Origin of the sequence: Pilimelia anulata, assembly GCF_014647895.1 — a bacterium.
GTDB classification, from domain to species: Bacteria; Actinomycetota; Actinomycetes; order Mycobacteriales; family Micromonosporaceae; genus Pilimelia; species Pilimelia anulata.
The window spans coordinates 1-56,133 of the sequence record NZ_BMQB01000008.1 but is presented as its reverse complement, the minus strand read 5'-3'; the positions used below and the strand labels follow the sequence as shown (position 1 = coordinate 56,133).

Annotated in this window: 55 protein-coding genes and 1 pseudogene (1 of these 56 only partly in view); 38 read left to right on the top strand and 18 right to left on the bottom strand. The window is 74.6% G+C overall.

All coding sequences use genetic code 11. The features are described from left to right. Together IEY94_RS17445 and IEY94_RS17440 are read right to left on the bottom strand one after the other, a co-directional pair. A protein-coding gene (locus IEY94_RS17445; protein ID WP_229784207.1) for a S1 family peptidase crosses the window boundary here: on the bottom strand, nt 1-501 show its start. It extends 978 nt beyond the left edge of the window; the window shows 501 of its 1,479 coding nt (coding positions 1-501); the start codon lies at nt 499-501; the stop codon falls past the left edge of the window. A 136-nt stretch (nt 502-637) separates the two neighbouring features. Next, nucleotides 638-1,609 carry a LysR family transcriptional regulator gene (locus tag IEY94_RS17440; protein WP_189171277.1) on the bottom strand — a complete coding sequence of 324 codons (972 nt, stop codon included), beginning with the start codon at nt 1,607-1,609 and terminating at the stop codon, nt 638-640. A gap of 236 nt (nt 1,610-1,845) precedes the next feature. Between IEY94_RS17440 and IEY94_RS17435 the strand changes: the two genes are divergently transcribed. Both IEY94_RS17435 and IEY94_RS17430 read left to right on the top strand, forming a co-directional pair. Further along, nucleotides 1,846-2,121, top strand: a complete 276-nt coding sequence (locus IEY94_RS17435) for a DUF1876 domain-containing protein (protein WP_189171276.1) — start codon at nt 1,846-1,848, stop codon at nt 2,119-2,121. A gap of 39 nt (nt 2,122-2,160) precedes the next feature. Next, nucleotides 2,161-3,504 carry a M20/M25/M40 family metallo-hydrolase gene (locus IEY94_RS17430; protein WP_189171275.1) on the top strand — a complete coding sequence of 448 codons (1,344 nt, stop codon included), beginning with the start codon at nt 2,161-2,163 and terminating at the stop codon, nt 3,502-3,504. On the opposite strand, the gene IEY94_RS17425 is transcribed toward IEY94_RS17430, so the two are convergent. Together IEY94_RS17425 and IEY94_RS17420 are read right to left on the bottom strand one after the other, a co-directional pair. Further along, a complete protein-coding gene (locus tag IEY94_RS17425; protein ID WP_189171446.1) occupies nt 3,457-3,675 on the bottom strand; it encodes a DUF5703 family protein in 219 nt (72 codons plus the stop codon). The two genes, IEY94_RS17430 and IEY94_RS17425, sit on opposite strands and share 48 nt — an antisense overlap. Nucleotides 3,676-3,728: 53 nt before the next feature. After that, the gene (locus IEY94_RS17420; protein ID WP_189171274.1) at nt 3,729-4,703 is read right to left on the bottom strand and encodes an aldo/keto reductase; all 975 of its coding nucleotides are present in this window, start codon (nt 4,701-4,703) and stop codon (nt 3,729-3,731) included. Nucleotides 4,704-4,845: 142 nt separating this feature from the next. On the opposite strand from IEY94_RS17420, the gene IEY94_RS17415 reads away from it, so the two are divergent. The 7 genes from IEY94_RS17415 to IEY94_RS17385 all read left to right on the top strand — a co-directional run bounded on the left by IEY94_RS17415 (nt 4,846) and on the right by IEY94_RS17385 (nt 10,517). Next, nucleotides 4,846-5,943, top strand: a complete 1,098-nt coding sequence (locus IEY94_RS17415; protein WP_189171273.1) for an LLM class F420-dependent oxidoreductase — start codon at nt 4,846-4,848, stop codon at nt 5,941-5,943. Nucleotides 5,944-5,951: 8 nt separating this feature from the next. After that, complete coding sequence (locus IEY94_RS17410; protein ID WP_189171424.1) at nt 5,952-6,785, top strand: undecaprenyl-diphosphate phosphatase; 834 nt, start codon at nt 5,952-5,954, stop codon at nt 6,783-6,785. 53 nt (nt 6,786-6,838) lie between these two features. Further along, a complete protein-coding gene (locus IEY94_RS17405; RefSeq protein WP_189171272.1) occupies nt 6,839-7,534 on the top strand; it encodes an MSMEG_4193 family putative phosphomutase in 696 nt (231 codons plus the stop codon). A gap of 35 nt (nt 7,535-7,569) precedes the next feature. Then, nucleotides 7,570-8,148, top strand: coding sequence for a DUF3090 domain-containing protein (locus IEY94_RS17400; protein ID WP_189171271.1), 579 nt, complete (start codon nt 7,570-7,572; stop codon nt 8,146-8,148). Then, on the top strand, nt 8,145-8,924 hold the full coding sequence (locus IEY94_RS17395) for an SCO1664 family protein (RefSeq protein ID WP_229784206.1): 780 nt from the start codon (nt 8,145-8,147) through the stop codon (nt 8,922-8,924). The genes IEY94_RS17400 and IEY94_RS17395 overlap by 4 nt, the downstream gene beginning before the upstream one ends. Nucleotides 8,925-8,992: 68 nt before the next feature. Further along, nucleotides 8,993-10,243 (top strand): cysteine--1-D-myo-inosityl 2-amino-2-deoxy-alpha-D-glucopyranoside ligase, encoded by a 1,251-nt coding sequence (gene mshC, locus IEY94_RS17390; protein ID WP_189171269.1) that lies wholly within the window; start codon nt 8,993-8,995, stop codon nt 10,241-10,243. After that, a complete protein-coding gene (locus IEY94_RS17385) occupies nt 10,236-10,517 on the top strand; it encodes a hypothetical protein (protein ID WP_189171268.1) in 282 nt (93 codons plus the stop codon). Before mshC ends, IEY94_RS17385 begins: the two co-directional genes overlap by 8 nt. A 27-nt stretch (nt 10,518-10,544) precedes the next feature. Here the strand turns inward: IEY94_RS17385 and IEY94_RS17380 are convergent, their stop codons facing one another. Then, entirely contained in the window at nt 10,545-11,015 is a 471-nt protein-coding gene (locus IEY94_RS17380; protein ID WP_189171267.1) for a MarR family winged helix-turn-helix transcriptional regulator, read from the bottom strand. Nucleotides 11,016-11,205: 190 nt separating this feature from the next. On the opposite strand from IEY94_RS17380, the gene IEY94_RS17375 reads away from it, so the two are divergent. Continuing rightward, nucleotides 11,206-12,747: a methyl-accepting chemotaxis protein gene (locus IEY94_RS17375; protein ID WP_189171266.1), complete on the top strand. Its 1,542-nt coding sequence runs from the start codon at nt 11,206-11,208 to the stop codon at nt 12,745-12,747. 21 nt (nt 12,748-12,768) lie between these two features. On the opposite strand, the gene IEY94_RS17370 is transcribed toward IEY94_RS17375, so the two are convergent. Beyond that, the gene (locus tag IEY94_RS17370; RefSeq protein ID WP_189171265.1) at nt 12,769-13,581 is read right to left on the bottom strand and encodes a GntR family transcriptional regulator; all 813 of its coding nucleotides are present in this window, start codon (nt 13,579-13,581) and stop codon (nt 12,769-12,771) included. A 218-nt stretch (nt 13,582-13,799) separates the two neighbouring features. Between IEY94_RS17370 and IEY94_RS17365 the strand changes: the two genes are divergently transcribed. Continuing rightward, nucleotides 13,800-14,444 (top strand): mycothiol-dependent nitroreductase Rv2466c family protein, encoded by a 645-nt coding sequence (locus IEY94_RS17365; protein WP_189171264.1) that lies wholly within the window; start codon nt 13,800-13,802, stop codon nt 14,442-14,444. A 55-nt stretch (nt 14,445-14,499) separates the two neighbouring features. Here IEY94_RS17365 and IEY94_RS17360 read toward each other — a convergent pair whose 3' ends face one another. Next, on the bottom strand, nt 14,500-15,366 hold the full coding sequence (locus tag IEY94_RS17360; RefSeq protein WP_189171263.1) for a PAC2 family protein: 867 nt from the start codon (nt 15,364-15,366) through the stop codon (nt 14,500-14,502). A gap of 286 nt (nt 15,367-15,652) precedes the next feature. Between IEY94_RS17360 and metH the strand changes: the two genes are divergently transcribed. The 4 genes from metH to IEY94_RS17345 all read left to right on the top strand — a co-directional run bounded on the left by metH (nt 15,653) and on the right by IEY94_RS17345 (nt 21,516). Continuing rightward, nucleotides 15,653-19,156: a methionine synthase gene (gene metH / locus IEY94_RS17355; protein ID WP_189171423.1), complete on the top strand. Its 3,504-nt coding sequence runs from the start codon at nt 15,653-15,655 to the stop codon at nt 19,154-19,156. A gap of 113 nt (nt 19,157-19,269) precedes the next feature. Beyond that, nucleotides 19,270-20,010: a hypothetical protein gene (locus IEY94_RS17350; RefSeq protein WP_189171262.1), complete on the top strand. Its 741-nt coding sequence runs from the start codon at nt 19,270-19,272 to the stop codon at nt 20,008-20,010. Continuing rightward, the gene (locus IEY94_RS23670) at nt 20,007-20,450 is read left to right on the top strand and encodes a hypothetical protein (RefSeq protein ID WP_229784204.1); all 444 of its coding nucleotides are present in this window, start codon (nt 20,007-20,009) and stop codon (nt 20,448-20,450) included. Before IEY94_RS17350 ends, IEY94_RS23670 begins: the two co-directional genes overlap by 4 nt. A 268-nt stretch (nt 20,451-20,718) precedes the next feature. Beyond that, nucleotides 20,719-21,516 (top strand): neutral zinc metallopeptidase, encoded by a 798-nt coding sequence (locus IEY94_RS17345; protein ID WP_229784201.1) that lies wholly within the window; start codon nt 20,719-20,721, stop codon nt 21,514-21,516. 67 nt (nt 21,517-21,583) lie between these two features. On the opposite strand, the gene IEY94_RS17340 is transcribed toward IEY94_RS17345, so the two are convergent. From IEY94_RS17340 to IEY94_RS17330, 3 genes are all read right to left on the bottom strand, one after another. Further along, on the bottom strand, nt 21,584-24,163 hold the full coding sequence (locus IEY94_RS17340; RefSeq protein ID WP_189171260.1) for an ABC transporter permease: 2,580 nt from the start codon (nt 24,161-24,163) through the stop codon (nt 21,584-21,586). Next, nucleotides 24,163-24,912 (bottom strand): ABC transporter ATP-binding protein, encoded by a 750-nt coding sequence (locus tag IEY94_RS17335; protein ID WP_373291314.1) that lies wholly within the window; start codon nt 24,910-24,912, stop codon nt 24,163-24,165. Before IEY94_RS17335 ends, IEY94_RS17340 begins: the two co-directional genes overlap by 1 nt. A gap of 112 nt (nt 24,913-25,024) precedes the next feature. Continuing rightward, nucleotides 25,025-25,927, bottom strand: a complete 903-nt coding sequence (locus tag IEY94_RS17330; RefSeq protein WP_189171258.1) for a RecB family exonuclease — start codon at nt 25,925-25,927, stop codon at nt 25,025-25,027. An 83-nt stretch (nt 25,928-26,010) separates the two neighbouring features. Between IEY94_RS17330 and IEY94_RS17325 the strand changes: the two genes are divergently transcribed. The 3 genes from IEY94_RS17325 to IEY94_RS17315 are packed head-to-tail and all read left to right on the top strand — an operon-like array spanning nt 26,011 to nt 28,691. Continuing rightward, entirely contained in the window at nt 26,011-27,162 is a 1,152-nt protein-coding gene (locus IEY94_RS17325) for a site-2 protease family protein (RefSeq protein WP_189171257.1), read from the top strand. 3 nt (nt 27,163-27,165) lie between these two features. Further along, nucleotides 27,166-28,119, top strand: a complete 954-nt coding sequence (locus IEY94_RS17320; RefSeq protein ID WP_189171256.1) for a tRNA (adenine-N1)-methyltransferase — start codon at nt 27,166-27,168, stop codon at nt 28,117-28,119. Further along, on the top strand, nt 28,116-28,691 hold the full coding sequence (locus IEY94_RS17315; RefSeq protein WP_189171255.1) for a hypothetical protein: 576 nt from the start codon (nt 28,116-28,118) through the stop codon (nt 28,689-28,691). The genes IEY94_RS17320 and IEY94_RS17315 overlap by 4 nt, the downstream gene beginning before the upstream one ends. 116 nt (nt 28,692-28,807) lie before the next feature. On the opposite strand, the gene IEY94_RS17310 is transcribed toward IEY94_RS17315, so the two are convergent. Then, on the bottom strand, nt 28,808-29,110 hold the full coding sequence (locus IEY94_RS17310) for a ferredoxin (RefSeq protein WP_189171254.1): 303 nt from the start codon (nt 29,108-29,110) through the stop codon (nt 28,808-28,810). Between the two features lie 403 nt (nt 29,111-29,513). On the opposite strand from IEY94_RS17310, the pseudogene arc reads away from it, so the two are divergent. The 7 genes and pseudogenes from arc to pafA form a co-directional block, all read left to right on the top strand. Then, nucleotides 29,514-31,259, top strand: a pseudogene (gene arc / locus IEY94_RS17305) (proteasome ATPase); the annotation flags it as partial. 212 nt (nt 31,260-31,471) lie between these two features. Next, nucleotides 31,472-32,989: a depupylase/deamidase Dop gene (gene dop / locus IEY94_RS17300; protein WP_373291313.1), complete on the top strand. Its 1,518-nt coding sequence runs from the start codon at nt 31,472-31,474 to the stop codon at nt 32,987-32,989. Nucleotides 32,990-33,116: 127 nt separating this feature from the next. Further along, nucleotides 33,117-33,332 (top strand): ubiquitin-like protein Pup, encoded by a 216-nt coding sequence (locus IEY94_RS17295; protein WP_189171252.1) that lies wholly within the window; start codon nt 33,117-33,119, stop codon nt 33,330-33,332. A gap of 168 nt (nt 33,333-33,500) precedes the next feature. Then, complete coding sequence (gene prcB, locus IEY94_RS17290; protein ID WP_189171251.1) at nt 33,501-34,340, top strand: proteasome subunit beta; 840 nt, start codon at nt 33,501-33,503, stop codon at nt 34,338-34,340. Nucleotides 34,341-34,409: 69 nt separating this feature from the next. Then, nucleotides 34,410-35,135 carry a proteasome subunit alpha gene (gene prcA, locus IEY94_RS17285; RefSeq protein ID WP_189171250.1) on the top strand — a complete coding sequence of 242 codons (726 nt, stop codon included), beginning with the start codon at nt 34,410-34,412 and terminating at the stop codon, nt 35,133-35,135. Nucleotides 35,136-35,143: 8 nt separating this feature from the next. Then, complete coding sequence (locus tag IEY94_RS17280; RefSeq protein WP_189171249.1) at nt 35,144-35,761, top strand: GNAT family N-acetyltransferase; 618 nt, start codon at nt 35,144-35,146, stop codon at nt 35,759-35,761. A gap of 76 nt (nt 35,762-35,837) precedes the next feature. Next, nucleotides 35,838-37,193 (top strand): Pup--protein ligase, encoded by a 1,356-nt coding sequence (gene pafA / locus IEY94_RS17275; protein ID WP_189171248.1) that lies wholly within the window; start codon nt 35,838-35,840, stop codon nt 37,191-37,193. 243 nt (nt 37,194-37,436) lie between these two features. Here the strand turns inward: pafA and IEY94_RS17270 are convergent, their stop codons facing one another. Then, a complete protein-coding gene (locus IEY94_RS17270) occupies nt 37,437-38,525 on the bottom strand; it encodes a DUF3866 family protein (RefSeq protein ID WP_189171247.1) in 1,089 nt (362 codons plus the stop codon). Between the two features lie 101 nt (nt 38,526-38,626). Between IEY94_RS17270 and IEY94_RS17265 the strand changes: the two genes are divergently transcribed. From IEY94_RS17265 to tatC, 5 genes are all read left to right on the top strand, one after another. Beyond that, nucleotides 38,627-39,598 carry a helix-turn-helix transcriptional regulator gene (locus IEY94_RS17265; protein WP_189171246.1) on the top strand — a complete coding sequence of 324 codons (972 nt, stop codon included), beginning with the start codon at nt 38,627-38,629 and terminating at the stop codon, nt 39,596-39,598. Beyond that, a complete protein-coding gene (locus IEY94_RS17260; RefSeq protein ID WP_189171245.1) occupies nt 39,595-40,554 on the top strand; it encodes a helix-turn-helix transcriptional regulator in 960 nt (319 codons plus the stop codon). The genes IEY94_RS17265 and IEY94_RS17260 overlap by 4 nt, the downstream gene beginning before the upstream one ends. A 22-nt stretch (nt 40,555-40,576) precedes the next feature. Continuing rightward, nucleotides 40,577-40,825 (top strand): hypothetical protein, encoded by a 249-nt coding sequence (locus tag IEY94_RS17255; RefSeq protein ID WP_189171244.1) that lies wholly within the window; start codon nt 40,577-40,579, stop codon nt 40,823-40,825. A gap of 129 nt (nt 40,826-40,954) precedes the next feature. Further along, nucleotides 40,955-41,245: a Sec-independent protein translocase subunit TatA gene (tatA, locus tag IEY94_RS17250; RefSeq protein ID WP_189171243.1), complete on the top strand. Its 291-nt coding sequence runs from the start codon at nt 40,955-40,957 to the stop codon at nt 41,243-41,245. Nucleotides 41,246-41,260: 15 nt separating this feature from the next. Beyond that, a complete protein-coding gene (gene tatC, locus IEY94_RS17245; RefSeq protein WP_189171242.1) occupies nt 41,261-42,229 on the top strand; it encodes a twin-arginine translocase subunit TatC in 969 nt (322 codons plus the stop codon). Nucleotides 42,230-42,289: 60 nt separating this feature from the next. On the opposite strand, the gene IEY94_RS17240 is transcribed toward tatC, so the two are convergent. Further along, the gene (locus IEY94_RS17240) at nt 42,290-43,024 is read right to left on the bottom strand and encodes an HAD family hydrolase (protein ID WP_189171241.1); all 735 of its coding nucleotides are present in this window, start codon (nt 43,022-43,024) and stop codon (nt 42,290-42,292) included. Between the two features lie 113 nt (nt 43,025-43,137). Here IEY94_RS17240 and IEY94_RS17235 point away from each other — a divergent pair, with 113 nt between their 5' ends. Then, the gene (locus tag IEY94_RS17235; protein ID WP_189171240.1) at nt 43,138-45,879 is read left to right on the top strand and encodes a DEAD/DEAH box helicase; all 2,742 of its coding nucleotides are present in this window, start codon (nt 43,138-43,140) and stop codon (nt 45,877-45,879) included. A gap of 120 nt (nt 45,880-45,999) precedes the next feature. After that, nucleotides 46,000-46,419, top strand: a complete 420-nt coding sequence (locus IEY94_RS17230; RefSeq protein ID WP_189171239.1) for a DUF1761 domain-containing protein — start codon at nt 46,000-46,002, stop codon at nt 46,417-46,419. A gap of 40 nt (nt 46,420-46,459) precedes the next feature. Here IEY94_RS17230 and IEY94_RS17225 read toward each other — a convergent pair whose 3' ends face one another. Continuing rightward, a complete protein-coding gene (locus IEY94_RS17225; protein WP_189171238.1) occupies nt 46,460-47,374 on the bottom strand; it encodes a 5'-3' exonuclease in 915 nt (304 codons plus the stop codon). Nucleotides 47,375-47,458: 84 nt separating this feature from the next. Here IEY94_RS17225 and IEY94_RS17220 point away from each other — a divergent pair, with 84 nt between their 5' ends. Then, nucleotides 47,459-48,376, top strand: coding sequence for a GNAT family N-acetyltransferase (locus tag IEY94_RS17220; protein ID WP_189171237.1), 918 nt, complete (start codon nt 47,459-47,461; stop codon nt 48,374-48,376). A gap of 10 nt (nt 48,377-48,386) precedes the next feature. On the opposite strand, the gene IEY94_RS17215 is transcribed toward IEY94_RS17220, so the two are convergent. Next, on the bottom strand, nt 48,387-49,163 hold the full coding sequence (locus IEY94_RS17215) for an enoyl-CoA hydratase/isomerase family protein (RefSeq protein WP_189171236.1): 777 nt from the start codon (nt 49,161-49,163) through the stop codon (nt 48,387-48,389). Next, the gene (locus IEY94_RS17210; protein ID WP_229784197.1) at nt 49,160-49,846 is read right to left on the bottom strand and encodes a DUF2238 domain-containing protein; all 687 of its coding nucleotides are present in this window, start codon (nt 49,844-49,846) and stop codon (nt 49,160-49,162) included. Before IEY94_RS17210 ends, IEY94_RS17215 begins: the two co-directional genes overlap by 4 nt. A gap of 121 nt (nt 49,847-49,967) precedes the next feature. Between IEY94_RS17210 and IEY94_RS17205 the strand changes: the two genes are divergently transcribed. The 3 genes from IEY94_RS17205 to IEY94_RS17195 are packed head-to-tail and all read left to right on the top strand — an operon-like array spanning nt 49,968 to nt 53,211. Further along, nucleotides 49,968-51,311 (top strand): sulfatase-like hydrolase/transferase, encoded by a 1,344-nt coding sequence (locus tag IEY94_RS17205; RefSeq protein ID WP_189171234.1) that lies wholly within the window; start codon nt 49,968-49,970, stop codon nt 51,309-51,311. 51 nt (nt 51,312-51,362) lie between these two features. Next, nucleotides 51,363-52,499, top strand: coding sequence for an acyl-CoA dehydrogenase family protein (locus IEY94_RS17200; protein ID WP_189171421.1), 1,137 nt, complete (start codon nt 51,363-51,365; stop codon nt 52,497-52,499). A gap of 52 nt (nt 52,500-52,551) precedes the next feature. Then, a complete protein-coding gene (locus tag IEY94_RS17195) occupies nt 52,552-53,211 on the top strand; it encodes a VOC family protein (protein ID WP_189171233.1) in 660 nt (219 codons plus the stop codon). 74 nt (nt 53,212-53,285) lie between these two features. Here the strand turns inward: IEY94_RS17195 and IEY94_RS17190 are convergent, their stop codons facing one another. Beyond that, entirely contained in the window at nt 53,286-54,263 is a 978-nt protein-coding gene (locus tag IEY94_RS17190) for an anti-sigma factor RsbA family regulatory protein (protein ID WP_229784195.1), read from the bottom strand. Between the two features lie 179 nt (nt 54,264-54,442). On the opposite strand from IEY94_RS17190, the gene IEY94_RS17185 reads away from it, so the two are divergent. Further along, nucleotides 54,443-54,883 (top strand): Lrp/AsnC family transcriptional regulator, encoded by a 441-nt coding sequence (locus IEY94_RS17185; protein WP_189171231.1) that lies wholly within the window; start codon nt 54,443-54,445, stop codon nt 54,881-54,883. Nucleotides 54,884-54,890: 7 nt separating this feature from the next. On the opposite strand, the gene IEY94_RS17180 is transcribed toward IEY94_RS17185, so the two are convergent. Then, nucleotides 54,891-55,499, bottom strand: a complete 609-nt coding sequence (locus tag IEY94_RS17180) for an NAD(P)H-dependent oxidoreductase (protein WP_189171230.1) — start codon at nt 55,497-55,499, stop codon at nt 54,891-54,893. A gap of 304 nt (nt 55,500-55,803) precedes the next feature. Between IEY94_RS17180 and IEY94_RS17175 the strand changes: the two genes are divergently transcribed. Beyond that, nucleotides 55,804-55,989, top strand: a complete 186-nt coding sequence (locus IEY94_RS17175) for a CsbD family protein (protein WP_189171229.1) — start codon at nt 55,804-55,806, stop codon at nt 55,987-55,989. Nucleotides 55,990-56,133 lie beyond the last annotated feature (144 nt).

The window sequence follows — 56,133 nt, the reverse complement described above, 5'->3', positions numbered from 1 at the left end:
GGTGCCGTCGCCGTCGGCGAGGACGACGACGGTGTTCTCGGCCACGTCGACGTACCAGCCGGCGACCGGCGCCGACCGGGCCCGGCGCTCCAACCGGGCCTGCACGGCGGCCAGCGCGGCCTCGCTGTGCCGGACCAGCCGCGGCGTGGCCCCGGCGGCCCGGACGGCCGCCGCCCGGTCGGGGTCGGTGACGGCGACGGTGAGCCGGTCGGTGTCGCGGGCCAGCCAGGCGCCGCCGAACCGGCCGCCGAGGCGGCCGCGCAGCGCGGTCTCGGTCGCGTACGCCCGCCGCTCGGCGGCGAGCCGGCTGCGCGCCCGGTCGGGGTTCAGCGCGAGGTCGCGGGACAGCGCGCGCAGCAGCGGCGCGTCCGGGTCGGCGGCGACCGGGTCGGGGTCGGGGGTGCGGTCGGCGCGGAACACGTCGGCCACCGCCGGCACGGCGAGTACGCCGCCGGCGACGACCGCCACGGCCACCGCGATCGCGGCGAGCCTGCGCGTCATGGGGTGCTCCTCATCACGGGGTGGGCGTCGGCGCCGCCCCCGCCCCCACGGGCCGCCCGGCGTACCGCCGCCGGGGGGTCCGCCGTGGGGACCAACGCCGATCGACCACAAAGGTCACCCGCGAACCTCGTCCGCGTCAACCCACCGGTGCGGTGACGGGTCCGAAGGCCGGGTTGCGGTCGAGCCAGCGCAGGTACGCGGGGTGCCGGCCGATCGACTCCCGGTAGGCGTCCAGGGCGTACCCGTGCACCCGGTCGGCGACCGCCGCGGCGTCGGACTGGGGGTGCCAGCCGATGAGCTGCCGCCAGCGCATCGGCGACCCGGTCAGCGGCCGCAGCACCAGGCCGGGGACCGGCCGGAACGTCGGCTGGCAGAGGCCGACGGCCTCGCCGGAGTCGACGATGTCGATGCAGGCCCGCTCGTCCGCCTCGAGGATCCGGCCGGGGGTGAACCCGGCGCGGCTGCACGCGGCGGCGAAGCAGTCGCCGAAGCAGGTGTCGCCGGGCCGGCAGACCCACTGCGCGCCGGCCAGCTCGGCCAGGTCGATCTCCTCCCGCCCGGCCAGCGGGTGCCGCTCGTTGAGCAGGACGTGCACCGGGTCCAGGGCGATCTGCCGCCAGGTGATTCCGAAGTCGGTGATCGGGCCGGGGTGGCCGCACATGCCGATCAGGGCGAAGTCGAGCCGGCCGCCGACGACCATGTGCGCCAGCTCGTCCGGCCGCCCGGACGGGTACGTGCTGATCTGCGCGTCCGGCACCTCGGCGTTGATCCGGTGCACCAGGCCGCCGAGGACGGAGCCGTCGACGGCGCCGACGCGGTACCGGGCCGCGCCGGTGCTCACCCCGGCCAGCCGCGCCGCCTCCTCCTGGAGCCCCTTCATCGCCGGCAGCAGCACCTTCGCCCGGGCCAGCACCAGCTCGCCGAGCGCCGTCGGCCGGGCGCCGCGCCGGTCCCGGTCGAACAGCGGCCCGCCCAGGGTCCGCTCGATGCGCTGGAGCTGCGCGGTCAGCGCCGGCTGGGCCAGGCCCAGCAGGGACGCCGCCTTGGTGACGCTGCCGGTCTCCGCGATGGCGCAGACCACCCGCAGGTGCCGCAGTTCCAGGTTCATACCGTGACGGTAGGACGTGGAGAGGATGCAAGGGAAGCCCACCGAATCCATCGATGATTCGCCAACCGGAAGTTTTCGGCCGGTCCGTTCGGTCAATTTCCCCGCCGCGCCGGACGGGGACGGTCGTCGATCCCGTTGATGGGACGCCCGATCGGCGTCCCTCGATCCACCCACCGCCGGCCGATCCCGGTGGGAGGCTCGGGAGTGAGGAACCCCACTGCGCGGGAGGGTGTGCCATGACCGCACCGAAGCTCTGGAGCGTCGACATCCGGATCGACGAGGACCCCGACACCCGGCAGACCAGGGCGGAGGCCCGGCTGCGGGTGGACGCGGGTCTGATCATCAGCGGCGCGGGAGCCGCGCGGCGTAACCCGACAGATCAGGAGAATCCTGCTATCGGGGACGAACTGGCGGCGGCCCGCGCGCTCTTCGACCTGGCCCACCACCTGCTCGAATCCGCCGCCCGGGACATCGAGTCCGCCACCCACGAGCCGGCGACCGTCCACGCGTGACGGTCGCGGCGGGGGCGGTCGGGCTGGTATGACAGTCGCATGACCGCGAACACGACGCCGCCGGGCGCGCCCGGGCCCGCCTCCACCGCCGACGCCGACGTCGTGGACCTCTGCGCCGACCTGCTCCGCCTCGACACCACCAACACCGGCGACCAGCGCACCAGCGCGGGGGAGCGGTCCGCCGCGGAGTACGTCGCCGCCGTGCTGGACGCCGCCGGGGTCGCCAGCGAGATCCACGAGGCGGCGCCCGGCCGGGCGAGCGTCGTGGCCCGGCTGCGCGGCGCCGACCCCGGCCGCCCCGCGCTGCTCGTGCACGGCCACCTCGACGTCGTCCCCGCCGACCCGGCCGAGTGGTCGGTGGACCCGTTCGCCGGCGAGCTGCGCGACGGGTACCTGTGGGGCCGCGGCGCCATCGACATGAAGGACTTCGACGCGATGGCCCTGTCGGTGGTCCGGCACTGGGGCCGCACCGGCTACACCCCGCCGCGGGACATCGTGCTGGCGTTCACCGCCGACGAGGAGGCCGGCAGCGACCTCGGCGCCCGGTACCTGGTCCGCGAGCACGCGCACTGGTTCGACGGCGTCACCGAGGCGATCGGCGAGGTCGGCGGCTACTCGTACACCGTCCGCGACGACCTGCGGCTGTACCTGATCCAGACCGCCGAGAAGGGCATCCAGTGGCTGCGGCTGACCGCCGCCGGCCGCCCCGGCCACGGCTCGTTCCTGCACGACGACAACGCCGTCACCGCGCTGTGCGAGGCCGTCGCCCGGCTGGGCGCCCACCGGTTCCCGGTCACCCTCACCCCGTCGGTCCGGCAGTTCCTCGAGGCCGTCGGCGAGGCGCTCGGCGTCGAGCTGAACGCCGACGACCCCGAGCTGGTACTCGGCAAGCTCGGTTCGCTGGCCCGGATCGTCGGCGCCACCCTGCGCAACACCGCCAACCCGACCCGGCTGGACGCCGGGTACAAGGAGAACGTCATCCCCGGCCGGGCCACCGCCACCGTCGACTGCCGGACCCTGCCCGGCCAGCGCGACGCGTTCCTGGCCGAGCTGCGCGAGGTCATCGGCCCGGACCTGGAGCTGGAGTTCGTCCAGGACCAGGAGGCGCTGGAGACCACGTTCGCCGGCGACCTGGTCGACGCGATGGGCGCGGCGCTGCGCCGGGAGGACGCCGGCGCGCGGACCGTGCCGTACATGCTGTCGGGCGGCACCGACGCCAAGGCGTTCGCCACCCTCGGCATCCAGTGCTTCGGCTTCGCCCCGCTCAAGCTGCCGCCGGACCTGGACTTCGCCTCGCTGTTCCACGGCATCGACGAGCGGGTGCCGGTCGACGGGCTACGCTTCGGCGCCCGGGTCCTCGACCACTTCCTGCGCTCGGCCTGACCCGAGCCGGGGCAGCCGGCGGCGCAGCCACACCCGCCGGCTGCCGTCGCGGAACCGCAGCACCCGCCACAGCTCCCAGCCGGAGAACTCGGCGTGCAGGGCGAGCCGCGCCGCGGCGGTCGGCCGGTCCACCTCCGGCCCGAAGTGCAGCGGCGCGTACTCGTACTCCATGACCCCATCGTGCCGGGCGGCGGCGACCGCGTCACTCACCGCGCCCGGCGCGGTCAGCCCGCGCGCTCGGGGTAGCCGACCTCGATCGCCGACACGTCGTCCAGCGCCCGGGTGATCTCGGCCGGCAGGGTGATCCGCTCGACCTCCAGCGCCCCGCGGAGCTGCCCGACGGTCCGGGCGCCGAGGATCGGCGCGGTCACCCCCGGCCGGTCCCGCAGCCAGGCCAGCGCCACCTCCAGCGGCGCCACGCCCAGCCCGCCGGCCGCGGTGCTGACCGCCTCGACGATGCTGGACGCCCGCGGCTCCAGGTACGGCGCCACGAACGACGCCAGGTGCGCCGACGCCCCGCGCGAGTCCGCCGGCCGCCCGTCCCGGTACTTGCCGGTCAGCACCCCGCGCCCCAGCGGCGACCAGGGCAGCAGCCCGACGCCCAGCGCCGCGCACGCCGGCAGCACCTCCCGCTCCACGCCCCGCTGCAGCAGCGAGTACTCCTGCTGCGCCGCGACGATCGGCGCCCGGCCCGGCCAGGCCCGCTGCCAGGTCGCCGCCCGGGCGAGCTGCCAGCCGGCCACGTTCGACACCCCGACGTACCGGGCCCGGCCGCTGGCCGCGGCGTGGTCCAGCGCACTCAGCGTCTCCTCCAGCGGCGTGGCCGGGTCGTACCCGTGCACCAGCCACAGGTCCACGTAGTCCGTGCCGAGCCGGCGCAGCGCCGCGTCCAGCGTGCCGAGCAGGTGGCCGCGGGAGGCGTCCCGGCGCCGCGGCTGGCCGCCGCCGCGCAGCCCCGCCTTCGTCATGATCAGCAGGTCGGCCCGCGGCGCGAGGTCGCCGATCAGGTCGCCGAGGACGGACTCGGCCGCGCCGTCGCCGTACACGTCCGCGGTGTCGACCAGGTTGCCGCCCGCGTCCAGGTACGCCCGGAGCTGCGCCGCGGCGTCGTCGGCCTCGGTGTCGCGCCCCCAGGTCATCGTGCCCAGGGCGAGCCGCGGCACGGTCAGGCCGCTGCCTCCGAGTGCGCGCTGCTGCATGGGCAGCACCCTATGCACAAACCGCGCGCGGCGGCATCCCGCGCCCGGGCCGACGCACCGGGTGTCGCGGCCACGTCGCCCGGGCGCGCCGCGTAACCTGGGGCGACCGCGGATCACCGGCACCGGGGGAGGAACGGGCATCGTGCGACTGGGCCTGAATCTGGGCTACCGGACCTCCGCCACCGACCCCGCCGACCAGCTCGCCCTCGTGCGGGAGGCCGAGCGCCTCGGCTACGCCGTGGCCTGGGTCGCCGAGGCGTACGGCTCCGACGCCCCCACGGTCCTCGCCTGGCTCGCCGCCGGTACCCGGCGGATCGACCTCGGCGCCGCCGTCATGCAGATCCCCGCCCGCAGCCCGGCCGCCACCGCGATGACCGCGGCCACCCTGGACGACCTGTCCGGCGGCCGGTTCCGGCTCGGCCTCGGCGTCTCCGGCCCGCAGGTCTCCGAGGGCTGGCACGGCGTGCGGTTCGCCCGCCCGCTCGCCCGGACCGAGGAGTACGTGGCGATCGTCCGGCTGGCGCTGGCCCGGGCCGAGGTCCGCTCGCCCGGCCCGCACTACCCGCTGCCGCTGCCCGACGGCCCCGGCAAGGCGCTGCGCCTGTCGCTGCGCCCCCGCCGCCCCGACCTGCCGATCTACCTCGCCGCCGTCGGCCCGCGCAACCTCGAGCTGGCCGGCCGGATCGCCGACGGCTGGCTGGGCATCTTCGTCGCCCCCGACGCGCTGGCCGACACCCGGGCCGCGCTGGCCGCCGGCCGGGCCGCCGGCGGCCGCACCGGGCCGTTCGACCTGGTCGCCGCCGTGCCGGTGGTGCCCGCCGCCGACGACGACCCGGCGACGCTGGCCCGCTGCGCCGACGCCGTCCGCCCGTACGCCGCCCTCTACATCGGCGGGATGGGCAGCCGCGAGCGCAACTTCTACCACGCGCTCGCCGGCCGGCTCGGCTACGCTGCGGCGGCCGACGAGGTGCAGGAGCACTACCTCGCCGGCCGGCACCGGGACGCCGCCGCGGCCGTGCCGTACGAGTTGATCGACCGGACCGCCCTGCTCGGCTCGACGGCCCGCATCGCCGCGGGCCTCGCCGCGTACGCCGCCGCGGGCGTGACCACCCTGTCGGTCAACCTCGGCGGCGGCGTCGACCGGGAGACCGGCCTGCGTACCCTGCGCACGGTCGCCGAGGCCCACCGACTCGCCGGCACCGCCGCCCCCGACGACGACGCCCCCGGAGTGGACGCATGACGCAGCACATGACCTGGATCGAGGCCATCGTCCTCGGCATCGTGCAGGGACTCACCGAGTTCCTCCCGGTCAGCTCCTCGGCGCACATGCGGATCACCTCGGCGCTGTTCTTCGACGCCGACGCCGGCGCCTCGTTCACCGCGGTCACCCAGCTCGGCACCGAGGCCGCCGTGCTCATCTACTTCGCCCGCGACATCGGCCGGATCACGGCCGCCTGGTTCGCCGGCGTGTTCGACCGCACCCGGCGGGGCACGATGGACTACCGGATGGGCTGGTACGTCATCATCGGCTCCATCCCGATCGGCGTGGTCGGGCTGGCGTTCAAGGACGAGATCCGGTCCGGGGCGCGCAACCTGTGGCTGGTCTCGACGATGCTCATCGTGTTCTCGTTCGTCATCGCGTTCGCCGAGTACTGGGGCCGGCAGGAGCGCGACCTGACCCGGTTCACCCTGCGCGACGGCATCGGGATGGGGCTGGCGCAGGCGCTGGCGCTGATCCCCGGCGTGTCCCGCTCCGGCGGCACCCTGTCCGCCGGCCTGTTCCTCGGCCTCACCCGGGAGGCCGCCGCCCGGTACTCGTTCCTGCTCGCCATCCCGGCCGTCGTGATGAGCGGCGTCTTCTCGCTGGAGGACGTGTTCAGCCCGGCCGGCGAGGGGCTGGTCCCGTCCGGGGCGCAGATGGTGGTGGCGACGCTGATCGCGTTCGCCATCGGCTACGCGGCGATCGCCTGGCTGCTGCGCTATGTGGTGCAGCACACGCTGTACGTCTTCGTGCTCTACCGGGTGGCCCTGGGCTCGGTGCTGCTGGCCCTGCTGACCACCGGCCGGCTGGCCGCGCACTAGCGCCGGCCCGGGAACCCTCCCGGGCCGGCCGCCGCGGTCCGTAGGGTGGGGGCATGGCGACCGTACTGTTGTTGCGGCACGGGCGGACGACCGCCAACGCCGACGGCACCCTGGCCGGCCGGCGGGCCGTCCACCTCGACGACGTCGGCCGCGCCCAGGCCGAGTCGGTCGGCGCGCGGCTGCGCGCGGCCGCGCCCGCCGCGGTCGTCAGCAGCCCGCTGCGCCGCTGCCGGCAGACCCTGCGGCTGGCCCTGCCCCGGGTCGGCGTCACGGTGGACGACCGGCTGACCGAGTGCGGGTACGGCGACTGGGAGGGCCAGCCGCTGCGCCGGCTCGCCACCGATCCGCTGTGGAGTCGGGTGCAGCAGCACCCGAGCGCCGTGACGTTCCCGGCCGGCGAGCCGCTCGCCGCGATGTCCGCCCGCGCGGTCGCCGCGATCCGCGAGTGGGACGACCGGATCACCGCCCAGCACGGGCCGGACGCCGTCTGGGTGGCGTGCAGCCACGGCGATGTGATCAAGGCCATCGTGGCCGACGCGCTCGGCCTGCACCTCGACCTGTACCAGCGGATCGTCGTCGACCCGGCCTCGATCACCGCCGTCCGGTACACCGAGCTGCGCCCGTTCCTGCTGCGCCTCAACGACACCGGCGCCGCCGCGCCGGCCGCGCCCGGCGGCGGCGCGGTGGCCGGCGCCGCGGCGTCCGACGCGGCCGTCGGCGGCGGCGCGGGCGGATGGACCTACGGGTAGTCGCCATCGCGCAGCGCGCCGGATAGGGTCGGGGCATGGCCCATCAGGTGTACGCGTTCGAGCCGCCGGAGCGGTTCGTCGCCGGGACGGTGGGTCCGCCGGGTGAGCGGACGTTCTTCCTCCAGGCCAAGGGCGGCGGCCGGCTCGTCTCGGTCGCGCTGGAGAAGGTCCAGGTCGTGCTGCTCGCCGACAAGTTGGAGGAGCTGCTCACCGAGGCCCGCCGCCGGTTCGCCACCGACGTGCCGGAGGCCGCGGACGACCCGCCGGACAACGGCCCGCTGGACACCCCGGTGGACGAGGAGTTCCGCGTCGGCACCCTCGGCCTGGCCTTCGACGTCGAGTCGGCCACCGTCCTCATCGAGGCCGTCGCCGCGGGCGACACCGAGCGCGAGGACGAGCCGGAGGAGCGCGAGGACGACGGCGGCGCCGACGACGAGATCATCGACGCGGACCTCGACCGGCTGCGGGTCCGGCTGACCCCGGAGGCCACCCGCGCGTTCATCGCCCGGGCCCGGCTGGTCGTCTCCGCCGGCCGCCCGCCGTGCCCGCTGTGCGGCCAGCCGCTCGACACCGGGGGACACCTGTGCCCCCGGCACAACGGCTATCACCGGTGACCGACCCGCCACCCGGCTTCGTCGACGGCGCGCTGCACCTGACCGGCCGGCTCACCGACGCCTCGAACACCACGCTGTACGCCCGCGTCGACGCCCCCGGCGGCGGGATCGCCTGCGTGTACAAGCCGGTCCGCGGCGAGCGCCCGCTGTGGGACTTCCCCGACGGCACGCTCGCCGGCCGGGAGGTCGCCGCGTACCTGGTGGCCGCCGCCGCGGGCTGGTCGTTCGTCCCGCCGACGGTGCTCCGCGACGGGCCGCTCGGCGTCGGCTCCTGCCAGGTGTGGATCGAGGAGGCCGCCCCGCCGCCGGTCGGCTTCGTACCCGCCGACGAGGTGCCGGCGGGCTGGCTGCCGGTGCTCGCCGCCCGCGACGACGCCGGCCGCCCGTACGTGCTGGCCCACGCCGACGACGCCGACCTGGCGGCGCTGGCCGCGTTCGACGTGCTGGCCAACAACGCCGACCGCAAGGGCGGGCACGTGCTGACCGGGGCGGGGGAGCGGCTGTACGGCGTCGACCACGGCCTGTGCTTCCACGCGGCGCCGAAGCTGCGCACGATCCTGTGGGGCTGGGCCGGCCGCCCGCTGCCCGACCCGGTCCGGGCCGCGCTGGCCCGGCTCACCGCCGCGTACGGCGCCGGCCTGGCCGCCGGCCTGGCCGCGCACCTGACCGCCGGCGAGATCGCCGCGCTGGTCGGCCGGACCGCCGTGCTGGCCGCCGCCGGCACCTTCCCGGTGCCGCCGGACGACCGCACCGCGATCCCCTGGCCGCCCATCTGACCTGCGCCGATGCCCGTCCGGGCCGATCATCACCGGGACGCGCCGGAGTGGTCGCTAGGGTGGGTGACATGGAATCCTGGTCCGGACCCGAGGTCCCGCGCCTGCCCGGCACTGGCCAGCCGCTCGCCCTCTTCGATTCGGCGCGCCGCGCCATCCACCCGACCGGCAGCGGGCCGGCGACCATGTACGTCTGCGGCATCACCCCGTACGACGCCGCCCACCTCGGCCACGCCGCCACCATGATCACCTTCGACCTGGTGCAGCGGTCCTGGCGGGACGCCGGCCGCGACGTCGCGTACGTGCAGAACGTCACCGACATCGACGACCCGCTGCTGGAGCGGGCCGCCCGCGACGGCGAGGAGTGGGAGGCGCTGGCCGAGCGCGAGACGGCCGTGTTCCGCAAGGAGATGGGCGCGCTGCGGCTGATCCCGCCCGACCACTACATCGGCGCCGTCGAGTCGATCCCGGTGATCGCCGAGCGCACCGCCGAGCTGCTGGCCCGCGGCGCCGCGTACCGGCTCGACGACGGCACCAACGACATGTACTTCGACCTCACCGCCGCGCCGCACTTCGGCTACGAGTCGCACCTGTCCCGGGACCAGATGCTGACGTTCTCGGCCGAGCGCGGCGGCGACCCGCAGCGCCCCGGCAAGCGGGACCCGCTGGACCCGCTGCTGTGGCGCGGCGCCCGGGCCGGCGAGCCGTCCTGGCCCGGCGGCGTCCTCGGCGACGGCCGGCCCGGCTGGCACATCGAGTGCGCGGTGATCGCCCTCGAACTGCTCGGCGACACGGTCACCGTCCAGGGCGGCGGCAACGACCTGCTGTTCCCGCACCACGAGTGCTCGGCCGCGCACGCCGAGACGCTGACCGGGGCGCGGCCGTTCGCCGGGCACTATGTCCACGCGGGCATGATCGGGCTCAACGGCGACAAGATGTCCAAGTCACAGGGCAACCTGGTGTTCGTGGGAACCCTGCTCGCCGACGACGTACCGCCGATGGCCCTGCGGCTGGCCCTGCTGGCCGACCACTACCGGGCCGACCGGCAGTGGACCGACGACCTGCTCAAGATCGCCAGGGCCCGGCTGCACCGCTGGCGCGAGGCCGCCCGGGCCGCCGCCGGCCCGTCCGGCGCCGAGCTGCTGGCCGGGCTCCGCGGCCGGCTGGCCGAGGACCTGGACACGCCGGGCGCCCTCTCGCTGCTGGACTGGTGGGCCGAGGCCGCCGTCGCCGGCAGCGGCGACGACCCGGACGCCCCGGCGCTGGTCCGCAACGCGATCGACGCCCTGCTCGGCGTGGAGCTGGACGTGAGCCGTGCCTAGCCTCGCCACCGCCCTGATCCGATCGACCCGCCCGCGCCCGGCGGCGGTCGTGGGGTGGCTGCTGCGGGCGCTCGCGGTCGGGGTCGCCGTGCTGGTGCTGGGGCGGGCGTTCTGGTTCCCGTACTGGGCCGCGCACGCCACCCCGGCGGAGCTGTCGGGCACGCTGGGCGGGCCGGGGGCGATCAGCGCGACGATCACCCACTGGCTGCTGGCGCTGGCCCTGTGCGGCGCGGCGGGCCTGCTGTACGCCGCCGGTAGGCTCCTGCCCCGCTGACCGCTCGTCGGCCACCGCACGGTGCGCCTACGGCGTCGCGTCCGACCCGGCGGCGGGCGCCGCCGGGTCGGTGAGAAGGCGCGACAGCAGGCCGTGGAGCGTCTCGCGCTCCGCCGGGTCGTAGAGCCGGTAGAGCCGGTGCACGGCGACCTCCAGATCGGCTCGCACCGCCTCGACGAAGGCGACACCCGCGTCCGTGATGGCGATCATCGTGATCCGGCGGTTGCCGGCCGGGCGCCACCGGCGGGTCAGCCCGAGGCCGACGAGCTGATCGGCGGCCACCGTCGCCGACGACGCCGCGAGAGCGCTGCGCCGGGCGTGCTCGCCGAGCGTGGCCAGCGCGCCGGCGCGGCTGCGGTACAGCTCGCTGAGCAGCCACCAGCCATTGCGGGTGACCCCGTGCCGGTCCAGCACCGCGCCGAACGGCACGTCCAGCACCCTGCTCGCCTGCACGATCATGCGGCCGAGGACGGTGGCGCTGACGCCTGCGTCGGGCATCCCCCCAGTCTGTGGGACGGATCACCGTTGCGTGGGGGAGTTCTCCGTTTCGAAATGTTCAGGCCGGAATCGTCGGCGCCGATCTGCCCGCCTGTCGGGTTGCGCGGCAGCCCGCCCGATTTCGACGGAGGTAGATATGCCTTCCTCAGCGATGCGGCCCGCCCTCACGGTATCCGGGCGGAACAACCTCTTGACCGGTTTGGCGGCCGGGTTCATCCTCCTGGTCGGCGCGGTGGGATACACCGAGCTCGGGTCGATGACCGCCGCCGCGCAGCGCAGCAGCGTCCGGCAGGAGATGGTGCGCGCCCAGGGCCACGCCGACATGATGCACGACGCGCTGCGCGGTGACGTCCTGACGGCGCTGCGCGCCGGCACCGGCGCGGAGCGCAGCGCCGTCGCCGAGGAGAGCCGCGCCCACGCTGCGGCCTTCCGCGCCGATATCGCCCACACCCGCGAACTGGTGGACAGCCCGGCGATCGCCGCCGCCTTCGACGGCCTCGCGCCGGCGCTCGCCGCGTACCTCGCCGCCGCCGAGTCGCTCGTGGCCGAGGCGGCGGCCGGCCGGCACGACGCGGCCGAGCGGCGGCTGCCCGCCTTCCTGCACGCCTTCCACGAACTGGAGGACGGCATGGGCGGGACCACCGACGTGATCGAGGCCGAGTCGACCCGGGCGCAACAGCGGATGGAGGACACGGCGGGCACCGCCCGCTGGGTGATCGTCGTGTCCTCGGGCTGCGCGATGGCCCTGCTCGTCCTGCTGGGACAGTGGATCACCCGGTCGATCCGCCGGCCGCTGCGCGCCCTGCGCGACCGACTGGCGCAGATCGCCGGCGGCGACGGCGACCTGACGGCGCGGCTCGACGAGAGCCGTCGGGACGAGCTGGGGGCGGTCGCCGCCGCGGCGAATGCCCTCATCGGCCGCATGCAGGCACTGATGCGCGAGCTGGCCGGTGCCGTGGAGCAGATCCACGGCGTGGCCGACGACGTGCGCGCGGAGTCGGCGACGGCGGGCGACCTGGGCGGGCAGGCCCACGAGCGCGCCGACGGCCTGACCTCGTCGGCGGCGTTGGCGGCGGCCCAGGTGGACAGCATCGCGGCCGGCGCGGAGCAGATGGGCGAGTCGATCGCGGAGATCGCCCGCAGCGCGCAGGAGGCGGCCGGGGTGGCCGCTGCCGCGGTGGAGACCGCCGCCCTGGCACGCGACGGCGTGGGCGGCCTCGCCGCGGCCAGTGAGCAGATCGGCCAGTTCCTCGAGGTCATCGCCTCCATCGCCGCCCAGACCAACCTGCTCGCCCTGAACGCCACGATCGAGGCGGCGAGGGCCGGCGAGGCCGGTCGCGGGTTCGCGGTAGTCGCGGGCGAGGTGCGCGAGCTCGCCCGGGCCACGGCCGAGGCGGCGGAGCAGATCGGCGTCCAGATCGTCGCCATCCAGAGCGGCACCGGCGATGCCGTCGGCGCGATGGGCCGCATCTCGGACGTGATCAGCGGCATCAACAGCCTGCAAACCGTCATCGCGGCCGCCGTGGAGGAGCAGACGGCCACCACGTCGGAGATGCGGCGCAGCGTCGCCGAGGCCGCCGCCGCCGTGGCCAGCATCGCCGAGGGCGTTCGCGAGGTCGCCGGGGACGCCGCGCGGGCCCGGGTGGCCAGCGACGCCACCACCGCGAACGCACACCAGCTCGCCGGCATCGGCGGTCGGCTGCACGGAACCGTCAGTGGGTTCGCCTACTAGCGGCCGGCGCCGCCGGGGGAGTCAGCCGAAGACCAGGCCGGGTTCGGCGTCGAGCGCGGAGCCCGGCTGGTCGTCCGGCCGGTGCGGGGCCGGGATCGCGTACTCCTCGGTCAGCGACGTCATCGGCCCCGGCCAGGTCGCCTGCGCCACCTCGATCACCCGCCGGGACCCGTCGAACGCCACGTGCAGCAGGTGCAGCACGGGCGTGTCGGGCCGGATCTGGAGCTGCTCGGCCTCCTCCCGGCTGGGCTGCCGGGCGCTGATCGTGTCGGTGGCCCGGGCATACCGGCGCCCGGTGGCCTCCTCGACCTCCTGGTACAGCGGCCGCCCGAACGCCTCCTGCCGGGCCACCGGCGTCCCGTCGACGTCGGCGGGCCGGAACCAGGAGGCGCCGACCTCCACCGGCGCGTCCTGCGTCCGGACCAGGTGCCGGCGGACCAGCAGGGACGCCCCGTCGGCCACCCCGAACGCGTCGGCCACCTCCGCCGGGGCGGGCGCGTGGCCGACCTCGGTGAGGTACTGCCGGTACCGGGCGGCGAGGTCGGAGTGGTACCCGCGCAGCGCCCCGTACCGTCCGCGGGAGAGCCGGTTGAGCCGCCGCTTGGTGCCCCGCACGTACGTGCCGCTGCCCGGCTTGGTGATCAGCACGCCCTCGACCCGGAGCTGGTCGACGGCCCGCTGCACGGTCTGCTTGGCCACGCCGTAGCTCGCCGCGATCGCCGGGATCGACGGCAGCCGCTCGCCCGGCCCCCAGTCGCCCTGGCGGACCTGCGCGCGGAGCTGCGCCGCGATCTGCCGGTGCGGGAATTCCGCTGCGCCCGGATTGATGCTCACCTCGACCACCCCATCCGATTCCTACCCCTAGGTTCCTAGGATGCCCCAGCACGCGCGTGCCGACGCACCGCGACACGCCGAACACCCGCCGGCGCCGCCCGCCCGCACCGACGTGATCGACGTCATACCGTTGCCCGCCCGGAATCGTTGCCCACTGGGAAGGTGAACCGCGTTCGCGGCGTTGGCCCCGGCACATCCCCCGGGAGGAGCCCAGCATCATGACGTCAGCACCGACGATCGACCCCGCGGCGGCCGGCACCGGCACCGCGACCGTGGACTTCTGGTTCGACCCCGTCTGCCCGTTCGCGTGGATCACCTCGCGGTGGATCCTGGAGGTGGAGCAGCAGCGCGACATCGACCTGCGATTCCGGGTGATGAGCCTGTCCATCCTCAACGCCGACCGCGACCTGAACGCCGAGTACCGCGCGCTGATGGACCGCGCGTGGGGCCCGGTCCGGGTGGCCGTCGCCGCCGCCGCGCAGCACGGCGACGAGGTGCTCCGGCCGCTGTACACGGCCCTGGGCAACCGGATCCACAAGGAGGGCAACAAGGATTACGCGGCGGTCATCCCGCCGGCGCTGGCCGAGGTGGGCCTGCCGGCCGAGTTGGCGGCGGCCGCGACGAGCACCGCGTACGACGGGGAGTTGCGGCGCAGCCACGACGCCGGGATGAAGCCCGTCGGCCTGGACGTCGGCACCCCGACGATCCACATCGACGGGGTGGCGTTCTTCGGCCCGGTCCTGTCCTCGATCCCGCGCGGCGAGGACGCCGTGCGGATCTTCGACGGCGCCCGCCTGCTCGCCGGCTACCCGGACTTCTACGAGCTGAAGCGCACCCGCGGCGGCTCGCTGAACTTCGACTGACGCAGCGGTGGGGGTGGCGCCGAACCCGGCGCCACCCCCACCGCACGCTCGCGGCTCAGCCGGTGGCGGTCGGCCCCGCCGGGCCGCCCCGGCGGCGCAGGTACTTCTCGAACTCGCTGGCGATCTCGTCGCCGGTCAGCGGCTGGATGCTGTCGTCGCCGACGCGCTCCTCCAGCTCGCGGATGTAGTCCGCCAGCTCGGCGTCGGACTCGGCGGCATCCCGGACCCGCTTCTCCCAGCGCGCGGACTCCTCGGCCAGGTCCGCCACCGGTACCGGCAGGTCCAGCACCTCCTCGACCCGGTGCAGCAGCGCCAGCGTCGCCTTCGGGCAGGGCGGGTTGTTCGCGTAGTGCGGTACGTGCACCCAGAACGACACCGCGTCCACCTCGGCCCGGTTGCACGCCTCCTGCAGCACGCCCACGATCCCGGTCGGCCCCTCGTACCGGGTGGGGGTGAGCTGGTACCGGTCGGCCGCCCCGGCGTCCGAGGCGCTCCCGCTGATCGGCAGCGGCCGGGTGTACGGCACGTCGGCCAGCAGCGCACCGAGGAGCACGACCCGCTCGACCTCCAGGCTGTGGCAGACCTCCAGCACCTCGGTGCAGAACGTCCGCCACTTCATGCTGGGCTCGATCCCGCGGATCAGCACCACGTCCCGCTCGGCGCCGGGCGGCGAGGCCACCAGGAACCGGGTGGCGGGCCACTCGATCCGCCGGGTCGCCCCCTCGCTCATCGCGATCGTCGGCCGGCTGACCTGGAAGTCGTAGAACTCCTCGGGGTCCAGCTCGGTGATCGCCCGCGCCTCCCACACCTGCTCCAGGTGGTCCACGACGGCGGTCGACGCGTCCGCGGCGTCGTTCCAGCCCTCGAACGCCGCCACCGCCACGGGGTTGCGCAGCACCGGCAAGCCATCGAACTCCGTCACCGCCGCGCTCCGCTCCGCCGTACGCCGGGGCGCCGGCCGGGCGCACCCGAGCCGCTAATCCGGCCGATCCCTACATTTCGCTGACGCACCCCCTCAGCCTACGTGCCGCCCGCGCAACCGGCGCGGCGCGCCGCGCCCGGAGCGCGCGGATGCCGGGCCGGGCGGCACTGGACACGCAGAGTAGCCTGGTCACGTGGCCCAGCACACGCCCATCGATGCTGCCCGTACGCTCGATGCCCCCCGCCAGCCGGCGACCGCGCGCGACGCGACCGCCGCCCCCTCCGCCCTGCGCACGGCGCTAGCCAGCCGGGTCCTCGTGGCCGACGGTGCCATGGGGACGATGCTCCAGGCGGCCGACCTGACGCTGGACGATTTCGAGCACCTGGAGGGGTGCAACGAGATCCTCAACGTCACCCGCCCCGACGTCGTCCGCGACGTGCACGCCGCCTACCTGGCCGCGGGCGCCGACTGCGTCGAGACCAACACGTTCGGGACGAACCTGTCCGCGCTGCGCGAGTACGACATCGAGCACCGGGTCGAGGAGCTGGCCGAGGCCGGCGCCCGGATCGCCCGGGCCGCGGCGGACGCCGCGAGCACCCCCGAGCGGCCGCGGTTCGTCCTCGGCGCGATGGGTCCCGGCACCAAGCTGCCCACCCTCGGCCACGTCACGTACGCCGAGCTGCGCGACGCGTACGAGGCCAACGCCCGCGGCCTGATCGCCGGCGGCGCGGACGGCCTCATCGTGGAGACCTCGCAGGACCTGCTCCAGACGAAGGCGGCCGTGGTCGGCGCCCGGCGGGCCATCGCCGCCGGCGGCCGGGACGTGGTGCTGATCTGCCAGGTGACCGTCGAGACCACCGGCACGATGCTGGTCGGCAGCGAGATCGGCGCGGCGCTGACCGCGCTGGAGCCGCTGGGCATCGACCTGATCGGGCTGAACTGCGCTACCGGCCCGGCCGAGATGAGCGAGCACCTGCGGTACCTGTCCCGGCACGCCGCGGTGCCGCTGTCGGTGATGCCGAACGCCGGCCTGCCCCAGCTCACCCCGGACGGCGCCTACTACCCGCTGACCCCCGACGACCTGGTGGAGTGGCTGCGCCGGTTCGTCGACGAGTACGGCGTCGGCCTGGTCGGCGGCTGCTGCGGCACCACGCCCGCGCACATCGCCGCGGTCGCCGACGCGCTGCGCGGCACGCCCGCGCCGACCCGTACCCCGGCCGCCGAGCCGGGTGTGTCCAGCGTGTACCACCACACCCCGTTCCGGCAGGACGCCTCGATCCTGATGGTGGGGGAGCGGACCAACGCCAACGGCTCGAGGGCGTTCCGCGAGGCGATGCTCGCCGCCGACTTCGGCGCCTGCGTGGAGATCGCCCGCGGCCAGGCCCGGGACGGCTCGCACGTGCTGGACCTGTGCGTCGACTACGTCGGCCGGGACGGCACCGTCGACATGCGGGAGGTCGCCGGCCGGTTCGCCACCGCCTCCACCCTGCCGATCATGCTGGACTCGACCGAGCCGCAGGTGGTCGAGGCGGGCCTGGAGATGCTCGGCGGCCGGTGCGTGGTCAACTCGGTGAACTTCGAGGACGGCGACGGCCCCACCTCCCGGTACGCCCGGATGATGCCCATCGTCAAGGAGCACGGCGCGTCCGTCGTCGCGCTGCTCATCGACGAGGAGGGCCAGGCCCGGGACAAGGACTGGAAGGTCCGGATCGCCGCCCGGCTGATCGACGACCTCACCGGCCGGTGGGGGCTGGACCGCGCGGACATCCTCATCGACTGCCTCACCTTCCCGATCGCCACCGGCCAGGAGGAGACCCGGCGCGACGGCATCGAGACGATCGAGGCGATCCGGGAGATCTCCCGCCGGTACCCCGGGGTCAACTTCACCCTGGGCATCTCCAACGTGTCGTTCGGCCTCAACCCGGCCGCCCGGCAGGTGCTCAACTCGGTGTTCCTGCACGAGTGCGTACAGGCGGGCCTGACCAGCGCGATCGTGCACGCCTCCAAGATCCTGCCGATGGCGCAGATCCCGGACGAGCGCCGCGAGGTGGCCCTGGACCTGGTCTACGACCGCCGGCGCGAGGGCTACGACCCGGTGCAGCGGTTCATCGAGCTGTTCGAGGGCGTCGACGCCGCCTCGGCCCGGCAGTCGCGGGCCGAGGAGCTGGCCGCGCTGCCGCTGGAGGAGCGGCTCAAGCGCCGGATCATCGACGGCGAGCGCACCGGCCTGGAGCCCGACCTCGAGGCGGCGCTGGCCATCCGCCCGGCCCTGTCGATCATCAACGACCTGCTGCTGGACGGCATGAAGACCGTCGGCGAGCTGTTCGGCTCGGGCCAGATGCAGCTCCCGTTCGTGCTCCAGTCGGCCGAGGTGATGAAGGCCGCCGTCGCGTACCTCGAACCGCACATGGAGAAGGAGGAGGGCGCCGGCAAGGGCCGGATCGTGCTGGCCACGGTCAAGGGCGACGTGCACGACATCGGCAAGAACCTCGTCGACATCATCCTGTCCAACAACGGCTACGAGGTGATCAACCTCGGCATCAAGCAGCCGATCAACGCGATCCTGGACGCCGCCGAGAACCACGCCGCCGACGCCATCGGCATGTCCGGCCTGCTCGTCAAGAGCACCGTGATCATGAAGGAGAACCTGGCCGAGATGGCCAGCCGCGGCGTCGCCGAGCGCTGGCCCGTCCTGCTGGGCGGGGCCGCGCTGACCCGGGCTTACGTCGAGGACGACCTGCGGGCGATGTTCGCCGGCGAGGTGCACTACGCCCGGGACGCGTTCGAGGGCCTGTCCCTGATGGACCGGGTGATGGCCGCCAAGCGCGGCGAGCGCCCGATGGTCGACGAGGTCCGCGAGGCGGCGCTGGCCGCCCGCCGGGCCCGCCGCGCCCGGACCACCGCCGCGGCCGACAACCTGCCCGACCTGTACGACGACAGCGTGCGCGCCGACGTGGCTACCGACGTGGAGGTCCCGCGCCCGCCGTTCTGGGGCACCCGGGTGGTCAAGGGCATCCCGCTGGCCGACTACGCGGCGCTGCTGGACGAGCGGGCGACGTTCATGGGCCAGTGGGGGCTGCGCGGGGTGCGCGGCGGCAAGGGCCCGTCGTACGAGCAGCTCGTGGAGAGCGAGGGCCGCCCGCGGCTGCGCTACTGGCTGGACCGGCTGATCGCCGACAAGGTACTGGAGGCGGCGGTCGTCTACGGCTACTTCCCGGCGTACGCCGAGGGCAACGACCTGGTCATCCTGGACGCGGCGGGGGAGCGGGAACGGGCCCGGTTCCGGTTCCCGCGGCAGCGCGCCGAGCGGCGGCTGTGCCTGGCCGACTTCTGGCGCCCGCGCACCGAGGGCGGCCCGCCGGACGTGGTCGCGCTCCAGTTGGTGACGGTCGGGCAGCCGATCAGCGAGTACGCGAACAAGCTGTTCGCCGCCAACGAGTACCGCGACTACCTGGAGGTGCACGGCCTGTCGGTGCAGCTCACCGAGGCGCTGGCCGAGTACTGGCACCGGCGGGTGCGGGCGGAGCTGGCGCTGCCGTCCGGCGGTACGGTCGCCGACGCGGACCCGGCGGACGTGGACGGGCTGTTCAAGACGGAGTTCCGGGGCTGCCGGTACGCGTTCGGGTATCCGGCGTGCCCGGACCTGGAGAACCGGGCGGCGATCGTCGACCTGCTGGACGCGGGGCGGATCGGGGTCGAGTTGTCGGAGGAGTTCCAGTTGATACCGGAGCAGTCCACCGACGCCCTGATCACCCACCACCCCGACGCCAACTACTTCAACGCCAAGTAGCGATCCCGAATCACGTACGGTGACCGTATTGTCGGCTACCTGACATTTCGGTTCCCTACTGTCCTCCCGTTCGATAACTTCCGTCGGCCAGCCCGACGGAAGGATGCACGCGAATGCGACGTGCCACCCGGCGTCTTGTGAGCGCCGTAGCCCTGGCCACAGCGGCGGCGGCGGTCGTGCCTTCGTCCGCTGCGTCCGCAGCGCCGAAGGTCACCACCGCTGATCGGCCGTTCGTGATCATCGAGGCAGGTGAGGAGCCCGACGTCGGCGTTCCGGCGGACTGGGAGGATCCGGCAGCGGCCGGCACCCGCGGCGAGGATCTGCCGGACGAGCAATCGCCCGCGCATGCGGCCGGCGATCCCGACTGCAAGGGTCAGTGGATCTACCACAAGAAGAAGAGGTTCGACGACCGGATGGGCCGGGTCGGGCCGAACATTTCCCATTTCTTCAACAGCGCTGGGTCGCACAAGCTCACGTCGGGCATCAGCGGCGAACTGTCCATCGGCCACAGCATCGGCGTGTCGGGCGAGGGAAGCGTGATCGTCGCCACCCTCCAAGCGAAGCTGGATCACACGATCCAGGCGACGATCGGGGTGTCCGCCTCTACCGAGGCGTCCACCAACGTGCCCGCGAAGCGCTGGGGCAACGCCTTCTGGGGCAGGGCACGGCTCGTGGTGACCGGCGAGAAGTACCAGCTCGCCGCGCGCACCTGCAAGAAGATCAACCGCAAGCTCCTGACCACCTACGTGTCCGCGCGGAGTCGGGCGATCGGCTGGTGCATCTGGTCGTCCAAGAAGTCGTTGGGCTCCCGGCCGCCGCAGTGCAACGACGGCAAGCCGTACCTCAAGGTGTGACCAGGACCCGCTGCGTCGCCGTGGTGGCCGGGTTGCTCCTGCTCGCTGGATGTGGGGGCGACCCGGCACCCCGGCCCACGCCCACCCCGACGTCCGCCCACGATTCGGCTGCCCCGAAGCCGCTGCCGTCGGCGTCGTTCACGTCGTCCATCGAGCAGGACGACAAGACGTTCTGGATGAGCATCGGCGGGCTCCCCACCAACAGCTCGGCCGAGACGAGAACCAAGCGGACGGCGCCGATGACGTTCCACCTGGAATGCGACCGTGGCACCCTCACCACGACGATCGAGTTCGACGATGCGCCCCGGATCTGGGAGCACTCGTGCGCCGACGGGATGCGGACCGAGCCGGTGGGGATCGTCAAGGCGGGAACGAAGGTCGAAATCTTCATGGCGGGCACCGAGGGCACGTCCTACGTCGCGGACCTTCGCTGGCCGTAGGTCGGCAAGCGCGTACGGAACCTCGCCTTTCCGGCGGTGGTGCCACCCGGGTCGACGGCAACGACCGCGGTCGAATCCGGGATGTCCGACTCGGCCGGTGCAACCGCCGGCCGGCCGTACCGCGTTCGGTTGCCCGCGCCCGCCGACCGTCCGGGATCCGCGCGGAGCCCCCGTCGTTTGTCGACCCCGCGGGCGACTCGATCCCCCCGTTCGGCGGGCTACGCTTCAAAGCCAGTCGTCCGTTCTCCCCGTACGGAGGCCACAACCCGTGCAGGCCACGCCCCCGGCCACCACGCCGGCCCGGTCCACCGCCCGCCGTCCCCACGCTCGCCGTGCGCTCGCCGCCGCCGCGGCGGCGCTTGCCCTCGCGCTGGGCGGCTGCGCCCTGCCGCGGATCGACATCGGCGCCGCCCCGTCCCCGGCCGGCGGCACGGCCGGCGGCGGCACCGCCGGGACCGCCGCCGGCGCGCGGCAGGGCGACGGCGGCACGAGCGTGGCCGAGTTCCGCCAGGACGTCAACGACGCGCGGGGGAGCGTGGAGCGGTACTGGGCGACGGCGATGCCCGACCAGGGGCGCGCGTTCCGGCCGGTGGCCCGGTTCCAGGCGTACCGCGCGGCGGGCGAGGTGACCTGCGCCGGCGAGCCGCTGGGCCGCAACAACGCCGCCTACTGCTCGGCCGGGGACTTCATCGCCTACGACGAGCCGTGGGCGGCCGGCCAGTTCCGGCGGATCGGCGACGCGTTCATTTTCTACCTGGTCGGGCACGAGTACGCCCACGCCGTCCAGGCCCGGTTGGCCATTTCGCACCGGTTCACGATCCAGCAGGAGTTGCAGGCGGACTGCATGGCGGGCGCGTACATCAGCGACTCGGTCAGCGCCGGCTCGCTCGAACTCCAGGACGGCGACCTCGACGAGCTGCGGCGCGGCCTGCTGGCGGTCGGCGACGACTCGGGGCAGCAGTGGTTCGCGCCGGACGCGCACGGTACGGCGAAGGAGCGCACCGACGCGTTCTTCGACGGCTTCCGCTCGGGCCTGCCGTCCTGCAACCTGCGGCCCGCCCGCTGACCGACAACCGCGGACCGGACCGCGGACCGCGGCGGAGCCCCGTTACCGGAGCCCCGCCGCGCCGATCTCACTCGTAGGCGATCGCGTTCAGCACATTCAGCCGCGCCGCCCGGACCGCCGGGATGATCGCGGCGAACACGCCCGCCACCGCGGCGACGATCACCGCGGCGATGAGCTGGCCCCACGGCACCCAGACGCCGCTGGTGAACTCCTGGTACTCCAGCGCCTTGGCCAGCGCCGCGCCGATGCCGAGCCCGACCGCGATGCCGAGCAGCCCGCCGAAGATCGACATCAGGACCGCCTCGGTGCCGACCATCCGGACCACGCCGCCGCGGCCCAGCCCGATCGCCCGCAGCATGCCCAGCTCGCGGGTCCGCTCGATGATGCTGAGCAGCAGCGTGTTGAGGATGCCCAGCAGGGCGATGAGCATGGCCAGGCTCAGCAGCACCGTGATGATCGTGATGGCGATGTCGAACAGCGTGGTGAGCTGCTTGGTCGTCTCCTCCTTGTCCGCCACCGTGACCGACGGGAAGTCGACCATGATGTCGGTGACCTGCTGCTTCACCGCGGCGACGTCGGCGCCGTCGCGGACGTCCACCATCGCCTGCGACGCCAGCGGGCCGGCGAAGTCGGCGGCGGCGCTGGTCGGCAGCATGACGAAGTTCGTCCACAGCGGGGTCGCCGCGCTGACGCCCACCAGCTTGTACGGGCGCTCGCCGCCGGGCAGGCCCACCCGGATGGTGTCGCCGAGGTTCCAGCCGCGGTCCTTGACGGTCTTCTCGTCCGCGACCAGCTCGCCGGCGTTCAGCGCCCGTACCTCGCCGCGGACCCGCTCCAGGCCCATGGTCCGCTCGGCGGCGGCGACGTTGTCCAGCGTCCCGGCGCCGACCGACTCGTACACCGTCCCGTTGAGCTTCGCGCCGACCGTCATGTGGAACGTGACGACGTCCTGGACGCCCGGCAGTGCCCGGACCCGGGCGGCGGCGGCCTCGGAGAAGCCGATCGTGCCGTCCGGCGGGGCGGCGAAGCCGGTCGTGACGGTCAGCTCGGTGCCGAGCGTGCTGTCCAGCTCCTTGGTGATCGACTCCTTGAACGAGGTGGCGATCACGCTCGCCGCCGTGACCAGCATGATGCCGATCATCAGCGCGGCCGCGGTCACGGCGGTCCGGCGCGGGTTGCGGACGGCGTTGCGCACGCCCAGCCGCCCCGGCACGCCCCAGCCGACCAGCGCGCCGATCAGCCGGCCCACCGGGCGGGTGATCAGCGGCGCCAGCACGATCGCGGCGAGGAAGGTCACCACGCAGCCAACGGCCACCAGCGTCAGCCCGTCGCCCTTGGCCCGCAGCCCGGCCACCACCAGCCCGACGGCGGCGAGGCCGACGACCGCGCCGGCCACCGCCCGCAGCCGCAGCGGCTTGTCGGTGTGCGCGATCTCCCGCATCGCCGCCAGCGGCGGCACCCGGGAGGCCCGCACGGCCGGGATCAGCGCCGCCACGACCGTGACGAGGATCCCGATGCCGTACGCGGACAGCACGGTGCCCGCGCCGACGTCGATGCCGCTGCCGGGCAGCGGCGAGTCGCCGAGCGCGCTGAGCGCCCACGTGCCCAGGGCGCCGATGCCGATCCCCAGGCCGAGGCCGAGGGTGGCGCCGACGGCGCCGACGATCAGCGCCTCGACCAGCACCGACCAGGTGACCTGGCCGCGGCCGGCGCCGAGGGCGCGCATCATCGCCAGCTCCCGGGCGCGCTGGGTGACCAGCACGTTGAAGGTGTTGAAGATGAGGAAGATGCCGACCACCAGCGCCACCCCGGCGAACGGGGTGAGCACGTACGTGGTCACGCCCGAGATGGCGTCCGAGATCGCCGCGGCCTGGTCGGCGCTGCTCTGCGCGCCGGTCTTGGCCTCGAATGTGGCCGGCAGCACGCCGGCCACCCGGTCCCGCAGCGCCTCGTCGCTGACCCCGTCGCGGGCGGCCAGCGACACCCCGCCGTACTGGCCGACCCGGCCGTAGAAGGCGAGCTGCGCCTCGGCCATCGGCAACAGGACCATGCTCTCGCCGCCGAGGCTGTCCCGGCCGCCGGCGTACCCGCCGAGGCCGACGACCGTGTACTCCACCGGCCGCTGGAGCCGCGGGATGAAGACCTTGATCTTCTGCCCGAGCGCGGTGTGGGTCAAGCTCGCCGTGTGCTTGGTGAGCGCCACCTCGGTCGGCGCGGCCGGCCAGCGGCCCTCGCGCAGCTCGATGACGTTCATCGGGTCGCCGCCCGGCTCGATGCCGAAGCCGAACTGGGGCGCCCCGCCGCCGGGCAGCGGCTTGCCGGTGCGCTGGTCGTACGGCACGACGTTCATGCCCTGGACGTTCGCGCCGACGGCGCCGACGCCGTCGACCGCGCGGATCCGGGCCAGCTCGGCCTCGGTCAGCGTCGGCGGGCGCTGCGGCTGGCCCTGGTTCGGGTCGGTCCGGGCCGACACCTCCACCGCCACGTTGGTCGAGATCGACGAGAACATCGACTCGAACCGGCTGCCGAGGGTGTCGGACAGCACGAGGGCGCCGGAGAAGAAGCCGATGCCCAGCACGATCGCGATGACCGCGAGGGTCAGGCGCAGCTTGCGGTGCAGCAGCCCGCGCAGGTTGGCGCGCAGCATCAGTGGCCTTCCCCGCCGGTCTCCAGGCCCTTGAGCTGGTCCAGGACGGCCTCGGCGGTCGGCTCGGCCAGCTCGCTGATGACCTGCCCGTCCTTGAGGAAGATCACCCGGTCGGCGTAGCTCGCGGCACCCGCGTCGTGGGTGACCATGACGATGGTCTGCTTGTGGTCGTCGACGGCGGAGCGCAGGAAGCGCAGCACCTCGGCACCGGACTTCGAGTCCAGGTTGCCGGTCGGCTCGTCGGCGAAGACCACCGACGGCCGCCCGACCATGGCCCGGGCGCACGCCACCCGCTGCTGCTGCCCGCCGGACAGCTCGGTCGGCTTGTGCGTCAGCCGGTCGCGCAGCCCGACGGTGTCCACCACCGTGTCGAACCACTCCCGGTCCGGCTTGCGGCCGGCGATCGTCAGCGGCAGCAGGATGTTCTCCTCGGCGCTGAGCGTCGGCAGCAGGTTGAACTGCTGGAAGACGAAGCCGATCCGGTCCCGGCGCAGCGCCGTCAGGCCCTTGTCGCCGAGCCCGGCCAGCCTGGTGTCGCCCACGTACACCTCGCCCGCCGACACCGTGTCCAGCCCCGCCAGGCAGTGCATCAGCGTCGACTTGCCCGACCCCGAGGGGCCCATCACGGCGGTGAACTCCGCGCTGCGCAGCTCCACGCTCACCCCGGCCAGCGCCACCACCTGCGCCTCGCCCGAGCCGTACCGCTTCCACAGGTCGACCGCGCGCGCGGCCACCGGTGTCGATTCCACGACCATGTCTCCCAACCCATTTCCGAATAGCGCCGCGACGAACGCGACGTCCAGACGCTATCCCGACCCCGCAAGCCGCCCGCGGACCCCGCCTGCCCGTTCGGGCAGCGGCTCAGCCGTCCCGCCCCGCCTCCGCCCGGCGGTCGCCGGACACCGCGCGGGCAACGGGGATGAGCTGGGGGAACGGCGGCGGTGTGCCCCCGTACGCCGGGCAGATTGCCCGATGGTGACACCAGTCGCACAGCCGGCTCGGCGTCGGGCGGAAGTCCCGGTTCGCCAGCGCCCGCTCGATCGCCCCCCACAGCGCCAGCAGGGTGCGCTCGAACCGGGCCAGCTCCTCGGCGTCCGGCCGGTAGTCGCACACCTCGGCGTCCTTCAGGTACAGCAGGCGCAGCGCCCGCGGCACCACCCCCCGCGCCCGCCACAGCACGAGCGCGTAGAACTTCAACTGGAACAGGGCCCGCGCCTCGAACGCCTCCCGCGGCGCGCCGCCCGTCTTGTAGTCGACCACGCGGACCGCCCCGTCGGGCGCCACATCCAGCCGATCGACGTACCCGCGCAGCAGCAGCGCGTCCGCGACCACGGTCGAGATCAGGCTCTCCCGCTCCGCGGGCTCCAGCCGCCGCGGGTCCTCCACCGCGAAGTACCCGGTCAGCAGGTCCCTGGCCGAGTCCAGGAACGCGGCCGCGGCCGCCTCGTCCGGCAGCAGCTCGGCCAGCGCCGGCTCGGCCTCGACCAGCGCCGCCCAGCGCGGCGCCACCAGCGCCGCCGCCGCGGCCGGGGTGCGGTCGCCGGCCGGCAGGTCGAACAGGTGCTCCAGGACGGCGTGCACGAGCGTGCCCCGCACCTGCTCGGCGGTCGGCCGCTCGGGCAGCCGGTCGATCGTCCGGAAGCGGAACAGCAGCGGGCAGGTCTTGAAGTCCGCCGCCCGCGACGGCGACAGCGAGGGCAGGGCCGGCTCGGCCGCCGGCGGGGTGTCCGGCGTGCCCGGGGGTGGTGCCGTATCCGCGCTCATGTCCGAAGGTTAGGGCACCGGTACGACACGTCACCGACCCGGCGGGATGCGTAGCATTCTCCCCGAGGAAACGAAGGAGTGTCATGACCGCCGTACCGCCCCCCACCGCGCCCGGCGACGCTCGGCGCCCGGGCATCCCGCTCGGCCGGCTCGCCGGCGCCCCGGTGCGGCTCCAGCCCTCGGCGCTGGCCTTCGCCGGCCTGGTCGCCCTCGCGTACGGCCCGGTCGTCACCGTGTCCGGCGGCCACGACACCGGCGTGGGGTACGTCATCGCCGGCTGCTTCGTGGTCCTGCTGTTCCTCTCGGTCCTGCTGCACGAGCTGGGCCACGCCCTCGTCGCCCGACACCACGGCATCGGCGTCCGCGGCATCACCCTGGAGCTGCTCGGCGGCTACACCGAGCTGGACCGCCCCGCCCCCCGCCCCGGCGTCGAGCTGAGCGTGGCCGCCGCCGGCCCGGTCGTCTCGCTGCTGCTCGGCGCGGTGGCCTCGCTGGTCGCCACGCTCATCCCGGCGACCGGCACGAACCTCGACATCGTCGACACGGTCGTGGGCCAGGTCGCCGCGAGCAACCTCATCGTCGGCGTGTTCAACAGCCTGCCCGGCCTGCCGCTGGACGGCGGCCGGATGCTCGCCGCCGCCCTCTGGCGCGGCACCGGCGACCGCCGCCGCGGCATCCTCGTCGCCGGCTGGATCGGCCGCGGCCTCGCCCTGGCCACCGCCGTCGCCGCGCTGCTGCTGTTCCAGCTCGGCTTCCACTCGTTCTTCGGGCTGGCCTTCGCGCTGCTGCTGGTCATGACGCTGTGGCAGGGCGCCGGCCAGGCCATCCGGGCCGCCCGCGGGCCGGTCGGCGAGGGGCTCGCGGCGCTCGCCGCGCCGCTGGCCACCGTCCCGGCCGGGACCAGCCTCGCCGACGCCCAGCGGCAGCTCGCCGACAGCGGCCACCCCGACGCCGTCCTCGCCGTGCTCGACCCCGAGGGGCGGGTGTCGGCGATCGTGGACGAGGCCGCCGCGGCCGCCGTACCGGCCGAGCGGCGCCCGGGACTGGACGTGGCCGCGGTCGCCCGGGCGCTGTCGGCGATGCCCGCGCTGCCCGACCACCTACCCCCGGCTGAGCTGCGGCGGGCCGTCGCGTCGAACCCGGCCGCGCTGTACCTCGTGACCTCGGGCGAAGATGTGTGCGGCGTCCTGCGGGCCGCCACGCTGTCCGATTGGCTCGACTCGCAAAGGAAGTGACCCGTGGAGCGCGCCCCGTCCGCCGCCGCCGGAACCCGTGACGCCGCGCCGCTGCCCCCACCCCGCCGCGGCGAACTGCGCACCGGCGACCGGGTCCAGCTCACCGACCCGAAGGGGCGGATGCACACGATCGTCCTCGAACCGGGCAGGGAGTTCCACACCCACCGCGGCGCGCTCGCCCACGACGCCCTGATCGGGCTGCCCGAGGGCAGCGTCGTCACGTCCGCCGGCGGCACCGCCTACCTGGCTCTGCGCCCGCTGCTGGCCGACTACGTCATGTCGATGCCGCGCGGCGCCCAGGTGATCTACCCGAAGGACGCCGCCCAGATCGTCGCCATGGGCGACGTCTTCCCCGGCGCCCGGGTGCTGGAGGCCGGCGCCGGCTCCGGCGCGCTGACCTGCTCGCTGCTGCGCGCCGTCGGCCCCGCCGGCGAGGTCGTCTCGTACGAGCGCCGGGACGACTTCGCCGCCATCGCCCGGCGCAACGTCGAGGCGTTCTTCGGCGCCCCGCACCCGGCCTGGACCCTGCGCACCGGCGACGTCGCCGACTGCACCGACGACGCCGGCTTCGACCGGATCATCCTCGACATGCTCACCCCCTGGGAGGTGCTGGACATGGTCGAGAAGACGCTCGTCCCCGGCGGCGTGCTGATCGGGTACGTGGCCACCACCCCGCAACTCTCCGAACTGGTCGAGGCGCTGCGCGAGCGCGGCGGCTTCACCGAGCCGCGGGCCTGGGAGTCGCTGGTCCGGGACTGGCACGCCGAGGGCCTGGCCGTGCGCCCGGACCACCGGATGGTCGCGCACACCGCGTTCCTGGTCTCCGCGCGCAGGCTCGCGCCGGGCGTCACCGCGCCGCCGCGCCGGCGCAAGCCCAGCAAGGGCGCCGAGGCGTACGCGCTGAAGCGGGCGCTCGCCGCAGCCGCGGCCGAACCCGGCGGCGGTGAGCCCGAGTGAGCCGACCCTCCTTCGGCCCGAACGAGATACCCGCCGTGTTCCCCGACTGGTCGCCGTACGAGGACCTCGACTCGGCCACCCGCGCCTACCTGCGCGACCCCGAGGTGGCGCTGGAGGCGCTCGGCGGCGCGCTGCGCGGCGCCCGGGTGGTGGCGTTCACGCTGGAGCGGTTCGTCAACGAGGTCAACGGCGTGTGGCAGGAGGCCGTGGTCTGCGACGGCAGCCGGCTGATCCTGTGGCACGGCGAGGACGTGCCGCCGGGGGAGGGGCCGCCGGGCGCGATGACGTCGTCGCTGCGGGTGGTGCCGCTGTCCACGGTCACCGAGGTCGGCTGCCGGCGCCGGCTCACCCGGCTCGACGGCGGCCGGGTGAAGGTCGACAGCGTGGACGTGTACCTGCTGCTCAGCTCGGTCGACGAGGGCTCGGCGCCGCCGGACCAGGGCGGCACCGGGTACCGGCACGACGCGCTGCGGTTCAGCAAGACCCTCGACGACGGCGGCGCCGGCCAGATCGGCCGGCTGGAGGACTTCGCCCGGGTCGTCGCCGGCCTGGTCGGCCGCCCGCTGCTCTAACGGCCGCGGCCGGTCTGACCGCCGCGGCCGTTCCGAGCACCGCGGCCCGGCCGAGCGCCGCGGCCCGCCGCCGGCCCGCTCCGGCGGGTGTCGGGCCGCCGATCCGCCCGCGGGCGTCAGGCCGGCGGGTCGACCGGGCGGTCGTCGGCGGTGCGGACGTGGATGCACTCGCCCGGGCAGTCCCGGGCGGCGTCGAGCACGTCCAGCCGCAGCCGGTCCGGGATCCCCACCCGGCTGCCGGGGGCGGTGCGCAGCTCGCCGTCGTCGCCCTTGACGTACGCGAGGCCGTCGATGTCGAACTCGAAGACGTCGGGCGCGTACTGGACACACAGGCCGTCGCCGGTACAAAGATCCTGATCGACGTAGACCCGCAGATCCGCCGCGGCCGCGCCGGCCCCCACCGGCCCCTCGGTTCCCATCCGCCCCCTCCGTACCGTGAGAAACAACACGGGGAACACTTCTGCGCGCTACCATCGCTTTTGCCGGTGATCGACGTATTTACACGGTGATAACAGAAATGTCGTATCCGGGAGTCGATATCCGGCCATCGCTGAACCGGTCAGCGGTGGCGATAGCGCGCCGAGTGGTTCGCCGTCAGTCCACCGACCGTACCCGACCGTACGGCGGGTGGCCCGGGCGCACTCGCCGGTGCGGATCAACGTTGGGGCAAGCGGGGTGTCGGGTCTGCCTTGAATGCCCTGTGAACGGTTAGGGTTGAGAGCACAACGTTCGAACCCCCCGGGGAGGTGGGACGTGGCACGCAGCTCCGATGCGCATGGCGGCGGCGAGCCCCATGGCGGCGACGCGCATGGCGGCGGCACCGGTTCGCGGGCCGCTCGGTGGGAGAAAGAGGCACAGGACCTCTCCGCCCAGGTGGCATTCCTCCAGGAAGAGCTGGCCATGGTCCGGCGCAAGGTGACCGAGAGCCCTCGGCACGTGCGGCAGCTCGAGGAGCGTCTGGCGGCGACCCAGGCGCAACTCTCGCGGACGAATGAGAACAACGAGCGGCTCGTGGCGACGCTCAAGGAGGCCAGGGCGCAGATCGTCGCGCTCAAGGAGGAGATCGACAAGCTCGCCCAGCCCCCCAGCGGCTACGGCGTCTTCCTCGCCGGGCACGACGACGGCACCATCGACATCTTCACCGGCGGGCGCAAGCTGCGGGTCAGCGTCTCGCCCTCGATCGCGACCGACGAGCTGCGACGGGGCCAGGAGGTCCTGCTCAACGACGCGATGAACGTCGTCGCGGCGCTCGGCTTCGAGCGCACCGGCGAGATCGCGATGCTCAAGGAGATCCTGGAGGGCGGCGATCGCGCGCTGGTCATCTCGCACTCCGACGAGGAGCGCATCGTCTTCCTGGCGGACACCCTGGCGGACGTGCCGCTGCGGGCCGGCGACGCGCTCATGGTCGAGGGCCGCTCGGCGTACGCGTACGAGCGCATCCCCAAGAGCGAGGTCGAGGAGCTGGTGCTGGAGGAGGTGCCGGACGTCGACTACACCGACATCGGCGGCCTCCACTCGCAGATCGAGATGATCCGGGACGCGGTCGAGCTGCCGTTCCTGCACGCGGAGCTGTTCCGCGAGCACCAGCTCCGCCCGCCGAAGGGCATCCTGCTCTACGGCCCGCCCGGCTGCGGCAAGACGATGATCGCCAAGGCGGTGGCGAACTCGCTGGCCAAGAAGATCGCCGAGCGCAAGGGCGAGGAGAAGCACACCAGCTTCTTCCTCAACATCAAGGGCCCCGAGCTGCTCAACAAGTACGTCGGCGAGACCGAGCGGCACATCCGGCTGATCTTCCAGCGGGCCCGCGAGAAGGCCGGCGAGGGTACCCCCGTCATCGTGTTCTTCGACGAGATGGACTCCGTGTTCCGCACCCGCGGCTCCGGCGTCTCCTCCGACGTGGAGAACACCATCGTCCCCCAGCTCCTCAGCGAGATCGACGGCGTCGAGGGCCTGGAGAACGTCATCGTCATCGGCGCCTCCAACCGGGAAGACATGATCGACCCGGCCATCCTGCGCCCCGGTCGCCTCGACGTGAAGATCAAGATCGAGCGGCCGGACGCCGAGTCCGCGAAGGACATCTTCGCCAAGTACATCCTCACCGGACTGCCGCTGGCCGCCGACGACGTCGCCGAGCACGGCGGCGACCCGAAGGCGACCGTGGCGGCGATGATCGACGCGGTGGTCCTGCGGATGTACTCGGAGACCGAGGAGAACCGGTTCCTCGAGGTCACCTACGCCAACGGGGACAAGGAGGTCCTGTACTTCAAGGACTTCAACTCCGGCGCGATGATCCAGAACATCGTGGACCGCGGCAAGAAGATGGCCATCAAGGAGTTCCTCTCCTCCGGCAGCAAGGGGCTGCGGCTCCAGCACCTGCTCGACGCCTGCGTCGACGAGTTCCGGGAGAACGAGGACCTGCCCAACACCACCAACCCCGACGACTGGGCCCGGATCTCCGGCAAGAAGGGCGAGCGGATCGTCTACATCCGCACGCTGGTCTCCGGCGGCAAGGGCTCCGAGGCGGGCCGCTCCATCGAGACCGCCAGCAACACCGGCCAGTACCTCTAGGCCGCCCCGCACCGCACGACGGCGCCGCCCGGGTCCGCCCGGCGGCGCCGTCGCCGCGTGCCGTACCACCAACGTTTACCCCCGCCGCGCCCCGCGCCACGGGCCGCCCGCGCGGACTAGGCTCGACGTATGGCCAACGCGACCACGCCGCCGCACCCGGCGGGTACCCCCGTGACCGGAAACCCCAGCGACCACTCCCGCGCGGTACCGCGATGAGCGCCCGCCGGATCATGGGCACCGAGGTCGAGTACGGCATCTCCGTCCCCGGCCAGCCCGGCGCCAACCCGATGGTCACCTCCAGCCAGGTCGTCAACGCGTACGGCGCCCGCCCCGAGCTGAACCGCGGCGGCCGGGCCCGCTGGGACTACGAGGAGGAGTCGCCGCTGCGCGACGCCCGCGGCTTCACCTACGCCGGCGCCGCCTACGACCCGGCCGAGGCCCTGGCCGACGAGGACCTGGGCCTGGCCAACGTCATCCTCACCAACGGCGCCCGGCTGTACGTCGACCACGCCCACCCCGAGTACTCCACCCCCGAGGTCACCAGCCCGCGCGACATCGTCCGCTGGGACAAGGCGGGGGAGAAGGTCATGGCCGAGGCGGCCCGCCGCGCCGCCACCATCCCCGGCACCCCGCCGATCCAGCTCTACAAGAACAACACCGACAACAAGGGCGCCAGCTACGGCGCCCACGAGAACTACCTGATGCGCCGGCAGACGGCGTTCGCCGACATCGTCACCCACCTCACCCCGTTCTTCGTGACCCGGCAGGTGTTCTGCGGCGCCGGCCGGGTCGGGCTCGGCCAGGACGGCGCCGGCAGCGGCTTCCAGCTCACCCAGCGGGCCGACTTCTTCGAGGTCGAGGTCGGCCTGGAGACCACCCTCAAGCGGCCGATCATCAACACCCGGGACGAGCCGCACGCCGACGCCGACAAGTACCGCCGGCTGCACGTCATCATCGGCGACGCCAACCTGTCCGAGATCTCCACGTACCTGAAGATGGGCACGACCGCGCTCATCCTCACGCTGATCGAGGAGAAGGCCATCGCCGGCGACCTGGCGATCGCCGACCCGGTCACCGAGCTGAAGCACATCAGCCACGACCCGACGCTCAAGCACCGGATGCGGCTGCGCGACGGCCGCCGGCTGACCGCGCTGGACCTGCAGTGGGCGTACTACGAGCGGGCGCGCTCGTTCGTCGACGACCGGTACGGCACCGACGCCGACGCCCAGACCGCCGACGTGCTCTCCCGCTGGGAGGGCGTGCTGGACCGGCTCGGCCGGGACCCGATGCTGTGCGCCGACGAGCTGGACTGGGTGGCCAAGCTGCGGCTGCTGGAGGGGTACCGGGAGCGGGAGAACCTGGCCTGGTCCTCGCCCAAGCTCCAACTCGTCGACCTCCAGTACTCCGACGTCCGTCCGGAGAAGGGCCTGTACCACCGGCTGGTGGCCCGGGGCGCGATGAAGACGCTGCTGGACCCGGCCGAGGTCGACGCCGCGATGACCGAGCCGCCGGCCGACACCCGGGCCTACTTCCGCGGCCGCTGCCTGTCCCAGTACGCCCCCGAGGTGGTGGCGGCGAGCTGGGACTCCGTGATCTTCGATATCGGCCGCGAGTCCCTGGTCCGGGTGCCGATGATGGAGCCCGAGCGCGGTACCCGCACGCACGTCGGCCAGCTCTTCGACCGCTGCCCGAGTGCGAAGGATCTGCTGGAGGCGCTGGCCGGGAACTGATCGGCACGCTGACAGCGAAACTCGCCCAAACGGGCGGGTAATCCGTCGTACCGACACGGTACGTTTCATGAACACGCCTCGGGCATGGATCTCCCGCCCGGGGCTCGCACTCCACGAGGAGGAGCCGATGGCCACCCGTGACACTGGCGGACAGTCGCAGTCGGGGCGCTCGCGCCGGGAGGAGGGCACCGAGGAGGTCGCCCCCGAGGCCAACCCGGAGGTCGCCGAGCGGCACGCGGAGATCACCGAGGACGTGGACGACCTGCTGGACGAGATCGACTCGGTCCTGGAGGAGAACGCGGAGGAGTTCGTCCGCGGCTACATCCAAAAGGGCGGACAATAGTCAACGATCCGGACATCCGGCGGTGGTCGCCCGTCCGCGGCGCGCCCGGAAGATGCCCACCACGATCATGACGCCGGGTTGGTCCGCGCGATACTGTCCCCGCGCGGCCCCGCCGGTGCCCGGCGCCGACCGCCCGACGCACCCGTAACCCGTACCGAAAGGAACACCGTGGCAGCAGGTCTCGATCCCACCCGGCGACTGTCGGCGGCCTTCACCGCGCCGGGCACGTCCTCGTTCACGGAGTTCCTGAGCGTGGCCGCGCCCGAGCTGATCCCCGGCGGCCGGGACCTGCCCGCCGCGGCGGGCGACGCGGTCCCGCACGGCACGACGATCGTCGCGATCAGCCACGCCGACGGCGTCGTGCTGGCCGGCGACCGGCGGGCCACGATGGGCAACCTCATCGCCAGCCGGGACATCGAGAAGGTGCACGCCGCCGACGCGTACTCGCTCATCGGCATCGCCGGCACCGCCGGCATCGGCATCGAGATGATCCGGCTGTTCCAGGTCGAGCTGGAGCACTACGAGAAGATCGAGGGCGCGATGCTGTCCCTCGACGGCAAGGCCAACCGGCTGGCCACGATGATCCGCGGCAACCTCGGCGCGGCGCTGCAGGGGCTCGCGGTCATCCCGCTGTTCGGCGGCTTCGACCTCGACGCCCCGCCCGGCCAGGCGCCCGGCCGGATCTTCAGCTTCGACATCGCCGGCGGGCGGTACGAGGAGACCGCCGGGTACGAGGCCATCGGCTCCGGCTCGCTGTTCGCCAAGGCCGCGCTGAAGAAGCGGTACCGCCCCGGCCTCAGCGCCGACGAGGCCACCCGGCTGGCCGTCGAGGCGCTGTACGACGCCGCCGACGACGACACCGCCACCGGCGGCCCCGACCTGATCCGCAAGATCTTCCCGGTGGTCATGTCGGCGACCGCCGAGGGCACCCAGCGCCTGCCCGACGACCGGACGGAGGCCATCGCCCGGGCGGTCGTGGACGCCCGGCACGCGCAGCCCGGCGGGTGAGCCGCACCGCCGCGCCGGCCCGGCGCGGCCCCAGCCAGTCGTGACCGCAGACGAAGGAGCACCGCCGGTATGGCCATGCAGTTCTACGCCTCTCCCGAGCAGATCACCCGGGATCGCTCGGAGTACGCCCGCAAGGGCATCGCGCGCGGCCGCAGCGCGATCGTGCTGAGCTACGACGACGGCGTGCTCTTCGTCGCGGAGAACCTGTCGAAGGCGCTGCACAAGGTCAGCGAGATCTACGACCGGATCGGCTTCGCCGCGGTCGGCCGGTACAACGAGTTCGAGAACCTGCGCTCGGCCGGCGTCCGGATGGCGGACATGCGCGGCTACGCCTACGACCGGCGCGACGTCACCGGCCGGGCGCTGGCCAACGCGTACGCCCAGACCCTCGGGGCGATCTTCACCGAGCAGCAGAAGCCGTTCGAGGTGGAGATCTGCGTCGCCGAGGTCGGGGTGAGCCCGGAGAAGGACGAGCTGTACCGGCTCACCTACGACGGCTCGGTCCAGGACGAGCCGGGCCGGATGGCGATGGGCGGCCAGGCCGACGCGATCGGCGCGGTCCTGCGCGACCGGCACGAGCCGGCGATGGCGCTGGCCGGCGCCCTGCACGTCGCCGTGGACGCCCTGGCCAGCGTCGGCGGCGAGAACGGCGCCCCGCGCACCCTGGCCGCCGACCAGTTGGAGGTCGCGGTCCTGGACCGGCGCCGGCAGGGCCGCACGTTCCGCCGGATCACCGGCAACGCCCTGACCTCGCTGCTGGCCACGGCCACCGGCACCCCGGCCGACCCGGCCTGACCGCCGCCGTGGCCACCCCCGGCCCGGCGGCCGGGCGGCCCGCCGACGGGACCGCGGCGGTCGTCCCGGCCGGGGCGCTCGCCGGCGTGCCGCAGCCCCGGCTGTACGCCGGCGACCTGCTGCTGCGCCCGTTCGCCCCGGCCGACGCCCCGGTGCTGGTCGCGGCGTTCGCCGACCCCCACATCGCGTACTGGAACCTCGAGGCCGCGATGACGCCCGCGGCCGCCGCCGCCCGGATCGCCGACTACGCCGCGCAGCTCGCCGCCGAGCGGGCGGTCAACTGGCTGGTCGCCGACGCCGCGAGCGGCGAGCCGCGCGGCCGGGTGTCGCTGTCCGAGGTATCCCTCTGGTACGGCGGCGCGGAGGCGACCTACTGGACGCTGCCGGGCGCCCGCGGCCGCGGCGTGGCCAGCACCGCCCTGCGGGCGGCGGCCCGGTGGGGCCTGGACCGGCTCGGCCTCGGCCGGGTCCACCTGCGCCACTCCGTCGGCAACGCCGGCTCGTGCCGGGTGGCCGGCCGGGCCGGGTTCGTCGCCGAGGGCACCCACCGGCACGCCCTGCGGCACGCCGACGGGTGGCACGACATGCACGTCCACAGCCTCGTCGCCACCGACCCGGCCGGTTAGACGATCGTGCGACGCCCGCGGCGCGCATTGGCCGCGCCCCAGTGACCAAATGCCCACAGGCGGCTAATGTCTCACTATGGAGCGTCGCATCTTCGGCATTGAGACCGAGTACGGGGTCACCTGCACCTACCGAGGCCAGCGTCGCCTTTCGCCCGACGAGGTGGCGCGGTACCTGTTCCGCCGGGTGGTCTCCTGGGGCCGCTCCAGCAACGTGTTCCTGCGCAACGGCGCCCGGCTGTACCTCGACGTCGGCTCCCACCCGGAGTACGCGACGCCCGAGTGCGACTCGGTGATCAACCTGGTCGCGCACGACCGGGCCGGCGAGCGGATCCTGGAGGGCCTGCTCGTCGACGCCGAGAAGCGGCTGCACGACGAGGGGATCGCGGGCGAGATCTACCTGTTCAAGAACAACACCGACTCGGCCGGGAACTCGTACGGCTGCCACGAGAACTACCTGGTCTCCCGGCACGGCGAGTTCGGCCGGCTGGCCGACGTGCTGATCCCGTTCCTCGTCACCCGGCAGCTCATCTGCGGCGCCGGCAAGGTGCTGCAGACCCCGCGCGGCGCGGTGTACTGCCTGTCCCAGCGGGCCGAGCACATCTGGGAGGGCGTCTCCTCGGCGACCACCCGCAGCCGGCCGATCATCAACACCCGGGACGAGCCGCACGCCGACGCCGAGCGGTACCGGCGGCTGCACGTCATCGTCGGCGACTCGAACATGAACGAGGTCACCACGATGCTCAAGGTCGGCAGCGCCGACCTGGTGCTGCGCATGATCGAGGCCGGCGTGGTGCTGCGCGACCTGACCCTGGAGAACCCGATCCGGGCCATCCGCGAGGTCTCCCACGACGTGACCGGCCGGCGGCTGGTCCGGCTGACGTCCGGGCGGGAGGTCAGCGCGCTGGAGATCCAGCAGGAGTACCACTCGAAGGCCGCCGAGTTCGTGGCCCGGGAGGACGACCCGATCGCCAAGCGGGTCGTGGAGCTGTGGGGGCGGGTGCTGTCGGCGGTGGAGTCCGGCAACCTCGACCCCGTCGCCCGGGAGATCGACTGGGTGACGAAGCTGCGGCTGCTGGAGAGCTACCAGAGCAAGCACGACCTGCCGCTGGGGCACCCGCGGATCGCGCAGCTCGACCTGGCGTACCACGACCTGCGGCGCGGGCGGGGGCTGTTCGGGCTGATGGAGCGGCGGGGGAAGGTCGACCGGGTGGTCAACGACCTGGCGATCTACGAGGCGAAGGAGACGCCGCCGCAGACGACCCGGGCGCGGCTGCGCGGGGAGTTCATCCGGCACGCGCAGGAGAAGCGGCGGGACTTCACGGTGGACTGGGTGCACCTGAAGCTGAACGACCAGGCGCAGCGGACGGTGCTCTGCAAGGATCCGTTCCGGGCGCACGATGAGCGGGTGGATCGGTTGATCGCGAGCATGTAGCCGGTGCGGTTCGGGGTCGGTCGTTTGGCCGGACCGGGCGGGGCGGCCGGGTGAGTCGGGGCCGTGCGTGGGCGCGGGAGGGGGCGGGTGCCCCGGCAGGGGCGGTCAGGCTTGATCCCCTGCCGGGGCACCCGCCCCCTCCCGCTTCACGTCCGTACGGATGTCGCGGTGGTGGTGCTCGCGATTCCTTTTTGTAAGCCTTTGTGGTCGGGGTTGGTGATTCGGCTTTCGGCTGCTTTCGGGTCAGGGGATTTTTGTGGTGGCGTGGCGGCCGGCGGCGGCGCTGGCGAGGAAGTGGATGGGGTCGGCGTCGTAGGGGCGGCCCATGCTGCGCAGGGGGACCGGGGAGGCGCGCAGGGCCCTGTCCAGGCCGTCGGTGTCCACGCGGACGACGTGGTGGCGGGTTGTCAGGGCGGGAAGGGCCGCTTCGATGTCGGCGGCCAGGGTCGGTGGTAGGGGGGTCGGCAGGACCAGGGTGGCGGGGTGGAGGGCCACCCGGGTGTACGACGTGTGGGCGTGGTGGGAGAGGCCGCGGTGGCGGGGGCGCGGGTCGGCGGCGCTCAGCCGGAGGGCGCCGATCGGGTCGCCGCCGAGGACGCCGATCGCGTTGACCGCCTCGCCGACGGCGACGCCGGAGTAGCTCCAGCGGGTGCCCGTACCGAGGTTGCCGGGGCCCTGGGTGACGATCGCCACGTCGGCGTGCAGCACGTGCCGGGCGGCCAGCAGGCCGCTGTGGAGGGTGACCGCCTCCAGGTCGCCGCCGAACGCCTGGCCCGTCGTCACCGTGCCGACCAGGTGGTCGGCCAGGCCGGACAGGGTGCGGCTGAACCAGGCCGGCAGGGCGCCGCCGTCGGTCATCACGTACGCCACCCGGGCGTCCGGGCGGTCGGCGCGGACGCCGGCCAGGATCGCCGGCAGCGCCGAGTGCAGGTCGGCGGTGACCACCGGCATCCCGTCCAGGGAGTCGGCGTCGGCCAGCGCCGCCCGGTGCGGCGAGGCCTCCTCGTCCACGCCCAGCGTGATCGGCTGCAGCGGCGTGTACCGGGCCTTGACCACGTGGCCGTGGTCGCGGGTCGCGGCGTCGGTCGGCGGGTCGGCCGGCAGCCGGTCGGGCAGCGCCACGATCAGGGCGTACCCGCCGGTGCCCAGGCCCATCGCCTGCGCGCCGACGTTGAGCAGCACCCGGTCGCCGACCCGCGGCTCGCCCACCAGCGCCGGGTAGGCCAGCGCCGCCACCGGCCCGGGCTCGCCGGCCACCTCGGCGTCGTACGCGGCCGCGCCGCGCCAGGACCCGCGCACCGCGGTGATCGTCGCCGTCCGCCATCGCACCACGGGGAAGTACCGTAGCCGACCGCGCGCCGGCCGGGCCGCCGGCTCGCCGCCGCGGGGTGGGTGGCGGACGCCGCGCGCGCGGCACTGCTAGCGTGCGTGGGGTGTCCCGGAACCGCACCGAGCGCCTGGTCAATCTCGTCATCTGCCTGCTGTCCACCCGGCGGTTCCTGACCGCTGCCCAGATCGCCGCGACCGTACCCGGCTACGAGCACGACGGGCGGGACCCGAAGCAGCACGAGGCGTTCCAGCGCAAGTTCGAGCGGGACAAGTCCGAGCTGCGCGACCTGGGCGTGCCGCTGGAGATGGGTACGACCAGCGTCTTCGACACCGAGCAGGGGTACCGGATCGCGCACCGCGAGTACGCGCTGCCCGAGGTCCGGCTGGCCGCCGACGAGGCCGCGGCCGTCGGCATCGCCGCCCGGCTGTGGCAGCACGCCGGCCTGGCCGCGGCCGCCTCGTCCGGCCTGGCCAAGCTGCGCGCCGCCGGCATCGACGTCGACGACAGCGCCACCGTCGGGCTGGAGCCGCTGGTCACGGTCGACCCGGCGTTCGCGCCGCTGACCGCCGCCGCCCGGGCCCGGCGGGCGGTGACGTTCACCCACCGAGTGCCGTCCGGCGACGCCCCGACCGCCCGCCGGCTCCAGCCGTGGGGGCTGGTCTGCTGGCGCGGCCGCTGGTACGTCGTCGGCCACGACCTCGACCGGGCCGCCACCCGCTGCTTCCGGCTGTCCCGGATCGTCGGCCCGGTCCGGCCGGTCGGCGAGCCCGGCGCCTACGAGCGGCCGGACGTCGACCTGCTCAGCCAGGTCCGGCGCTGGTCCGGGGCGCCGGAGCGGTCCGGCGAGGCGACCGTGTGGGCGCGGGCCGGGCGGGCCGCCGGGCTGCGCCGCTGGGCCCGGTCCGCCGCGCCGGCCCCCGGCGGGGACCGGCTGACCCTGTCGTTCGCCGATGTGGACTCGTTCGCCGGGTACCTGGCCGGGTTCGGCGCCGACGTCCGGGTGGTCGGCCCGCCGGAGCTGCGCGACGCGGTGATCGGCCGGCTCAAGGAGATCGTCGCCGGGAGCGCGGCGTGAACGCCTCGGCCGACCGGCTGGCCCGCCTGCTGAACCTGGTGCCGTACCTGCTCGCCCGCCCCGGCATCGCGCTCGGCGAGGCCGCCGCGGACCTCGGGATCACCGAGCGGCAGCTCCGCGAGGACCTGGAGCTGCTGTGGGTGTGCGGGCTGCCCGGCTACGGGCCCGGCGACCTCATCGACATGGTGCTCGACGGCGACCGGGTGACGATCACCTACGACGCCGGCATCGACCGGCCGCTGCGGCTGACCGCCGACGAGGCGCTCGCCCTGGTGGTGGCGCTGCGGATGCTCGCCGAGACCCCCGGCGTCGCCGACCGGGACGCCATCGAGCGGGCCCTGGCCAAGATCGAGTCGGCGGCGGGCGACGTCGCCGGGGCGCCGGTCGCGGTCAGCCTTCCCGGCAACGCCGACCGGGTCGCCGAGGTCCGCGCGGCGGTCGAGCGCGGGCGGGCGCTGGAGCTGACGTACTACACGGCCAGCCGGGACGCCACGACCCGGCGGGTGGTCGACCCGCTGCGGGTGTTCGTCACGACCGGGCGGGCGTACCTGGAGGCGTGGTGCCGCAGCGCCGGCGCGGTCCGGCTGTTCCGCACCGACCGGATCGACGTGCTCACCGAGCTGGCCGAGCCGGCCGCCCCGCCGCCGCAGGCCACGCCCGCCGACCTCGCCGCCGGCGTGTTCCGCGCCTCGCCCGACCTGCCGCTGGTCACCCTCCGGGTGGGCCGGGCCGGCCGGTGGATCACCGAGTACTACCCGTGCGAGAGCGTCACCGAGGACGGCGCCGAGTGGGAGGTGACCCTGCGGGTCACCGACCCCGCGTGGGCCCGCCGGCTCGTCCTCGGCCTCGGCCCGCACGCCCGGGTGGTGGCGCCGCCCGAGCTGCGGGCCGCGGTCGAGGCGGAGGCGGGCGCCGCGTTGCAGGCGTACGCCGCGCCCGAACCGGCCGGGCAGTAGGCTGACGCTCGTGGGGTCGTCGGTGAACATTTGGCTGCTCTGGGGCGTCTGTGCCCTGCTCGGTCTGCTCGTGCTGGGCGGCGCCGCCCGGGCGGTCCTGCGCCGGCTGGGGCCGCTGCGCCGGGCCGTGGTCGACCTGTCGGCGAGGCAGGAGCAGGCCAGGGCCCTGCAGGGCCGGCTGGAGGCGCTGCGGGAGCGGGCCGAAGCGCTCGCCGCGCACCCGGCGCTCGCTGACCGCGCGGGGGAGCGGCGGGCGGACGGCGCCGCGTAGGATCGAGGAGTGCGGCCCGGCGATGCCCGGGCCGGGCTCCGGGCATCGATGCCCGGCCGGCGCGACTGCCCGCGCCGGACCCTGTCGAAGACGGCCGCAACAGCGTGGCGCGAAAGGTGTGTTGGCCCGATGAATGCCCTCAAGCCTTGGCACATCCTCCTCCTGGTGGCGGTGCTGGTGCTGCTCTTCGGCGCCAAGCGGCTGCCCGACGCCGCTCGGGCGCTGGGCCGCTCGCTGCGGATCATGAAGGCGGAGACGAAGGACCTCGTCGACTCGCCGCCCAAGGACGACCTGTCCGAGAAGGCCGATGCGCAGTCGGGCCGGCAGCCGCTGGCCGACGACCGCCCGCCGGCCGACCGGAAGCCACCGGTGGCCCAGGGCGAGGTCATCGACCCGGTACAGCGCGCGCACGACCGCTGACCCGGGGTACCGGTCATGGCCTTCGTCCTGCGGCGGCGCCGCGCGGATCGGTTCGCGCGCGCCGCCGACGGCTCGATGACGCTGATCGAGCACATCCGCGAGCTGCGTGACCGGCTGTTCTGGGCCGCGCTCGGGGTGGTGCTCGGGCTCGTCGTCGGGTTCTTCCTCGCCGACGGCGCGTACGACCTGCTCAAGCAGCCGTACTGCCGGCTGCCCGGCTACACCGTGGACGGCGTCTGCCAGCCGTTCTTCCAGATGTCGCCGGCGACCGGCTTCATCATCAAGCTCAAGCTCGCCCTGTGGATCGGGCTGATCGTCTCCGGCCCGGTGTGGCTGTACCAGCTCTGGGCGTTCGTCGCGCCGGGCCTGCACCGGCACGAGCGCAAGTGGGCGTACGTGTTCGTGGCGATCGCCGCGCCGCTGTTCGCGGGCGGGGCGGCGCTGGCGTACGCGGTGGTGGAGAAGGGCCTGTTCTTCCTCATCGAGGCGGGCGTCACCGGCCACGACGGGTCCCGGGTGCAGTTGGAGGTGGAGTCGTACATCTCGTTCGTCACCACGATGATCCTGCTGTTCGGGGTGGCGTTCGAGTTCCCGCTGCTGCTGCTCATGCTCAACTTCACCGGCGTGGTCAGCGCCCGCCGGCTGGCGAGCTGGTGGCGGGTGATCGTGTTCCTGTGCTTCGCGTTCGCCGCGGTGGCCACGCCGGACCCGGGCCCGTTCGGCATGGTGCTGCTGGCCGGGGCGCTGTCGCTGCTGTACTTCGTCGCGCTCGGGGTGGCGTTCCTGCACGACCGGCGGCGCAGCCGCCGGGAGCCCGCCGCGCCGGCGGTCGACGACGACGAGCTGTCCCCGTTGGACGACGCCGCGCGCGAGCCGGTGGCGGCGCACCCGCGGGAGCCGATCGCCGCGCCGGACCCGGTCGGGGCCCCCGAGCCGGTGGCCGAGCCCCTGCCCACGTCCCGCCGCTACGACGAGACGACCTGACCCCGCCGGGGCGGGTCACGCCGCGCCCGGCCGGCGGCGCCGCCGCGGACGGCGTCGTCGCTACGGCTGCGGCACGCCGGCCAGCCGGCACACCGCGGCCAGCCCGTTGACCGCGCCCGGCGCGCCCGCCGGCAGCACCACGACGGTGCAGCCGGCGTCGACCGCGCCGGCGTCGACCGGGCTGCTGCCGATCACCAGCACCCGCTCGGGGTCGACCCGCAACTGCGCGGCCGCCCGGTGGAATATCATCGGGTCGGGCATGCAGCGGCCGACCTCGTAGGACAGCGCCCACGCGCCGACCAGCGCGGCCAGCCCGCGGGTGGCGAGGTGCGGGCGGATGTCGAAGCCGGTGTTGCTCACCACCCCGACGCCGAGGCCGGCGGTGCGCAGCGCGCGCAGCGTGGGGGCGGCGTCGGCGTACGGCTGCCAGCGGGCCGCGTCGAGGTGCCGCTCGTACAGCGCCTCGGCCAGCCCGTCGATGCCGCAGTCGACGGTGGCGGCGAGCCCGACGTACGCGGCCCGGTGGGCGGCGCTGTCCAGGTCCCGGTCGCCCCACACCTCGGCCAGGTGCGGCGGGATCCGCGCGGGCGCCGGCCCGCCCGGCCGGCCGGCGGTGAGCAGCCGGTCGGCGAGGCCGGTGGCCCGGCCGCGGTCGAGGGAGTGGCCGCACGCGGCCGCGGCGCCGCTGACCCAGGCCACCGCGTCCTCGGCGCTGGCGAGGGTGCCGTGGAAGTCGAACAGGACGGCGTCGAAGGGGCGGTCGTGGGGCTCGGCTGGTTCCGGCACGCCGTGCACCCTATCGACTCGGACGCCCGGGCCGAAAACGAGCGTTCCCCGGACGGGGTGCGCCCGTCCATGATCGCCCGCCCGGTGCGGCCGCGGGGGCGCGCGGGCACTACGCTTGCGAGATGACCTCGCCGGCCGAGCGGTACGCGGCGGCGCGCCAGCGGGCGGCCATGGCCGCCGGGTTCCCGGCGCTGACCGATTTCCTGCCGACCCGCGCCTTCGACCTCGACGACTTCCAGCGCGCGGCCTGCGAGGCGCTCGAGCAGGGCGAGGGCGTCCTGGTGTGCGCGCCGACCGGCGCCGGCAAGACGGTCGTGGGCGAGTTCGCGGTGCACCTGGCCCTGCGCCAGCAGCGCAAGTGCTTCTACACCACGCCGATCAAGGCGCTGTCCAACCAGAAGTACCACGACCTCGTCGCCCACCACGGCGCCGCCAACGTGGGCCTGCTGACCGGCGACAACGCCGTCAACGGCGACGCCCCGGTGGTCGTGATGACGACCGAGGTCCTGCGCAACATGCTCTACGCCGGCTCGCCGGCCCTGGACGGCCTGTCGTACGTGGTGATGGACGAGGTGCACTACCTCGCCGACCGGCTGCGCGGCGCCGTCTGGGAGGAGGTGATCATCCACCTCCCGCCGTCGGTGACCGTGGTGTCGCTGTCGGCGACGGTGTCCAACGCGGAGGAGTTCGCCGACTGGCTGGTCACCGTCCGCGGCCGGACCCGGGTGATCGTCAGCGAGCACCGGCCGGTCCCGCTGTGGCCGCACATGCTGGTGAACCGGCGGATGTTCGACCTGTTCCACGACTCCGACGCCGCCCGCGCCCACGAGGTGCACCCCGAGCTGCTGCGGTACAGCCGGGAGTCGCTGCGCCGGATCAGCGAGGCCGGCCCGCTGCGCGGGCGGCCGGGCCGGGGCCGGCGGTGGACGCCGCCGCCGCGGCACGAGGTGATCGAGCGGCTCGACCGGGAGAACCTGCTGCCGGCGATCGTGTTCATCTTCAGCCGGGCCGGCTGCGACGCGGCCGTGCAGCAGTGCCTGGCCGCCGGGCTGCGGCTGACCAGCCCGGACGAGCGGGAGGCGATCCGCCGGATCGTCGAGCGGCGCGGCGCCGACATCCCGCACGAGGACCTGGCGGCGCTCGGCTACTGGGACTGGCGCGACGGCCTGGAACGGGGCATCGCCGCGCACCACGCGGGGATGCTGCCGGCGTTCAAGGAGACCGTCGAGGAGCTGTTCGTCGAGGGGCTGGTCAAGGCCGTCTTCGCCACCGAGACGCTGGCGCTGGGCATCAACATGCCGGCCCGGTGCGTGGTCCTGGAGCGGCTGGTCAAGTTCAACGGCGAGGCGCACGTGGACCTGACGCCGGGGGAGTACACGCAGCTCACCGGCCGCGCCGGCCGGCGCGGCATCGACGTCGAGGGGCACGCGGTCGTGCTCTGGGCGCCGGAGGTCGACCCGCGGCACGTCGCGGGGCTGGCCTCGACCCGGACGTACCCGCTGCGGTCCAGCTTCCGCCCGTCGTACAACATGGCCGTCAACCTGGTCGGCTCGGTCGGCATCGACCGGGCCCGGGCGCTGCTGGAATCGTCGTTCGCCCAGTTCCAGGCCGACCGGTCGGTGGTCGGGCTGGCCCAGCAGGTCCAGCGCAACCAGGCGGCGATGGACGCGCACGGCGCCGAGGCCGAGTGCCACCACGGCGACTTCGCCGCGTACTTCGCGATCCGGGTGGCGATCGCCGACCGGGAGCGGGAGCTGGCCCGGGCGTCGCAGGAGCTGCGCCGGGCGGCCGCCCTCGACGCGCTGCGCGCGCTGCGCCCCGGCGACGTGATCCAGGTGCCGAGCGGCCGCCGCGCCGGCCTGGCCGTCGTCCTGGACCCCGGCACCGCGCACAGCGGCGAGCCGCGCCCGCTGGTGCTGACCGAGGACCGGTGGGCCGGGCGGCTGTCCACGTCGGACTTCCCGACGCCGGTGGCGGCGCTGGGCCGGCTGCGCGTACCGAAGGGGTTCCAGGCCCGCAACCCGGCGGCCCGCCGCGACCTGGCCGCCGAGCTGCGCCGGCTGGACGTGCCGCGGCGCGCCGGCCGCCGCCCCGGCCGGGCCCGCGCCGGCGAGGACGACGCCCTGACCGGCCTGCGCGCGCAGCTCCGCCGGCACCCCTGCCACGCCTGCGCCGAGCGGGAGGAGCACGCCCGCTGGGCGGAGCGCCGGCACCGGCTGGACCGGGAGACCCGCGGCTTGCGGGACAAGGTGGCGCACCGGACGAACTCGCTGGCCCGCACGTTCGACCGGGTGTGCGCGGTGCTCACCGAGCGCGGCTACCTGACCGCCGGCCCCGGCGGCCGGGAGGTCACCGACGCGGGCCGGATGCTGTCCCGGATCTGGACGGAGGCCGACCTGCTGGTCGCCGAGTGCGTCCGGGCCGGGGTGTGGGACGGGCTCGCCCCGGCCGAGCTGGCCGCGGCGGTGTCGGTGCTGGTGTACGAGGCGCGCCGGGAGGCCGAGGACCGGGTGGCGGTGCCGCACGGCCCGATCGGCGACGCGGTCGACGCGACCCTGCGGCTGTGGGACGGGCTGCGCACCGCCGAGTCGGCGGCCGGGCTGGAACTGAGCCGCGAGCCGGACCTCGGCTTCGTCTGGCCGATGCTGCGCTGGGCCCGCGGCGAGGCGCTGGCGAAGGTGCTGGCCAGCCACGCCGACGGGGACATGCCGGCCGGCGACTTCGTCCGCTGGTCCCGGCAGGTCCTGGACCTGCTCGGCCAGCTCGCCGAGGCGGCCGGCGCGCCGCCCGCGCTGCGCTCGGCGGCCAGGGACGCGATGAGCGCGGTCCGGCGCGGGGTGCTGGCGTACTCGACGATGGCCTGACGCCCGGCCGGCGGTGACGCCGCGGCCACGCCCCGGTAAAGATCGGATCTCGACCGGCGCCCGACCCCGCGCCGGGGCGTCCCACCCCCGTACCGCCGTACACACGGGAGGTGTATCGCCATGGAGCTGTTCGAGGCGTTCGGCGAGGTGAGCTGGCTCGCGGTGGTGCTCGCCGCCCTGTCGAACTTCGCGGTCGGGTACGTCTGGTACCACCAGCGGGTGTTCGGGGCGCGCTGGGCGGCGCTCGCGGGCGTCCGGACCGACGGCGACCCCGGGGGGATGGGCGCCCAGTTCGGCATCCTGGCGGTGGTGGCGCTGGCCAGCGCCGCGACGCTGAACGCGCTGATGCTGGCCACGGACGCGCACGGCGTCGGCGAGGGCGTGCTGCTGGCCGGCGTGCTGGCGCTGGTGCTGCGGGCCGGGGCGCACTTCATCCACAACGGGTTCGCCCAGCGGCCGGTGGCGCTGAGCGTCCTGGACGGCGCCCACGACGTGCTGGCGGCGATGCTGATGGGCGCGCTCCTCGGCCTCTGGGTCTGACCCGGCCGGCCCCCCATCCGGCCCGCGCCGGGCCGCCGGTTCAGGCCGCGGTGACCAGGGCGTCGACCAGTCGCCGGGCCGGCCCGGCGATGTTCCACCGCTGCGCCAGCTCCACCAGCCGGTCCGGGTCCGCCGGCACGGCGGGCAGGTCGGCGTCGTGCGCGGGCAGCGGCACGTCCCGGACCACGTTGACCACGCCCGGCGCCACCGCCAGGTAGTCGGTCGCGGCGGCGAGCTTGCCGCGCAGCCCCGGCGCGAACGCCGCGGCGTCGTCGGCGATGCCGGCGACGATGCCGGCGAGGCTGCCGTACCGGTCGATCAGCCGGGCCGCGGTCTTCTCGCCGACGCCGGCGACGCCGGGCAGCCCGTCGGACGGATCCCCGCGCAGCGCGGCGAAGTCGGCGTACGCCGCGGCCGGGACGCCGTACTTGGCCCGGACGGCGGCGTCGTCGCAGTCCTCCAGCTTCGCCACGCCCCGCCCGCAGTACAGCAGCCGCACCCCGCGGGCGTCGTCGACGAGCTGGAACAGGTCCCGGTCCCCGGAGACGACCTCGACCGGCGCGGGCGCGACGGTGGCCAGCGTGCCGAGGACATCGTCGGCCTCGTACCCGGCCACCCCGAACACGGCGATCCCGACGGCATCGAGCACCTCGAGGATGACCGGCACCTGCGGGCTCAGCCCGTCCGGGATCTCCTCGGCGTCGCCGGTGGCCACCCGGTGCGTCTTGTAGCTGGGCAGCAGCTCCACCCGGAACGCGGGGCGCCAGTCGGCGTCCAGCGCGCACACCACCCGGCCCGGCCGGCGGGTGCGGATGAGGGTGGCCAGCATGTCCAGGAAGCCGCGCACGGCGTTGACCGGCTCCCCGGCGTCGGTCCGGGCGGCCGACTCGGGGATGCCGTGGTACGCGCGGAAGTACAGGCTGGGGGCGTCGACGGCGAGCAGCGGGCGGGTCACCCCGCCGATCCTAGGGGCCCGCCGGCCCCGGCCGGCGCAGCCGGGCACCGGAAATCGGTTGCCGGTCCCGGTACAAAGGGAGGCATGACCACGATCCGGCCCGCCGGGCCCGCCGACCTGCCGCACTTCCACCGCTTGCGGACGGCGGTCGCGCCCTGGCAGGCGGGCACGGAGGCCGGCCTGCGGCAGCGGTGGGCCCGCGACGACGCGGACCCGCGCGCCGGCGCCGCCCGGTTCGTCGCCGAGCGCGACGGCGCGGTGCTCGGCACGGGCCGCGCCCACCTCAACACGATGACCAGCGAGCCGGGCCAGGCGCACGTGCAGGTCATCGTCGACGAGCCGGCCCGCCGCCAGCAGGTCGGCTCCGTGCTGCTGGCGCGGCTGCTGGAGCACCTGGCCGGCGTCGGCGCCCGCCGGGTCACCGCCTGGGGGCCCGCCACGCTGCCCACGGCCGGCTTCGCCGCCGGGCACGGCTTCCGCCCGGTGGACGAGTCCCGGATCAGCCGCCTCGACCTGGCCAACCCGCCGCCGGCCGAGCCGCTGCCGCCGGGCGTGACCGTGCTGCCCTGGTCGGCGGTCGACCCCGACGAGCTGTACTCCGTCGACACCGCCACGATGGCCGACGAGCCGGGCACGGTCAGCTTCGACCGGGTCAGCCGGGCCGACTGGGACGCCGACGTGTGGACCCGCCTCGACCTGGACAAGGACCTCAGCACCGCCACGCTGGTCGACGGCCGGTGCGTGGCGGTGGCGCTGCTGGACGCCGACCGGGCCGGCGGCCGGGTGCTGTCGGCCGGCACCGGGACGCTGCGCGAGTTCCGCGGCCAGGGGTACGCCCGGCTGGCGAAGATCGAGGCGCTGCGGCGGGCCGCGGCGGCGGGGCTGCGGGCGGCGTACGCGGGCAACGACGCGGTGAACGCCCCGATGCTCGCCGTCAACACCCGCCTCGGCTACCGCCCCGCCGACATCGAGTGGTGCTACCTGCGCCGCCTCGACTCCTGACGGGGGCCGCTCAGTCGGGGTGGAAGCGCGGGGCGCGGCGCTCGCGGAACGCCGCCAGCCCCTCCCGCACGTCCGGGGCCGTCCGGGAGCGCCGCTCCCACGGCGCCGCCGCCCCGTCCGGGTCCCGCCCGGCCAGGTGGGCGCGCAGCACGTCGCCGGCCGCGCCGATCGTCTGCGCCGAGTTCGCCGCGATCCCGGCCGCGAACGCCACCGCCCGCTCGACCACGTCGCCGGGCACCACCTCGTCGACCAGGCCGTACGCGAACGCCCGGTGCGCGTCGATCGGGGCGGCGCTGTACAGCAGGTACTTGGCCCGGGCGGGCCCGACGAGCCCGGCCAGCCGGACGGTCGCGGTGGCCGGGTAGACCACGCCGAGCCGGGCCGGCGGCACGGCGAAGGTGGCGTCGGCGGCGGCGAACCGCAGGTCGCAGGCGACGGCGAGCTGGCAGCCGCCGCCCACGCACGCCCCCTCGACCGCGGCGATCGTGGGGTGGGCGAAGCCGGCCAGGGCCACCTCGGCGGCGACGTTGATCGCGTGGAAGGCGTCGGCGGCGTCCGGCTCGCCGTAGCTGTCGTACAGCTCGTCGATGTCGGCGCCGGCGCTGAACGTGCCCGCCGCCCCGACCAGCACCAGCGCCCGCACCGCCGGGTCGGCGGCCAGCGTGTCGAGGACGCCGGGCAGCGCCGCCCACATGTCGGCGGTCAGCGCGTTGCGCTTGGCCGGCCGGTCCAGGGTGAGGGTGGCGACGCCGGCGGCGTCGACGGCGGTGCGCAGTCCGCCGGTCACGCGCGCACGTCCACGCCGCCGCGGGCCGGTGCGGCGAGGGCGCGGAGCTGCCGGTCGTGCAGCCGGCTCAGCAGCAGCAGCGACAGGATCGCCCCGCACAGGGCGAGGAACATGTCCCACTGGGTGTCCCACACGTCGCCCTGGGTGGCGAGGAAGTCGTCGGCGGCCGCGCCGCCGGTCACCGCCGCCCACCACTCGATCAGCTCGAAGAACGCGCTGAACGCCAGGCACGCGCACACCGTCAGCGGCGCCAGCCAGCGGCTGCCGCGCAGCGGCGAGGTGCGCACCAGCAGTTCGCGGACGAGGACCGCCGGCACGAAGCCCTGGGCGAAGTGGCCGATCCGGTCGTACGGGTTGCGGCTCAGCTCCAGCACGTCGCGCAGCCAGTTGCCGACGGGCGTGCGGGCGTACGTCCAGTGGCCGCCGACGATGAGGATCAGCGCGTGCACCGCCAGCAGCGCGCACAGCAGCGTGGTCAGCGGGAACCGCCGCCACGTCACCACCAGCACCGGGACCGCCACGATCACCCACACGGTCTCCAGCAGCCAGGTCAGCCGGTCGTACGGCGCGACGCCCGAGACCACCAGCGCGCCGAGCACCACCGCGAGCAGCACCCGCGGCGTCCACCGCGCCCCCGCCCCGGCCGCCGTCGATCCAGCCCCCACCGCCGACCCAGCCCCCACCGCGAATATCCCCCCGATCGGTGGACTCATCCCCGCCGACGGTACCGTGTCGCGCCTTGTTCCCCGCCCGCGACCTGCGTAGCGTCCTGCGGCGACGGTTCCAACGGGGGAGGTTTCGTCGATGCGTGCACACCGGAGCGTGCTGGCCGCGGCAGCGGTCGTCCTGACCACGATGGCCGGCGGGGCGGCCGTGATCGCCGCCGCGCCGCCGCAGCGGCCCAACGTGCTCGTCCTGCTGCTGGACGACGCCCGGCCCGAGTCCATGGTCGCCATGCCGCGCACCCGCGCCTGGCTCGGCGGCAACGGCCGCAGCTATCCGAACGCGGTCGTCACCACGCCGAGCTGCTGCCCGAGCCGGGCGAGCATCTGGTCCGGCCGGTACGCGCACAACCACGGCGTCGTCGCGCAGAACGCGATCGGCCGGCTCGACCACGACCGCACCGTCGTGCACGACCTGAAGACCGCCGGGTACCGCACGGCCGTCGTCGGCAAGCTGTTCAACGCCTGGAAGATCCACAAGCAGCCGCCGTACGTCGACCGGTGGGCGCTCGCCGGCGGCGGCTACGACAACGCGCTGTTCAACGTCGACGGCAAGGGCGTGCGGGCGCGGTACTCGACGACGTTCATCGGCGAGCAGATCAACCGGTACCTCGACGAGTTCGAGCGCGACGACAACCGGCCGTGGTTCGTCAACGCCGGCTTCGTCACCCCGCACTCGCCGTTCACCCCCGAGCCGAAGTACGCCAACGTCCCCTTCACCTGGGACGGCAGCCCGGCCACCCGGGAGGCCGACCGCTCGGACAAGCCCCGGTACGTGCGCAACTTCGGCAAGAGCGAGGCCGAGGGCTCCCGCACCCGGCAGGCGCAACTGCGCACCCAGCTCTCGGCCGACGACGCGATCGAGTCGATCCGCCGCCACCTGGCCGCCCGCGGCGAACTCGCCAACACCCTCGTCGTGTTCCTCTCCGACAATGGCAAGTTCTGGAGCGAGCACGGCCTGATGGAGAAGTTCATGCCGTACGACGCCGCGGAGCGGGTGCCGCTGCTGATCAGCCTCCCCGGCCGGATCGACCGCGGCACCGACAACCGGCTCGCCGCCAACGTCGACATCACCCCGACCATCCTCGACGCCGCCGGCCTCGCCCCGAGCTACGCCACCGACGGGCGCAGCCTGCTCGGCGGCCACCGGCGGGACCGGATCCTCACCGAGTACTGGCGGGACAGCGACAACGGCGCCGGCATCCCGCCCTGGGCGTCCACCCTCGTCCCCGACCGGTACCGGTACACCGAGGTCTACGACGACAGCGGCCGGGTCACCGACCGCGAGTACTACGACCTCGCCGCCGACCCGTGGCAGCTCACCAACCTGTACGGCGACCGCAAGCCCGGCAACGACCCCGCCGTGGGGCCGCTGGCGGCCGCGCTCGCGGCCCAGCGCCGCTGCGCCGGGGCGGCCTGCCCCTGAGCCACCGGCGGGTCGGACAGCGGCCGGAACGACCGTTAAGGTTGCGGGGTGATCGAACGCATCCTGCCCAGCGACGACGCCCGCGACCTGCTCGACCTGGCCACCGAGCTGGCCGACCGGGAGCTGGCGCCGCGCGCCGCCGAGTTCGAGGCGCGCGGCGAGTTCCCCCGCGAGGTGCTGCGCACCCTGGGCCGCTCGGGGCTGCTCGGCCTGCCGTACCCGGAGGCCGACGGCGGCGCCGGCCAGCCGTACGAGGTGTACCTGCAGGTCCTGGAGATCCTGGCCAGCCGCTGGCTGACGGTCGCCGAGGCGATCAGCGTGCACACGCTGGCCTGCTTCCCGATCGCGGGGTACGGCACCGCCGCCCAGCGGGAGCTGCTGCCCGACCTGCTGGCCGGCGAGCGGCTCGGCGCGTACTGCCTGTCCGAGCCGCAGGGCGGGTCCGACGCCGCCGCGCTGACCACCCGCGCCGACCGCGACGCCGACGGGTACGTCCTGCGCGGCACCAAGGCGTGGATCACCCACGCCCACCACGCCGACTTCTACCACGTCTTCGCCCGCACCGGCGGGCCCGGCTCCGATGGCATCTCCTGCCTGTACGCCGACGTCCCGGCCGCCGGGATCACCCCGCACAAGCCCGAGCGGACGATGGGCCTCAACGGCTCCCCGGTCTCGCAGATCTCCTTCGACGGCGCCCGGCTGCCCGCCGACGCGGTCATCGGCGGCGAGGAGGGCATCGGCTTCCGGATCGCCATGACCGCCCTGGACTCCGGCCGGCTCGGCATCGCCGCCTGTGCCGTCGGGCTGGCCCAGGCGGCCCTCGACCACGCCGTCGCCTACACCCGCGAGCGGCAGCAGTTCGGCAAGCCGATCGCCTCGTTCCAGGGCCTCGGCTTCCTCATGGCCGACCTGGCCACCCAGATCTCCGCCGCCCGCGCCCTCACCCTGGCCGCCGCCCGGCTGCGCGACGCCGGCCGCCCGTACTCCGCCGAGGCGGCCAAGGCCAAGCTGTTCGCCACCGACACCGCCATGCGGGTCACCACCGACGCCGTCCAGCTCCTCGGCGGCGCCGGCTACGTCGCCGACCACCCCGTCGAGCGGTACTTCCGCGAGGCCAAGGTGCTCCAGATCGTCGAGGGCACCAACCAGATCCAGCGCCTGGTGATCGCCCGCCAGCTCACCCGCTGAGCCGCCCGCCGGCGGGCGCCGCCCGGCGCCCGCCATCCTCTAGGGTGTCCGTGTGCAGGGCATCGTGACCGCGCTCATCCCGGTCGTGTACGTGCAGGACCTCGACCGGTCCCGGGCGTTCTGGGAACTGTTCGGCTTCACCGCGGACCGGGAGGGCGGCACGGACGACTCCACCTGGTGCTACCTGCGCTGCGGCGACTCGACCCTGCTGCTGGCCGACGTCCGCCCGCCGCTGTTCACCGCCGAACTGCCGCTGCAGGTCTACGTCTGGGTGGACGACCTCGACGCCGTCACCGCCCGGCTGGCCGCCGCCGGCCACGCCCCCGACCACGCCGGACACCCCGACCACGCCGCCGGGGGAGAGGTCCGGGTCGTCGACCCCGACGGCAACGTCGTCGTGTACGGCATGCGCGACCTGCGCCCCGGCCAGCCCGCCGGCGACGGCCGCAGCCGGTACTCGATCACCGCCGAGGCGGCCGCGGCGTCGGCCCGCCGCGGGCGGCCGCCGGCGCAGTGCCGGATCGGCGTGGCCGGCGGCGCGCCCTGCCCGAGCCCGGCCGAGGTCAAGCTCGCCGACCCCTGGGGGGAGACGGTGTGGGGCTGCATCCCGCACGCCGAGGAGGCCCTGTTCAACGCGCACGCGGCGTTCATCGCCGCCGACGAGGGCCAGGGCCTGACCCCGTTCCTGCGCGCCCGCCGCAAACCCCGCTGACCCGCCCCGGGGTCGGTCCGGCGCGCCCGGCTTCGGATGTCGCGCGGCGACCCGGTGGTCCCGGCGCCGCGGCGTCAGGCCGCCAGGTGCAGTCGCACGCTCGTCCCGCCCGGCCGGGTGTACACCCGCACCAGGTCGCACAGCCGGTTCGCCAGCAGCAGCCCGCGGCCGCGCGGCAGGTGCGCCGGCCGGGGCAGCCGCCCGGCCAGCGGGTCGGCCAGGTGCCCGGCGTCGTCCACCTGGCACACCACCACCGGACCCTCCCGCCACAGCGTCACCACGCCGCCCCCGCCCGCGTGCTCGACGCTGTTGGCGGCCAGTTCGTTGACCGCCGCCGTCAGGTCGTCCAGCCGGTCCGGGTCCAGCCCGGCGGCGTCGCCGCGGCCGAGTACGAACCGCCGGACCGCCCCCAGCTCCAGTTCCCCGGCGAACGCCAGCCGCGCCGCGTCGGCCGGCGGCTCCGGCAGCGCCCGGTTGAAGTCCCGCGCCGTCGCCAGCGGGTCGCCGTACGCGCCACTCAGCCGGCGCACCCCGCGCTCCACCAGCACCGGGTGGGTCCGCGCCGCGTCGGCCAGCACCGCCGGCTCCAGCGCCGCCACGTCGTACGGGCACAGCACCGCCGCCGCCCGGTCCGCCAGCACCACGTTGAGCAGCGCCTCGTGCGCCGCGCACGCCGGGTACTCCATCGCGCTGCGCCCCGCCCACACCGGCTCCCCGAGGACCGCGATCCGCTGCCGCGGGTGCGCGGCGGCGAACGTCAGCAGCACCTCGGGAATGATCCGGCCCGGATTGCGCCCGGCCACCGCCAGATCGGCGAACGTCACCCGGTCCGCCACGTCGGCCAGCGCCCCGCGCAGCAGGTCCACCCGCGCGCCCGGTACCGCCACCAGCACCGGCCGACCGTCGGCCAGCGCGGACCGGACGAACTCCGTCACCCCGACCGCGTACTCGAAGCCGTCGGCGTACAGCAGGGCTGCGTGGTCGAGCGCGGCGGGGGAGCGGACCGTCGTGCGGCCGCCGTCGTGCGGGCGCGGCCGTTCGGTCTCCCGCACGCGGCCACCGCCTCTCCCGGCGCCGGCGGAAACTGTCGGCGCTCGCCCATTCATTGCCGGTTCACCGTACCCGCCGGCGCCAACGCCCACACCGGCCGTTCGCCCATCGACGACCGTCGTGGGGGCGCGCCGCCCGCACGGCCGGTGTCGGCCGACGCGCGGCGGTGTAGGTTGCACCCGTGGAGGACACTGATCGCGCCATCGTGGCGGCGCTCGCGGGAGATGGCCGCCTGTCGTTCACCGACCTCGCCGAGCGCGTCGGCCTGTCGGTCTCGGCGGTGCACCAGCGGGTGCGCCGCCTCGAACAGCGCGGCGTGATCAAGGGGTACACCGCCACCGTGTCGTTCGAGGCGGTGGGGCTGCCGCTGGCGGCCTTCGTGGCGATCCGGCCGCTGGACCCGTCCCAGCCGGATGACGCCCCCGAGCGCCTCTCCCACCTTGCCGAGATCGACTCGTGCTACTCGGTGGCCGGCGAGGACTTCTACCTCCTGCTGGTCCGGGTGGAGAACCCGGCGGACCTGGAGCGGCTGCTGCAGGAGATCCGGACCGCGGCGAACGTGACGACCCGGACGACGGTGGTGCTGTCCACGCCGTACGAGAGCCGCGCCCCGCGGGTCTGACCCCCGGTCAGCGGCCGCGCAGCCGGTCGGCGATCGTGACCACCCGCTGGGCGAGGTGGTCCAGGGCGGCGTGGTCGGTGTCGGTGAGCGGCGCGTCGTTCCCGCCGCCGGTGACGTGCGAGACGCCGTACGGGTTGCCGTCGGTGTACTTGAGCGGGTCGGTGTAGCCGGGGGCGGCGACGATCCCGCCGAAGTGGTGGATGGTCTGGTACAGCGCCAGCAGCGTGGACTCCTGGCCGCCGTGGGCGGTCATGCTGGCGGTGAAGCCGGCGTACACCTTGTCGGCGAGCTGGCCCTTGCTCCACTGCGGGCCGAGGGTGTCGAGGTACTGCTTGAGCTGGCTGGCGACGTTGCCGTACCGGGTGGGGGAGCCGAGCAGGACCGCGTCGCCCCACACGATGTCGTCGGCGGTGGCGGGGGTGTATCCGGCGGTCTCCTCCGCGTGCGCCGCCCACCGGGGGTTGCTGGCGATGGCCTCGGGCGGGGCCAGTTCGGCGACCTTGCGCAGCCGCACCTCGGCGCCGGCTTTCTCGCCGGCGGCGGCGAGCCGCTCGGCCATGGCGTGCAGGGTGCCGGTGGCGGAGTAGTAGATGATCGACAGCTTGACCGGTTTCATGGGGCTTCCCCTCGGGCGCGGTGGGCATTCGCGCCCCCATTACCCGCCCGCCCCGTCCCGAACCGGAACCCACCTTCCTAGGATGCCTCAGGCGACGTGCGCCCCACCCCAATCGTCCTTAACCCCCTCGACCTATCGTCCTAGGATGCCCTAGGGCGTGTGCGCTCCGCACACACTTCAAAACCCCAAAGGTGCTTCGCACCGACCAACAGGGGTTTCGGCTCGGGTGATATCGGGAATTCCGGGCTGTGTGCCGCTCAGCGGCGCCGCAGACCAGGAGTGCGACACGACTCGGGAGGGTGGAATGGGCATCCGCGAGAAGGTCCAGGACAAGGCCGAGGAGCTGACGGGCGCGGCCAAGGAAAAGGTCGGCGAGATGTCCGGGAACCCGGACCTGCAGCGCGAGGGCGAGCAGGAGAAGCTGGCCGGCAAGGCCGGTCAGGCCGCCGAGCAGATCAAGGACATGGGCCGCCGGGTGCTGGGCAAGTAGCACCCGGACAGCGCGCGACCCCGACCGGAACATCGGTCGGGGTCGCGCGCTGTCCGGTGGTGGTTCAGGGGCGCTGGGCGGCCCACCAGCGCTGGCCGGACTCCGGCAGCGTGTCGATCGGGTCGTAGTACGCATACTCCCGAC

Coding starts and splice junctions, on each gene's coding strand:
- IEY94_RS17440 (WP_189171277.1), bottom strand. CDS start 1,609: ATGAACCTGGAACTGCGGCACCTGCGGGTGGTCTGCGCCATCGCGGAG.
- IEY94_RS17435 (WP_189171276.1), top strand. CDS start 1,846: ATGACCGCACCGAAGCTCTGGAGCGTCGACATCCGGATCGACGAGGAC.
- IEY94_RS17430 (WP_189171275.1), top strand. CDS start 2,161: ATGACCGCGAACACGACGCCGCCGGGCGCGCCCGGGCCCGCCTCCACC.
- IEY94_RS17425 (WP_189171446.1), bottom strand. CDS start 3,675: ATGGAGTACGAGTACGCGCCGCTGCACTTCGGGCCGGAGGTGGACCGG.
- IEY94_RS17420 (WP_189171274.1), bottom strand. CDS start 4,703: ATGCAGCAGCGCGCACTCGGAGGCAGCGGCCTGACCGTGCCGCGGCTC.
- IEY94_RS17410 (WP_189171424.1), top strand. CDS start 5,952: ATGACCTGGATCGAGGCCATCGTCCTCGGCATCGTGCAGGGACTCACC.
- IEY94_RS17405 (WP_189171272.1), top strand. CDS start 6,839: ATGGCGACCGTACTGTTGTTGCGGCACGGGCGGACGACCGCCAACGCC.
- IEY94_RS17400 (WP_189171271.1), top strand. CDS start 7,570: ATGGCCCATCAGGTGTACGCGTTCGAGCCGCCGGAGCGGTTCGTCGCC.
- mshC (WP_189171269.1), top strand. CDS start 8,993: ATGGAATCCTGGTCCGGACCCGAGGTCCCGCGCCTGCCCGGCACTGGC.
- IEY94_RS17380 (WP_189171267.1), bottom strand. CDS start 11,015: ATGCCCGACGCAGGCGTCAGCGCCACCGTCCTCGGCCGCATGATCGTG.
- IEY94_RS17365 (WP_189171264.1), top strand. CDS start 13,800: ATGACGTCAGCACCGACGATCGACCCCGCGGCGGCCGGCACCGGCACC.
- IEY94_RS17350 (WP_189171262.1), top strand. CDS start 19,270: ATGCGACGTGCCACCCGGCGTCTTGTGAGCGCCGTAGCCCTGGCCACA.
- IEY94_RS17340 (WP_189171260.1), bottom strand. CDS start 24,163: ATGCTGCGCGCCAACCTGCGCGGGCTGCTGCACCGCAAGCTGCGCCTG.
- IEY94_RS17330 (WP_189171258.1), bottom strand. CDS start 25,927: ATGAGCGCGGATACGGCACCACCCCCGGGCACGCCGGACACCCCGCCG.
- IEY94_RS17325 (WP_189171257.1), top strand. CDS start 26,011: ATGACCGCCGTACCGCCCCCCACCGCGCCCGGCGACGCTCGGCGCCCG.
- IEY94_RS17310 (WP_189171254.1), bottom strand. CDS start 29,110: ATGGGAACCGAGGGGCCGGTGGGGGCCGGCGCGGCCGCGGCGGATCTG.
- dop (WP_373291313.1), top strand. CDS start 31,472: ATGAGCGCCCGCCGGATCATGGGCACCGAGGTCGAGTACGGCATCTCC.
- IEY94_RS17295 (WP_189171252.1), top strand. CDS start 33,117: ATGGCCACCCGTGACACTGGCGGACAGTCGCAGTCGGGGCGCTCGCGC.
- prcA (WP_189171250.1), top strand. CDS start 34,410: ATGGCCATGCAGTTCTACGCCTCTCCCGAGCAGATCACCCGGGATCGC.
- pafA (WP_189171248.1), top strand. CDS start 35,838: ATGGAGCGTCGCATCTTCGGCATTGAGACCGAGTACGGGGTCACCTGC.
- tatA (WP_189171243.1), top strand. CDS start 40,955: ATGAATGCCCTCAAGCCTTGGCACATCCTCCTCCTGGTGGCGGTGCTG.
- tatC (WP_189171242.1), top strand. CDS start 41,261: ATGGCCTTCGTCCTGCGGCGGCGCCGCGCGGATCGGTTCGCGCGCGCC.
- IEY94_RS17235 (WP_189171240.1), top strand. CDS start 43,138: ATGACCTCGCCGGCCGAGCGGTACGCGGCGGCGCGCCAGCGGGCGGCC.
- IEY94_RS17230 (WP_189171239.1), top strand. CDS start 46,000: ATGGAGCTGTTCGAGGCGTTCGGCGAGGTGAGCTGGCTCGCGGTGGTG.
- IEY94_RS17220 (WP_189171237.1), top strand. CDS start 47,459: ATGACCACGATCCGGCCCGCCGGGCCCGCCGACCTGCCGCACTTCCAC.
- IEY94_RS17205 (WP_189171234.1), top strand. CDS start 49,968: ATGCGTGCACACCGGAGCGTGCTGGCCGCGGCAGCGGTCGTCCTGACC.
- IEY94_RS17180 (WP_189171230.1), bottom strand. CDS start 55,499: ATGAAACCGGTCAAGCTGTCGATCATCTACTACTCCGCCACCGGCACC.
- IEY94_RS17175 (WP_189171229.1), top strand. CDS start 55,804: ATGGGCATCCGCGAGAAGGTCCAGGACAAGGCCGAGGAGCTGACGGGC.